The sequence below is a fragment of the Pseudomonas sp. PF05 genome, assembly GCF_056521845.1.
Genome location: NZ_JBWLPW010000025.1, coordinates 1 through 57,671, shown reverse-complemented (window position 1 = coordinate 57,671; position 57,671 = coordinate 1). Strand labels below are relative to the sequence as shown.

Below are 57,671 nucleotides of genomic sequence, written 5' to 3'. Positions count from 1 at the left end.
GCCGCGCAAGCGGTGCCAGCAGCACCGGCGCCGATGATGACAAACGTGCGCGGGTCATCGGCCGGCGGGACTTTATCGGTTGGCAGTGGTTGGTCGTCGACCCAGACATCACCGTCCCGGACCTCGACGTGATAGCGCGTCAGGCTGTCGAGGGCCGGCGGCTCACACAAGGCACCATCTTCAGCCCGGAACGCGGCCTTGTGCCACGGGCAAATCAGCCGTCCATGGCACACCGCGCCCTTGGCCAGTGGTGCGCCGGCATGCGGGCATTTGCCCTGGAAGGCGCGCACCTGATCGCCGGAGCGCAACAGCAGGATGGACGTGTCGTCGATTTTGACTTCGAGACCGCGGTCTTCGCGAACATCGGCGAAACGGGCGACTTGATGCAGAGACATGGTCATTCTCCGGCAGGCGTTTCCCCTTAGAGTCGTGGGGCCGGAACGAGGTTCAGCATAATTGTCACTGCAACCCGGGCGAAGCTGCGGCTATAGTTCGCAAGCCGTCCATGGCCAGACACGCACAAGGTGCCCCGGTATGACTCGATTGAACTCTCTCTCCCCTTGGCTGGCGGCCGTCGCCCTGGTGCTGTGCGCGCAAGGGGCTGTCCAGGCCGAGGAGCGTTTTACCCTCAGCATTCCGGGCGTGTCGGACAACCGCCTCTTCACGGCGGCGTCGGCCAGTGACGCCAACACCTGTGGTGGCAAGAACATTTCTCCGGCCCTGAGCTGGAATGCCGGCCCACCTGGCACCCTCAGCTACGCCATCGTCATGTCGGACCCTGACGGTCAAAGGGGCCAAGGTGTCGACCACTGGATCCACTACGGCATCAAGGCCACCACGCGGCAGATCCCGGTGGGCGCCGGCACCAAGTCCTCGCTGGAGGGCATGAGCGGCATCAACAGCAAGAACACCCACGGCTACATCGGCCCTTGCCCGCCCATCGGCGACAGCGCTCACCATTACCTGATCCAGCTCTTCGCCCTGGACCTGCCGCCGCAAGCCCTGCCCGCGGGCCTCACACGGGCTCAACTGATGGAAAAAATCAAAGGCCACGTCCTGCGCAACAGCAGCGTCGTGCGCCGCTACCATCGCTGACCCGAACAGCACAAAAACCCCGTGGCGAGGGAGCTTGCTCCCGTTGGGCTGCGACGCAGCCCCCCCACAGTCGCGCTGACACCCAGACACAACATTGGCATCACACGCCAAAAGCGAGCACTATCGAGCCCCTGTTCACTCATGCCGGAGGATGGCGATGACGCAGAAACCCGACGGCATCGCCCGCCTTCTGAACTGCCCCACCAAGGGCGACGAGATGCGCCGGGCCATCGCCCAGAGCCGCAAGGATTTCCTGCCTGTCGACGAGGCCGAAGACGCCGAGCCAGGCCAGCCACCGGTTCAACCGGTGATTAATGATCGCGACGACTGAGCCGTCGCCCTTTTACAAATTTATTGTTCAACTCTGCCTATGACTGCCACCCCTGTTTTACCCGGTGACCGATTCAGCCGATCCGATTACAAGACCCTGGGCCTGGCCGCCTTGGGAGGCGCGCTGGAGATCTACGATTTCATCATCTTCGTGTTCTTCGCCCTGACCCTCAGCCAGTTGTTCTTCCCGCCGGAAATGCCCGATTGGCTGCGCTTGCTGCAAAGCTTCGGGATTTTTGCCACCGGCTACCTGGCCCGGCCCCTGGGCGGCATTCTCATGGCGCACTTTGCCGATCGCCTGGGGCGCAAGCGCGTGTTCAGCCTGAGCATCCTGATGATGGCCTTGCCGTGCCTGCTCATCGGGGTGATGCCGACCTACGCGCAAATCGGTTATTTCGCACCGTTGCTGTTGCTGGCGCTGCGTATCCTGCAGGGTGCGGCGGTGGGCGGTGAGGTGCCCAGCGCCTGGGTGTTCGTGGCTGAACATGCGCCGCTGCATCATCGCGGCTATGCCCTGGGTTTCCTCCAGGCCGGCCTGACCTTCGGCTACTTGCTGGGCGCCTTGACCGCAACAGCACTGGCGCGGATCTACACACCGGCAGAGATGCTCGATTACGCCTGGCGCCTGCCGTTCCTGTTGGGAGGTGTCTTTGGCGTGATCGGTGTCTGGCTGCGCCGCTGGCTGAGCGAGACGCCGATCTTCATGGCCCTGCAAGCCAATCGCGAAGGTGCTGCGGAACTGCCGTTGCGCACGGTCCTGCGCGACCACCGCCAAGCCTTGCTCCCCGCCGCTATCCTGACCTGCGTGCTGACCTCAGCCGTGGTGGTGTTCGTGGTCATCACCCCGACCGTGATGCAGAAAAGCTTCGGCATGACCCCCAGCCACACCTTCGCCCTGAGCAGCCTGGGCATCGTGTTCCTGAACATCGGCTGCGTCCTGGCCGGCCTCATCGTCGACCGCATCGGCGCCTGGCGCACCGTCATGCTCTACAGCCTGCTGCTGCCCGTGGGCATCGCCGTGCTCTACGCCAGCCTGATCAGCGGTGGCGCCTGGCTGGGCCTGGCCTACGCCGTGGCCGGCCTGGGTTGCGGCGTGGTTGGCGCGGTGCCGTCGGTGATGGTCAGCCTGTTCCCACCGAAGATTCGCGTGTCCGGCATCTCGCTCACCTACAACATCGCCTATGCCCTGTGGGCCAGCATGACGCCGTTGATGTTGATTGCTCTGGTGCCTTGGAGCCCGTGGGTGTGCGTGGCCTATTGCGGGGTGATGGGGGCGGTGGGCGTGGCTGCGGCGGCGTATTTTCCAGGGCGGCATGGGAAGGCTGCGCAGCCATCATTGGCCTGTGAATCCTAGGCCGGCTGTTCAAAGACGCTCGCGCAAAAAATCCACAAAGGCTCGGGTGCGTGCCGAGCGGCGTCGATCCTGACTGAACACGGCGCTGATGGGCAGCGCCAGTGGTGGGTAATCGGCAAGCACGGTGCGGACGGTTCCCTGGCGAACATCGGCCGCGAACAACCACTGCGGCGACAGCGAAACGCCCAGCCCCGACAGCACCATTTCCCGGATTGCCTCGCTGCTGTTGCAGGTGACGTTGCCCTTGATCGTGACGTTGTGCTGTAAGCCATCCTGGTCGAACCGCCAGACGTCGTAATGCTCCAGCAGCGTGAAAGCCAAACAGTTATGGCGGGCCAGATCAGCCGGTGCGAGGGGCGTGCCATGCAGTTGCAGATAGGCGGGGGAGGCGTACACCCGGCGCGGGCTGTCGCCGAGAGAAATCGCTACCAGCCCTTCGCTTTTCACCACGCCGATGCGAATGGCCAGGTCGATGTTCTCCTTCAACATGTCCTCGTTCTGATCGCTTAGCCTCAAGTCGATCCGAAGCTGTGGATGACGCGCGAGGAACTCGCCCACCAACGGCGCAATGCACAACCGGCCGAAACTGACGGGCGCCGCTACGCGCAGAAGGCCGGCGATCTGTTCCTGCCCACTGGCGAAACTGAGCCGTGCCGCGTCCACGCTGGCGAGTATGTCCTTGCTTTCAGCGTAGAAGCGCTGCCCCTGGTCGGTCAGCGCGAGATGGCGGGTGCTGCGGGCAAACAGTGCCCCGCCCAGATGCTGCTCCAACGCGCGGATCTGCTTGCTCACCGCCGGTTGGCCCAGGTTCAGCTCCCTGGCGACGGCCGAGAACGAGCCGCGTTCCACCACCCGCACGAACACCTGCATTGCGTCGAACAGATCCATCAGGATTCAGCCTCTTTCTGGAATAAATCCTATCCATTGTTGCTCACTTATCGGAATGCGTCTTCGCTCGCACTATGAACCTGCCCACTCATTGGAGGTTTACCGTCATGAACAACACCATGTTCGCCGCCGTTGCCGAAACGGCTCAGGCTGCGCTGATTGTCCGTTCCATCTCCCGACCTGTTCCCGGCAAAGGCCAGGTATTGATCAAGGTTCATGCTGCCGGAATCAACCCGCTGGATACCAAGATCGCGGCGGGAGGCGGTGCCCATGCCCGCCAGCCGCTGCCCGCCGTATTGGGGATTGACCTGGCCGGGACGGTGGTTGAACGGGGAGAGGGCGTGAATGACTTTGCGCCTGGCGACGAGGTGTTCGGCATGGCCGGCGGGATCGGCGGGGCCCAAGGCGCGCTGGCCGAATACATCGCGGTCGACGCCCGCCTGATTGCGCCCAAGCCTCGCTCACTGAGCATGCGCGAAGCGGCCGCCTTGCCGCTGGCATTCATTACGGCCTGGGAAGGCTTGGTCGATCGCGCCAACGTTCGGGCCGGGCAACAGGTGCTGATTCATGGCGGGGCGGGCGGCGTCGGTCAAATGGCCGTGCAAATTGCCAATGCCCGAGGTGCCAAGGTCTACGCCACCGGTTCGGCCACCAGCCAGGACTTCATTCGCGAACTGGGTGCAACCCCGATCGACTACCGGACCCAGGACACCGACAGCTACGTGCGCCAATACACCGATGGCGAAGGCTTCGACATCGTCTACGACACCGTGGGTGGCCCGACCCTGGATGCGTCCTTCAACGCGGTAAAGACCTACACCGGCCATGTGCTCAGTTGCCTAGGCTGGGGCCAGCACAGCCTCGCACCGTTGTCGTTCCGAGGGGCGAGCTATAGCGGGGTGTTTACGTTGATGCCGCTCCTGACTGGCAAGGGACGCGAACACCATGGTCAGATCTTGCGGGAGGCCGCGGCGCTGGTTGAGTCAGGGCAACTGCGGATCAAGCTGGATCAGCGCCGGTTTGGCCTGGAGCAAGTCAATGAGGCCTTTGCCCAGGTCGCCGAGGGGCGCGGGGTGGGGAAAACGGTGGTGGACATTGGGATTGAGTGAGACGGGACCACACTCCGCCAGGGGCCAAACAACTTGAGCGCGTGTTCAAACGCCGTAGAATGCAGCCGCCATTACGCCGTTACCTCTCAAGGACGAATTCAAACATGCGAGTTTTTACCCTGTTGCTGGCCCTCTGCCTTATGGCAGGTTGCGCTTCCAAGCCCGATTACTACATCTCCCCTGCGCCGGTGGCGATCCCCGAGACCGCCACCTATTGGATCGACACGTTCAACGTTGAAGTCGTTGGCAAAAACGAACGCTTTCTGCCCGACGAAAAAGTCCGTGACCAGTTGCACACCGACCTGATCGTCCGCCTGCTCGACGGCAATCGCTATGCCTCCAGCAAGGAAACCGCTGACTATCTGCTGGACGTCGACGCCGTCTATGCCCGCCGTATTCAAGACACCCACGGTGGCTTCATGAACAAGATCGTCGCCGACGGTACGTATCTGGCCAGTGTCGATTTCAATTATCAGGTCAAGGTGAAGAAGGCCGGTGTCGAAGTGCTGCACTTTGCCCAGGCCCGCCAGGGGCTGATGCCGGGTGGGGCGATCGGGCAACTTGAGGTCCTGAAAGGCATGACGGGGGCGCTGACGAACAGAGGCAACTCCGATGTCGAAGACTATTACACCGGCCATTTGAGCGGATTCATCGCCGATGATCTGCGGGGCATTCCGTCCCGCTAACAATGCCTGCTGCAACGGGCTGGCGATTGGTCCGATGCGGTAACGGCCTGGCCACTTTTGGGTGGCCAGGGCTGTCTTTGCAGCGTCTTAAAAAAATTTCCTGGTCGTTAACCCGAACCCCGTGCGCCCTGCGTCTGACTCTGTGAACGGATCATTCATTCACGAGGTTCAGCCCATGTCCCGTCCACTTCCCTTTATGCGTCCTGCTGCCCAGGGCTTCGCCGTGACTTTGCTGGTGGCGTTGGCCGGTTGTGGGTTGTCTTCCCGGGAGGCCGCCAAGCCGTCCGAGCCGGTGCCTGTGGCGCCAAGCGTTGTACCGCAAGGCGAGATCGCCGAAGTGCGCCAGGCGACGGTCAAGCGCATGCTCATGAAGCCGGCATCGATGCCCGCCCCGAATGTGGCGAACGATGCCATCGCCGGGGGTTACCGCGTCGAGCCGCGTGAACAGTACGAAAAACTGCCGGACAACCCGATTCACAGCGTGGCCGAAACGCCGGTCTCCACCTTCAGCGTGGATGTCGATACCGGCAGCTATGCCAATGTGCGACGTTTGCTCAATCAAGGCAGCCTGCCCCCCGAAGGTGCCGTGCGGCTGGAGGAAATGGTCAATTATTTTGCGTATAGCTACGCCTTGCCCACTGACGGTTCACCCTTCGGCGTGACCACCGAAGTGGCCCCATCGCCGTGGAACCCCCACACCCGCTTGCTGCGCATTGGCATCAAGGCCAGCGATCGCGCCGTGGCGGATCTGGCGCCGGCCAACCTGGTCTTCCTGGTGGACGTTTCCGGTTCCATGGACCGTCGCGAAGGGCTGCCGCTGGTCAAGAGCACGCTGAAATTGCTGGTGGACCAATTACGCGATCAGGACCGGGTGTCCCTGGTGGTCTATGCCGGTGAATCCCGGGTGGTGCTCAAGCCCACTTCGGGGCGCGACAAGGTGAAAATCCGCAACGCCATCGATCAACTCGACGCCGGTGGTTCCACCGCAGGCGCCTCGGGCATCGAACTGGCCTACCAGATGGCTCGGGAAAGCTTTATCGACAAAGGCATCAACCGCATCCTGCTGGCCACTGATGGCGACTTCAACGTCGGTATCAGTGATTTTGACAGCCTCAAGCAGATGGCGGTGGACCAACGTAAAAGCGGCGTCTCCCTGACGACGCTGGGCTTTGGTGTGGATAACTACAATGAACACCTGATGGAACAATTGGCTGACGCCGGTGACGGTAACTATGCCTACATCGACAACCTGCTCGAAGCGCGCAAGGTCTTGGTCGACCAGCTCAGTTCCACCTTGGCGGTGGTGGCGCGGGATGTGAAGTTGCAGGTGGAGTTCAACCCTGCCCAGGTCAGTGAGTATCGCCTGTTGGGTTATGAGAACCGCGCGTTGAAGCGTGAGGATTTCAACAACGACAAGGTCGACGCGGGCGAGATCGGCGCCGGGCATACGGTGACGGCCTTGTATGAAATTGTCCCGAAAGGCGAGCCGGGCTGGTTGGAGCCGCTGCGCTATGCAAGCACACCTCAGCCGGACGGTAAGTCAGGCGAATTGGCAATGTTGCGCGTACGCTACAAGCCCGCGGAGGGCGGTAGCAGCCGATTGATCGAGCATCCGATTGCGGGCGCACAGGACGAACACAAGGCCAGCGATGACCTGCGCTTCTCGGCCGCCGTGGCGGCCTTCGCCCAGCAGCTCAAGGGAGATGGGCGTTACACTGGGACAATGAGCTTGAAGGACACCGCCCAACTGGCCCGCTCCGCTCGTGGCGATGACCCGTTTGGGCTGCGTGCCGAGTTCGTGCAGTTGGTGGAGCTTGCCCAGAGCCTCAAGCCTGCGGCCAAGCGCTGATCCCGAGCGCAACGAGGATCAAATGTGGGAGCTGGCTTGCCTGCGAAGGCGGCGTGACAGGCACAGCAGTTTCGCCTGATGCGCCGCCTTCGCGGGCAAGCCCGGCTCCCACAGAGTCCGCTGCAATCGGCAAGACCGCGTTCTACATCGAAAGGAGTTCGTCACCCACATGCCCGCTGCGCTTGATTCTCCCAGCGACGAATCGCTGCTGGCCCGCTACCGCAACGGCGACGGGGCTGCTTTCGAAGCCCTGTACGCCCGCCATCGGCAAGGGCTTTACCGGTTCCTGGTGTCCTTGAGCAACAAGGCCGAGCTGGCCGAGGAAGTGTTCCAGGACACTTGGCTCAGCCTGATTCGCAGCACCACCGAGCCACAAGGCCGAGCGAGTTTTCGTACCTGGCTGTTCCAGATTGCCCGCAACCGTTTGATCGACCACTGGCGCAAGCACGGCGTCCACAACCCGTTGCACGACAGCTACGACGAGCAGCTTCACGTCCAGCCCGACGACACCAGCAGCCCTGAGCAACAGTTGAGCCTGAGTCGCGACCAGGCGCGTCTCGACGCGGCATTGCAGGCCTTGCCCGAAGATCAGCGGGAAGTCTTCCTGCTGCGCCTGCACGGTGACCTGGAGCTGCCACAGATTGCCGCCTTGACCGGCGCCCCACTGGAAACGGTCAAGAGCCGCTTGCGTTACGCCCAGCAGAAACTGCATCGACTGCTGGCCGAGGAGGTATCCGCATGATCGACCCTAAACACACCCCGGCCCCCGACGATAAAGTGCTGATCGAGCATTTCCGCCAACACGCCAGCGCCGAGCCGCCGGCCTCCCTGGACGCCTTCATCCTGGCCGCCGCCCGCCGTGAAGCCCCGACGCCCACGCCAAGCCTGTGGCAACGCTGGCTGCAAGCCTGCCAACGGCCGCGCTGGCAAATGGCATTCGCCACGGTCGCCGGCGTGGCGCTGATGATCGGCCTGGTGCTGCGTTCGCCCGTGCCCCACGACGAGCTGGCCGCACCCGCCTCGATGGAGTTTTCCGCTGATCGGCAAGCGCCCGCCCCCGCCCCGATCACCCGCATGGCGCCCCAGGGCGAACTGGCCCGGGCGCCGGCAAGCCCGATGCAATCGTTGGCGCAAAAGCCTGCGGCGAAAATGAGCAAATCGGCGTCGGCTGCACTGCCATCGCTGGAGCAGGGTTTGCTGGAAATCCTGCGTTTGCGCGAGGTGGGTGAGAGCAAGGCTGCTGATGAGAAACTGCTGGCGCTGCATCAGCGCTTTCCCGAGGAGGACTTGCCGGCGCGGTTGGAGGCGTTGCGCAAGCGTTGAAATCGGGTGGGCACTGAAAGGCTGGCACAACGTCCGTGGCGAGGGAGCTTGCTCCCGCTGGGTTGCGCTGTAGGAGCTGCCGAAGGCTGCGATCTTTTGATCTTTCGCTTGAGATTCAAGCGCCTGCGCAAAGATCGCAGCCTCGCTTCGCTCGGCAGCTCCTACAGGCCGAGCGGGGGGTAAGCTCCCCGACACAATGGCTTATGCAAGCCATAAATGAACGGGGCTACGGTCCATGACCGAGACATCTGAAATGCTAGTGGGCCCAGAAGCTGAAGGATCATTCGCCCTTGAGCGCCCTTTCATAGTCGGCTGAAAAACTCGTCAAATCGGTGCCCAAAACCAGACACAAATCCCGCAACTGAACCGTATCCAGCCTTCGCACCCCCCGCTCCACATCGCTCATGAATGACTGCGGTCTGCCCAGCGCTGCCGAACACTGTGCCTGAGTCAGTCCGGATTCGATGCGTATGCGCTTGAGGACCTGAAGAAAAACCTCGTGCTCGCGTCGATAAATAGCTTTGGTCATGGCTGCATCCATTGAGATTCGCTTCGCCACGCTATATCTGATTTCGGATATCTGAATTTCAGGTATTTTGATTTGAATGGCGGTTAGGATGGAGCGTTCAGGCTCTTTCTTGGCGCCTGGAGTCCGTTTCATCCATTTATCGATTCGCCTGACAAGGAGTCATACGGATGTCGCATTACATACCGTTGCAAGCCAACAACCCCGAGTGCCCCGTTCTACTGATCGACAGCCAGATGCCCACCGCGATGCTGATTGACAGTGCGCTCAGCCGCATCAAGGCTGGGACCGACCTTTTGGAAAGCATCACTTCGGTCACGATCAAGGGCATCGACGATGGGGATTTGTATAGATTTACCAACGCGGCGTATCTGCTGCTGCGAGAAGGTTCGGACTTGCTGGAGGTGGTGAGTCGTAATGTCGATGGTGCTGGCAGATCGTAACCGTAGTAAGCAGGCGCTCGTGCATGGGGCTGCATGCAAGACGTGCCTGCTGCATGTCGTATTGATGGAGCCGGATTGAGTGAATGGTATCTTGCACGCAAGGTGCGTCCGCTACTTAACCCCCAAAGGTAAAGGCCCTCTCCCATGGTTATTATCAAGCAAGGTAGCGTCCAGGGACGTTTGTATTCTGTTGGTGGGGAGGGCGTGACGGTTCCTGTTCTGCTTGAGGGCTGCGGTGGCGAAAGTCTTTTTTGTGAAGCCGATGCGGCATTGGCAGAACAGTTAGGTAACCTGTTGTTCAAGTCCATCCGTGTCCATGGGGCGGGGGCGTGGGAAAGTCGGCCACAGGGTGGCTGGCGCCTGCGGAGAATGTTCATTCAATCCTACGAGAGCCTTGAGCAAATATCTTTGCGCAGTGCGGTTGCCCAGCTTAAAGAACTCGATGGTGCTGTCTGGAGCGGGATGGACGATCCTCATGGAGTAATTCAGCGCTTGAGAAATGAGGAGTATAGGACAACCTGATTGATGACCTTTTTCGTGACGTCACGTAAGCGGTGCTGCTGCCGGGTGGTTGACGGAAGACCCCTAGCCTTTATAGTTGATCGCAACACGGCCCCTGTCGGTTGATGCGCTGCGGCGCTGATACCGCTCAGGGGTTTTTTAATGCCTGAATTGCTTACTTGCAGGCTCCCAAGGTTAGACGCCCACAAAAAAGCCCCAGGTCTTGCGACCTGGGGCTTTTGATTCTGAAGATGGTGCACCAGGCGGGATTCGAACCCACGACCCCTGCCTTCGGAGGGCAGTACTCTATCCAGCTGAGCTACTGGTGCGACGCGGGCGCCATGATACTCATATGCATCGCGGGCGTCCATGCTGCTGATTTGCCGGTGTTTTCATAAGCCTGGGCGGGCATCGGCTACGCTGATCAGAAAAAGCGGGCAAATTCGGCTTTTTCGTTCTTTTTTTCGAACAGCCTATTGTCCTTCACCCCTATCGGCCCTAGGATTCGTTTGAGATTTCAAACGCTCTTGTCTGGGTGCTGAACCGCACGTCTGTGCTTATGTGCGTTATTTCTGTGCTTCAGCCCGGTGAATGATTTCCCTGACGGCAGCCCCCGAGGCGCCTTTCTACAAATCTAATTCGCTCCGCGCGTGCGCGGTGCTGTTAAGGAAAGCCGACATGCAGCTTAAAGACACCCAGTTGTTCCGCCAACAAGCCTTTATCGATGGCGCTTGGGTCGATGCGGACAATGGTCAGACGATCAACGTCACCAACCCGGCAACGGGCGAAGTACTGGGCACTGTGCCGAAAATGGGCGCCGCCGAAACCCGTCGGGCGATTGAAGCCGCCGACAAGGCACTGCCGGCCTGGCGTGCGCTGACGGCCAAGGAGCGCGCCAACAAGCTGCGCCGCTGGTACGAATTGCTGATCGAGAACCAGGACGACCTCGGTCGCCTGATGACCCTGGAACAAGGCAAGCCGCTGGCCGAAGCCAAGGGCGAAATCGTCTACGCCGCCTCGTTCATCGAGTGGTTTGCCGAAGAAGCCAAGCGCATCTACGGTGATGTGATTCCCGGCCACCAGCCCGACAAGCGCCTGATCGTGATCAAGCAGCCGATCGGCGTGACCGCGGCCATTACCCCGTGGAACTTCCCGGCCGCGATGATCACCCGCAAGGCCGGCCCAGCCCTGGCTGCCGGTTGCACCATGGTCATCAAGCCAGCTTCGCAAACCCCGTTCTCGGCCCTGGCCCTGGTGGAACTGGCGCACCGTGCTGGCATTCCGCAAGGCGTGTTGAGCGTTGTCACCGGCAGTGCCGGCGACATCGGCGGCGAGCTGACCAGCAACCCGATCGTGCGCAAGCTGTCCTTCACCGGTTCGACCGAGATCGGTCGCCAACTGATGGCCGAATGTGCCAAGGACATCAAGAAAGTCTCCCTGGAACTGGGCGGCAACGCGCCGTTCATCGTGTTCGACGACGCGGACTTGGATAAGGCCGTTGAAGGCGCGATCATTTCCAAATACCGCAACAACGGCCAGACCTGCGTCTGCGCCAACCGCCTGTACATCCAGGATTCGGTGTACGACGCGTTTGCCGAAAAACTGAAAGTGGCGGTCGCCAAGCTCAAGATCGGCAACGGTCTGGACGATGGCACCACCACCGGGCCCTTGATCGACGGCAAAGCGGTCGCCAAGGTGCAGGAACATATCGCTGATGCCGTCAGCAAAGGCGCGACCGTGCTGTCGGGCGGCAAAGCGATGGAAGGCAACTTCTTCGAGCCGACCATCCTGACCAACGTGCCGAAAAACGCCGCCGTGGCGAAGGAAGAAACCTTCGGTCCGCTGGCTCCGCTGTTCCGTTTCAAAGACGAGGCCGAAGTGATCGCGATGTCCAACGACACCGAGTTCGGCCTGGCCTCGTACTTCTATGCCCGCGACCTGGGCCGTGTGTTCCGTGTGGCCGAAGCCCTGGAATACGGCATGGTTGGCGTCAACACCGGGTTGATTTCCAACGAAGTCGCGCCATTCGGCGGCATCAAGGCGTCGGGCCTGGGCCGTGAAGGCTCCAAGTACGGCATCGAGGATTACCTGGAAATCAAATACCTCTGCCTGGGTATCTGATCTGCTTCAAGCGCAAAGGGCACGAGAGCGCTGTCCCTTTGCGCGTTTCACCCGTTCTGTTTCTTGTGGCCGGAACGCTGCGGCAGTCGATCATCGCATGCTGTCGCAGTTGCCTCCCCGCCATGTATTCCTTGATCCACGCCGCCCCGAGCTGCGAATGAGGACATTTTAATGAGCAAGACCAACGCAGACCTGATGGCCCGCCGTATCGCCGCTGTTCCACGCGGTGTTGGCCAGATTCACCCGATCTTTGCCGAATCGGCGAAGAACGCCACGGTAACCGACGTTGAAGGTCGTGAGTTCATCGACTTCGCCGGCGGCATCGCCGTGCTGAACACCGGCCACGTACACCCGAAAATCATCGCCGCCGTGACCGAACAGCTGAACAAGCTGACCCACACCTGCTTCCAGGTCCTGGCCTACGAGCCGTACGTGGAACTGTGCGAAAAAATCAACGCCAAGGTCCCGGGTGACTTCGCCAAGAAAACCCTGCTGGTGACCACCGGTTCGGAAGCGGTGGAAAACGCCGTGAAAATCGCCCGCGCCGCCACGGGCCGTGCCGGTGTGATCGCCTTCACCGGCGCTTACCACGGTCGCACCATGATGACCCTGGGCCTGACCGGTAAAGTCGTACCGTACTCGGCCGGCATGGGCTTGATGCCCGGCGGCATCTTCCGCGCGCTGTACCCGAACGAGCTGCACGGCGTGAGCATCGACGATTCCATCGCCAGCATCGAGCGCATCTTCAAGAACGACGCCGAACCGCGTGACATCGCGGCAATCATCATCGAGCCGGTACAGGGCGAAGGTGGTTTTTATGTAGCGCCCAAGGAGTTCATGAAGCGCCTGCGCGCTTTGTGCGACCAGCACGGCATCCTGCTGATCGCTGACGAAGTGCAGACCGGCGCCGGCCGTACCGGCACTTTCTTCGCCATGGAACAGATGGGCGTTGCCGCCGACCTGACCACCTTCGCCAAATCCATCGCTGGCGGTTTCCCGTTGGCCGGTGTGTGCGGCAAGGCCGAGTACATGGATGCCATCGCGCCGGGTGGCCTGGGTGGCACCTACGCCGGTAGCCCGATCGCCTGTGCGGCGGCGTTGGCGGTGATGGAAGTGTTCGAAGAAGAACACCTGCTGGAGCGCTGCAAGGCCGTGGGCGAGCGTCTGGTGACTGGCCTCAAGGCGATCCAGAAGAAGTACCCGGTCATTGGTGATGTGCGTGCCCTGGGCGCGATGATCGCCGTGGAGCTGTTCGAAAACGGCGACTCCCACAAGCCGAACGCGGCAGCGGTAGCCCAAGTCGTGGCCAAGGCGCGTGACAAGGGCTTGATCCTGCTGTCCTGCGGCACCTATGGCAACGTTTTGCGGGTGCTGGTGCCGCTGACCGCGCCGGACGAGCAACTGGACAAAGGCTTGGCAATCATCGAAGAGTGCTTCTCCGAACTCTGAGTGACGGTTGCGCGCTGATCCACAAAAACCCGCCTTCTGGCGGGTTTTTTCATATCTGCGAACCTGCCTGGTGGATTTTGAGCTGTCTGGAACGACCACCAAGGTCTAAGGTGCAAGTATGGCAAGGGAGCGTGCTGCATGACTGCTGTGGATTTACCCGCTGTACCCCGTGTGTTGATCGCCGAGGCCGATCCGGCGTCCCGTGAGCTGCTTGAACAGGTGTTGTCGGGCGTGCGCTGCGATGCCCGGGTGGACACCTGTGGCGACGGCAAAGAGGCTTTGGATTTGCTGGCCAAACATCCCTACGACCTGGTGATTGCCGATTGGGAGCTGCCGCAGGTTGATGGCCTGGCTATCCTGCGTGGCCTTCGCCAGCAGCATCGCACCCCACCGCTACCGTTCATCCTGATGAGCCGGCGCAACGACAGCGCCAGCGTGCGCGAGGTCCTGCCGCTGGCGCCGACCGCGTATCTGACCAAGCCTTTGAACCGGGAACACCTGACCCAGCGTTTGCAGGGGTTGTTGGTGGGCGGCGAAGAAACCTCCAACGATGCGCCGATCCCGGGAGCGGGGCTGACCTTGGCCATCTTCCTGGAGCGTCGGCGTGACCTGTCCGAGGGCGCGCCCTTGATGACCGATGTGCAAGTGGCGGTCAGGCGCAGCCTCAACCCCGGCGGCCTGGATTTGAAACTGCTCGAAGAAGAGCTCCGCACCGACCCGCAAATCACCGCGGTGCTGATCGCGGCGGCCAACGGCGCTGCCCAGCATCAGGGCGGCGGCCCGGTGCAGACCGTGGCCCAGGCACTGCACCAGCTCGGCACCGGGCAAAGCATGAACTTGATCCTCGGCCTGGCCCTCAAGCGCTGCGCCCGGCTCAGCGTCCCGTGCCTGGCGGACTATGCCGAGCGTTACTGGGAACTGTCGCTGCAAACCGCCGAGTACGCCCGAATCCTGGCTCGGTTGCTGGATCTGGAACCGGAACGCTGTTATTGCGCCGGGCTGTTACACCGCCTGGGTGATCTGGCGCTGTTGCGTTGCCTGGAGGAGTGGACGCAGGCGGGTGGCGAGCTGGATGAGTTGGAGGAAGTAGGGAGTTGCCTCGATCAATACGGCGCTGGTTTCGGCTCGGCGCTGCGCACCCGTTGGCGCCTGCCGCTGGAGCTGCGTGAGTTGATCGCGGCAGCCTATAGCCTGGGTGGTGGGGTGTATTCCCGCGAGGCACTGGTGATGAACATGGCGGCGCAGATGGCCCACCTGACCGAGCATGAAGGACTTGAAGAGCTGGCCCGGGGGCGCACGGCGCGGTTGCTGAAGATCGGCTTGCCCGAGTTGATGCGGTTGCGCCGTAAGTAAGACCACCGCCCAACCCTGTGGGAGCGAGCTTTGTGGGAGCAAAGCTTGCTCGCGATGCAGGCAACTCGGGTTCAAGTGGACACCGAGGCGCTGCTATCGCGGGCAAGCCTTGCTCCCACAGGGGTTCAGTGGCGAGACAACTCACTCAAGCCGCGATGATGCGGTTCTTACCCTTGCGCTTGGCTTCGTACATGGCCGCGTCGGCGCGGGCGAACAGGCTGTCGAGGCTTTGGTCGTCGGCCGTGATGCTGGTCAGGCCCTGGCTCACGGTAATGCCGAAGCTCTGCTCGCCGCAGCGAAACATCAAGCGCTGGATTTCCCGTTGCAGCCGCTCGGCCACTTGCAATGCCATGTCGGGGGCGCAGCCGGGGAACACCGCAGCGAACTCTTCACCACCAATCCGCCCGAACAGGTCGCCGCGCCGGAGCACGGACCGCCCGCTTTCGGCGATTCTCTGCAGCACGGTATCGCCTTCCTGATGGCCGTAGGTGTCGTTGATCACCTTGAAGTCATCGATGTCCAGCAACAGGAACGCCATGGGCATCCCTTGTAGCCGTGCCTGCTCGAACTCACGGTGGGCGCATTCGAAAAAATGCCGGCGATTGCTGCTTTGGGTCAGCACGTCGGTGGTCGCCAGACGCTGCAGTTCGCTTTCCAGCAGCTTCTTTTCGGTGATGTCTTCGGCAATGCCCACCACAATCACCGGTTGCCCTGGCTCGGCCTTGCGGTTGATGAAGCATTTGTCGCTCAGCCAGCGGACCTGGCCGTCGCCGGCGATGATGCGGTATTCACGGTCTTCGACGGCGCCCTTGACCAATACCTCGGCCAGGCTGCGCTCGGCATACTCCAGGTCGTCGGGGTAGATTGCGTCGCGCCATTCGTTGAAGTCAGCCAGGACCAGACCGGCGGGGCGGCCGAAGATCCGCTCGTAGGCGGGGCTGACATACAGCACCTGCCGGGTTTCCCAGTTGAATGCCCACAGCACGGCATTGACGCTGACCAGCAACGAGCTGAACAGCTGCTCACGCTCGCTCAGGCGCGCCACTTCGCCCTGGGCATGCATCAGCGCCATGAGCGTCTGGGCTGCCTCGGGCCAATGAGGTAGGGAGTAATCCTGTAGGTTCTTGTCGACCATCGGCACAAATCTCAAAGAGCATGCACTGCTGTTGGTTCGCACGCGCTTTCTCCAAAACCCGCCTGGATGGCGAAGTGCTCTTTGAGATAGGGGATTTGGGGCGAAGTTCCTTTTCAGGCGACGAAGGGCGGGGGATTTGGCGAGTCAAAGTATGGGGTTGACCCTGTGGCCAGAGATTGCTCCCGCCGGGCCTGTAGGAGCTGTCGAGCGGAGCGAGGCTGCGATCTTTCCCCTGACGCTTGAATCTCAAGCGAAAGATCAAAAGATCAACAGATCGCAGCCTTCGGCAGCTCCTACAGAGCCCCGCGCAAGCCTTTGCCATGGAGTTGCATTGTCAGGCCGTGGCAGGCCGTAGCGAGTAGGTCTTGAGCTGGTCGGCGAAGTCCCGCAGGGACTGGATGCCGCTGGCCTCGGCCTCGTGGACCCATTCCTTGATGGCGGCGAGCATGTCGTGGCCGTTGCTGCTGGTCTTGACCCAGATCTGCTGCAAGGCCAGGCGTTTCTCGTAGATCACCTTCAGCGCCTGGCTGTGTTCGAGCATGTTCTGGATGCGCACGTGGTGACGGTCGTCCAGCAGGCTGGTTTCCCGCGAGAGCAGGCGTTTGGCCCGGTGGAACTGGTGACGCACCGAGTGATCGACCTTCTCCAGTTCCTGCTTGACCAGCGGCGCGATGACCAGCCGGCGGTACTGCGCCATGATCTGGAAACGGTTGTTGAGAATCGCCATGGCCGTGTCCATGTCCAGGTGGCCCTTGCCTTCGACCCGGTGGGCGATCGGCGCAACCCGCTGGACCTTGGCCAGGCGCAGGACACTGAACACCCGGATCCAGGCCCAGCCCAGGTCGAACTCCCATTTGCGTACCGACAGCTTGGCCGAGTTGGGGTAGGTGTGGTGGTTGTTGTGCAGTTCTTCGCCGCCGATCAGGATGCCCCAGGGCACCAGGTTGGTCGCTGCGTCGCGGCATTCGAAGTTGCGGTAGCCCACGGCATGGCCCAGGCCATTGACCACGCCGGCGGCCCACACGGGAATCCACATCATCTGGATGGCCCAGATGGTGATGCCGATGGTGCCGAACAGCAGCAGGTCGATGATGCCCATGATCGCCACGCCCACTAGCGGGAAGCGGCTGTAGAGGTTGCGCTCGATCCAGTCGTCGGGGCAGTTCTTGCCGTAGATGCGCAAGGTTTCCGGATTTTCCGCCTCGGCGCGATACAGCTCGGCGCCTTTGCGCAGCACGGTGGACAAGCCTTTTATGACCGGGCTGTGGGGGTCGTCGACGGTTTCGCATTTGGCGTGGTGCTTGCGGTGGATGGCGGTCCACTCGCGGGTGTTCTGCGCTGTGGTCAGCCACAGCCAGAAACGGAAGAAATGTTTGAGGCCAGCGTTGAGCTCCAAGGAGCGATGCGCCGAATAACGGTGCAGGTAGACCGTGACGGCAATGATCGTGACGTGGGTCATCAGCAGGGTGACTGCCACCAGTGACCAGGCCGACAAACCAAGAAAACCTTCGTACCACATAGGCTGTAGGGCCCTCGATAAAAATAGAAACTGCTGTTGCATTATCCCCAGACCTACAGATAAAACCAGTCGGCCTTTCAGATAAGAGTGGCTGGATGTTTCTTCCTCTATAATCCCTACCTCTTTGTAGGGACATGGATGGCTGAATGACCGCCTATCAACGCAGTGCCATGCGCGTAGCGCTGCTTTACCTCGTGCTGTCAGTCATATGGCTGCAACTGATTGGTTATTTATCGAGCAGTTTCTTCGATCAATTTTCCGACAGGCAGCATTGGTTATTGATCAACGGTTATGCCTGGATCCTGCTCAGCGCCGGGTTGGTCTTCCTGGCGCGAGCGCGGATCTCGCGTTTTTTCGGCAAGGCCGAGCCTGGCGCCGATCGAGAGCGCCTGCGCCAGGCTGCCGCCGTCTTCGATTGCACCCGTGAAGGGGTGTTGGTAACGGACCGCAACGGCCTGATCGTGCACGTGAACCGGGCCTTCATCGCGATCACCGGTTATGTACGGGACGAAGTGCTGGGCCAGCGCCCCAACCTGTTCAAGTCCGGTCGCCATGGGCCGGAGTTCTATCGCGACATGTTTGCCTCCCTGGCCAGCCAGGGCGAATGGAGCGGCGAGATCTGGAACCGGCGTAAAAGTGGAGAGATCTACCCGCAATGGCAGACGATACGCGTCATTCGCGACGATAACGACCAAGTCAGCCATTATGTCGCAGTGTTTTCCGACATCAGCGCCATCAAGGACTCCGAGCACGAACTGGCCTACCTGGCCCATCACGACCCGTTGACAGGCTTGCCCAACCGCCTGCTGTTTTCCGATCGCACCGAGCAGGCCCTGGCGTCGGCGCAGTTGCACAAGCGTGGCTGCGCCCTGTTGCTGCTGGACCTGGATCACTTCAAGAACATCAATGACAGCCTGGGTCACAACGTCGGCGATGAGTTGCTCAAAGGCGTGGCCGAGCGGTTCCGTGGGCTTTTTACGCCGGGGGTGACCCTGGCCCGGTTGGGGGGCGACGAATTTGCGGTGCTGGTGGAAAATTGCTCGCAGCCAGGCCAGGCCGCGGCGTTGGCCCGGCGCATCCTCGACGCGTTGAAAGAGCCCCTGCGGTTCGATGACCACGCATTGTTCATCAATGCCAGCATCGGCATCAGCCTGTTTCCCGGCGATGCTCTGAGCGCCGGGCAGTTGCTGCGCAATGCCGATTCGGCGTTGTTCAAGGCCAAGAGCGCCGGACGCGACGGCTACGCCTTGTACACCGAAGAACTCACGGCCCACGCCCAGCAGCGGGTCGAGATTGCCTCCGAACTGCGTCGGGCGCTGCAGCAGCAGGAGTTGCGCGTTCACTATCAGCCGGTCCACGACCTGGCGACCAGTCGTCTGATCGGGGTCGAGGCGCTGGTGCGATGGGAGCACCCCACGCGAGGGCTGGTGTCGCCGGCTGAGTTCATTCCCATCGCTGAGCGTACCGGCCTGATTGCCCAGGTCGACGCCTGGGTCATGGACCAGGCCTGCCGGCAGATGTGCCAGTGGCAGCAGGCCGGCGTGGCGCTGTCGTTTGTTGCCGTCAACGTTTCGAGTCGGTTGTTTGCCCGTCGCGAGTTGTATGAGCAGGTCGCCCAGGTGTTGCACGACACGGGCCTGGATCCGGCCTGCCTGGAACTGGAAGTGACGGAAAGCGCGGTGATGGAAGACCCGGAAGTGGCGCTGGAGCAGATGCATCGCCTGCGAGAGTTGGGCGTGCGCCTGGCCATCGATGATTTTGGCACGGGTTATTCGTCGCTGCTGCGGCTCAAGCGTTTGCCGGTGCAGAAGCTCAAGATCGACCAGGGTTTTGTCGCGGGGTTGCCGTGGGATGAGGATGATGCGGCGATCGTCCGGGTGATCATTGCCCTGGCCCATAGCATGGGTATGCAGGTGCACGCCGAGGGCATCGAGCAGCGTGAGCAGGCGGCATTTTTGCTTGGCCAGGCTTGTGAGCTGGGGCAGGGTTACTGGTTTGGCCGGCCCGTGGCGGCGGCGCTGTTGGATTGGGATCGGGCGCCGGTTATTGCTTGATCGTCAGGGGTATTGGTCGAGTACATATCCGTTGCTGCGGTAACGGCTGCTGACGGTTCCGCCCTTACGGCGGCTCACTTTTGAAGAGCGCAAAAGTAAGCAAAACGCTCTTGCCCCACCACTCGGTGCCTCGCTAGGGCTCGGCATGCCCTCACTCCGGCATTGCTCCGTGGGCCCGCCGCGAAGGGCCATCCATGGCCCAGCGCGGCTATCCCGGCATCCATGCCGGGATGCCCACTCCACAATGCCTGCGTTCGGCCATCGTGGTTAACGGGGCGCCCGAGATCAACGTCCACCGCGAGGCGGCCTAGTAGCCGGCCTGGCTCGCCCGGTCGTACACCCGTCAGATCTGTTTGAGCAGGACCTGTGGGAGCAAAGCTTGCTCGCGAGGCGGCCTAGTAGCCGACCTGGCTCTTCCGGTCGTACACCCATCAGCTCTGTTCGAGCAGGATCTGTGGGAGCAAAGCTTGCTCGCGAGGCGGCCTAGTAGCCGGCCTGGCTCTCCCGGTCGTACACCCGTCAGATCTGTTTGAGCAGGACCTGTGGGAGCAAAGCTTGCTCGCGAGGCGGCCTGACAGCCGACCTGGCTCTCCCGGTCGTACACCCGTCAGATCTGTTGGAGCAGGACCTGTGGGAGCAAAGCTTGCTCGCGATGGCGTCAGCCCAGCCTGCATCAATGCAAGCGTTACACCTTGGCCCCAGGCGCCGCCATCTCCTTGGTTTCCAAATGATCCAACGCCCGCTCGACCAACAACTGCACCCCATCGGCCATACGGCTGATCGCCAGGGCGACGCAGCGGCGTGAGTCATCGACGTCGTCAGCCAGGTCGGCGGCGATGGTGCTGATGGACAGTAGGTCTTCGGAGGCGTTGGCGAGCAGGGTTTCGGTGTCGATGTGGGGGGACACGATGAAGAGTTGGTTTTTATCGGGTTCGGGCGGTGAGGCGGGCTTGGGTTTGAGGTAGTAGTCGAGGGCGCGGGTGGCGGCGTCATCGAGCTTTTTTTCTTCCTGCGCTTGGACGCGGGATTTGTGGCCGCTTTGCGGCGGATTCGGTGAATGCTTGACCATACTTTATGTACCAGAGTTGGGGTCGACATCCTTTCGCTTGCATTCGAAGAGGTGGCAACTGTGCGTAGGTGTGCAAGACCGGTCCGGTACCGCCGGCAGACCCGAAGGTCTCCCACGCACAATTGCCATAACGGACGCGAGCATAAAAAAATGCTCGGTCAATAGCCATGATCAATTGCGTACCAATCCGGACTTGCACGTCCGTGTCACCGTTTTTTGCGATGACGAACCAAGGTTAGCGGTGCAAAACCAGGGTGCCTAGTTCATGAACAGCCCGGCGTTTTGAAGGAAATATCCGAGGGTTTGGCAGGGAAAAGCCCCCAATCACCACTTTCGTAGGACGTCGGCTACTTGTTGCTATTTTGGTTATATAAAAATTCTCAAATAGTCTTTTTAAGAATATCCGCGCTTATCTAGTATTGCTCCCACGCCGCAAGCAGTGCCGCCCACTGCCAGGTATTCATTCAAGGAGCAGCAGCATGAGCGCATCTCTACGTAGCGTTGACGGCCAGGACGAAGCAACCATCTTGCGCGAGATCCAGAGCGCGTTGCGCGATCTGCGTTTTGGGGCGGTGGAAATCACCGTGCACAACGCACAGGTGGTCCAGATCGAACGCAAGGAAAAATTCCGGCTGCAACAACCCAGTCATAAGCCGTCTTGAGAAAGCCAAAAAGATCGCAGCCTTCGGCAGCTCCTACTGGGGGCTAGGCGTAGGAGCTGCCGAAGGCTGCGATCTTTTCAGGACCACAACGATTTCGAAGCCATAAAAACCAGAATTCCAGGAGCTTTCACCATGTCGTTCATTCGTCGTTATGCCCTGGCCGCGCTGGCCAGTGGTGTTTTTGCAGGTTCCGCCGTCGCCAAGGATTACGAGCTGCTCAATGTGTCCTACGACCCGACCCGCGAGCTGTATCAGGATTACAACGCCGAATTCGCCAGTTTCTGGAAGAAAACGCACCCGGACGACAGCGTGAAGATCCAGCAGTCCCACGGTGGTTCGGGCAAGCAAGGTCGGGCGGTGATCGATGGTCTGCGGGCCGATGTGGTGACCCTGGCCCTGGCCGGCGACATCGATGAAATCGCCAAGCTGGGCAAGTCCCTGCCGACCGACTGGCAAACACGCCTGCCGGAAGCCAGCACGCCCTACACGTCCACCATCGTGTTCCTGGTGCGCAAGGGCAATCCCAAGGGCATCAAGGATTGGGGCGACCTGATCAAGAATGACGTGTCGGTCATCACCCCGAACCCGAAGACTTCCGGCGGTGCGCGCTGGAACTTCCTCGCCGCCTGGGCCTACGGCCTGAAGGCCAACGGGGGCGACGAAGCCAAGGCCAAGCAATACGTGCAGGCGTTGTTCAAGCGCGTGCCGATCCTCGACACCGGCGCCCGTGGCTCGACCATTACCTTCGTCAACAACGGTCAGGGCGACGTGTTGCTGGCCTGGGAAAACGAAGCCTTCCTGGCGCTGAAAGAGGACGGCGGCGCGGACAAGTTCGACATCGTCGTGCCGTCGCTGTCGATCCTCGCCGAACCGCCCGTGGCGGTGGTGGACAAGAATGCCGAGAAAAAGGGCAACCTGGAGATCGCCGAAGCCTACCTCAAGCACCTGTACAGCCCGGCCGGCCAGGAAATCGCCGCGAAGAACTTCTATCGTCCACGGGACAAGGACGTGGCCGCCAAGTACGCCCGGCAGTTTCCAAAGCTGGACCTGGTGACCATCGACAAGGACTTCGGCGGCTGGAAAAGCGCCCAGCCGAAATTCTTCAACGATGGCGGTGTGTTCGACCAGATATATCAGGCGCAGTGAGCTGAAACAAAGCTAAAGCCGGACACCGAATGTGTGGTGAGAGGATTTTGTGGGAGCAAGGTTTGCTTCCATGTTTAGTGTTTTTAACCAAGGACCTTTATGTCGCGTCGCATATCCCCCGTCATACCCGGCTTCGGGCTGACGCTGGGCTACACCCTGGTGTACCTCAGTCTGATTGTGCTCATACCCCTGGCGGCCATGTTCGTGCATGCCGCTCAACTCACCTGGGAACAATTCTGGGCGATCATTTCGGCGCCGCGGGTGCTGGCGGCCTTGAAACTCAGTTTCGGCACCGCGCTGTTCGCCGCCATCATCAACGGTGTGATCGGTACGCTGTTGGCCTGGGTGCTGGTGCGCTATACGTTCCCCGGCCGCAAGATCATCGACGCGATGATCGACCTGCCATTCGCCCTGCCCACCGCCGTGGCCGGTATTGCGCTGACGGCGTTGTATGCGCCGACCGGCCTGGTCGGCCAGTTCGCCACTGACCTGGGCTTCAAGATCGCTTATACGCCGCTGGGCATTACCCTGGCGCTGACCTTCGTGACGCTGCCGTTCGTGGTGCGCACGGTGCAGCCGGTGCTGGCCGATATTCCCCGTGAAGTCGAAGAAGCCGCCGCTTGCCTGGGCGCCAAGCCGTGGCAGGTGTTCCGCCACATCCTCGTGCCGGCGTTGTTGCCGGCCTGGTTGACCGGTTTCGCCCTGGCTTTTGCCCGTGGCGTGGGCGAGTACGGTTCGGTGATTTTCATCGCCGGCAACATGCCGATGAAAACCGAGATCCTGCCGCTGCTGATCATGGTCAAGCTCGACCAATACGACTACACCGGCGCCACCTCCATCGGCGTGCTGATGCTGGTGGTTTCCTTCGTCCTGTTGCTGCTGATCAACCTGCTGCAGCGGCGCATCGAAACCCCTTAAGGAGGCGCGAACATGTCCCAATCGTCTATTTGCGCGGCCTCCACCAACGCTGCCCGTCGCGGCAGTGCAACGTCGCGGCGCGTGTTGATCGGCCTCGGCTGGCTGATTTTTGCGCTGTTTCTGCTGTTGCCGTTGTTCATCGTGGTGTCCCAGGGCCTGAAGCTCGGGCTGGGGGCGTTCTTCACGGCGATCTTCGAGCCCGATGCACTGTCGGCGTTGAAGCTCACGGTGGTTGCCGTGCTGATCTCGGTGCCGCTGAACCTGGTGTTCGGCGTCAGTGCCGCGTGGTGCGTGAGCAAATATTCATTCCGTGGCAAGAGCATGCTGGTGACGCTCATCGACCTGCCGTTCTCGGTGTCGCCGGTGATCGCCGGCCTGGTCTACGTGCTGATGTTCGGTGCCCAGGGCTTGTTCGGGCCGTGGCTGTCGGATCATGACATCCAGATCGTGTTCGCGCTGCCGGGCATCGTGCTGGCGACCATCTTCGTCACCGTACCGTTCGTGGCCCGGGAACTGATCCCGCTGATGCAAGAACAAGGCACCCAGGAAGAGGAGGCCGCGCGCCTGCTGGGCGCCAATGGCTGGCAGATGTTCTGGCATATCACCGTGCCGAACATCAAGTGGGGCCTGATCTACGGCGTGGTGCTGTGTACCGCCCGGGCCATGGGTGAGTTCGGTGCGGTGTCGGTGGTGTCCGGGCACATTCGCGGGGTGACCAACACCCTGCCGCTGCACGTCGAGATCCTCTACAACGAATACAACCACGTGGCCGCGTTCGCTGTGGCGAGCCTGTTGCTGATCCTGGCGCTCTTGATCCTGCTGCTCAAGCAGTGGAGCGAAAACCGAATCAACCGCCTGCGCGCCAGCGCCGCGGAGGAATAAGTCATGTCGATCGAAGTTCGTAACGTCAGCAAGAATTTCCACGCCTTCAAGGCCCTGGACGACATCAGCCTGGACATCCAGAGCGGCGAGCTGGTGGCGCTGCTGGGCCCGTCGGGCTGCGGCAAGACCACGCTGCTTCGGATCATCGCCGGCCTCGAAACCCCGGACCAAGGCAACATCGTGTTCCACGGCGAGGACGTGTCCGGCCACGACGTACGCGATCGCAACGTCGGTTTCGTGTTCCAGCACTACGCCTTGTTCCGCCACATGACGGTGTTCGACAACGTCGCCTTCGGCTTGCGCATGAAGCCCAAGCACCAGCGTCCGAACGAAAGCCAGATCGCGACCAAGGTCCATGAGCTGTTGAACATGGTGCAACTGGATTGGCTCGCCGACCGCTACCCGGAGCAACTGTCTGGCGGCCAGCGCCAGCGTATCGCACTGGCCCGCGCCCTGGCGGTGGAGCCCAAGGTGTTGCTGCTGGATGAACCGTTCGGCGCCCTCGACGCCAAGGTCCGCAAGGAACTGCGCCGCTGGCTGGCGCGGCTGCACGAAGACATCAACCTGACCTCGGTGTTCGTGACCCACGACCAGGAAGAGGCCATGGAAGTCGCCGACCGGATCGTGGTGATGAACAAAGGCGTGATCGAGCAGATCGGCTCACCTGGCGAGGTCTACGAAAACCCGGCCAGCGACTTTGTGTATCACTTCCTCGGCGATTCGAACCGCCTGCACTTGGGTGAGGACCGGCATGTTCTGTTCCGCCCTCACGAAGTTTCGCTGTCGCGTTCGGAGCTGGACGACCACCATGCCGCCGAAGTGCGCGACATCCGTCCGCTCGGCGCCACCACCCGGGTGACCCTGAAGGTGGAAGGCCAGAGCGAACTGATCGAAGCGCAAGTGGTGAAGGATCACGACAGCCTGGTGGGCCTGGCGAAGGGCGAGACGTTGTTCTTCAAGCCGAAGGTCTGGCAGAAAGTTGCCAACCTCTAAAGCAAAAAGCATCGCGAGCAAGCTCGCTCCCACAGTAGAGCTTCAGTGAACACATATTTTGTGAACATATGGAGATCCATTGTGGGAGCTTGCTCGCGATGGCGTCCCCACTGACACCGATCCGAATCTGAATAACCCCACCCAACCTTGCTTCGATTGGTTCTACTGCAACACCTTTTCCCATCTCAAACCCTACCTAGACTCTGACTTGCCAGGAGGCAGTAAGAGTCCAATGACGGACCGGTGTGATCTCCTGGCGCCTGATGCCAAGGAGATGAGTATGAGAATGGAAGTCAGTCGGCATGGCCCGCTTGGCTGTGCATTGTTAAGCGTCTTGCTGGCCCCGACCGCCAGCGCCTCCCCCTCGTTGTCCCCCCAGATACCCTTCGATGTCACGGTAACCAAGCCCGTTTCACTGGTCAGCCTGCAAGCCAATTTCGATGACTTGTCGTGGCAGACCTTCATTGCCCTGAACTGGCCAGCGCTGGATAACGGCGAGCCCAATACCGGCACCTCCATCGGCAAGCAGGATGGCGCCACCGTGTGGGAAAGCTGGAAAGAGAGCTACCAGATTTTCCGGGCCAAGGGCCAGGCCCCGCTGCCCTGGAACGCCCCGGCGACCCTGCCTGAGGCGTGCAAGTCGCTCAAGCCCGGTCGCCTGTTGCAGCAGATGGGCAAGGTGCCCGATGTGCTGGATGAATTTATCCAGCCCTTCGAGAGCGGCCCGCTGGTGGACCAGAACGGCACTTACACGCGCAACGAAATCGTGGTCAACCAATCGATGTTCAACGGTATCGTCGACAACGGCCTGTACAGCATCGAAGGGCAGCAGAAGTTTTTCGCCGCCAAGCCGACCAACGCCGTGGCGTTCAGCTGTGGTTCCACCAAGACCCAACAGGTCGGTGCGGTGATGGTGAAGGCGTCGTGGAAAGTGTTGGGCCCCAACGACAACCGGCAGGATTTTCACACTGTCGATGCGCTGGTCTACACCCCGGGCAACAACGATCCGAGCCATGGGCCGATCGTCGAGGAGTCATGCGTGTCCGAGCCGGTCGGGTTGGTGGGGTTGCACATGGTCCATAAGACTGCCAGCGCCGCGCAATGGGTCTGGTCAACCTTTGAGCATGTGAAAAACGTGCCGGAAAAAACCACGCCTGTTGCCCAGCGGACGGGGCCTTATCTGTTCTATAACGCTGCCAGCAACAGCGACATCAACCAGCCGCCGCCACGGCCATGGAACCCGGCCGTGAAGGCGACGCCCTCGCAAATCGTGCGGGACGTGCCGCTGACCGAGGCCACCAAAAAACTGAACGCTACGTATCAAAGCCTGCTGCGTACGGTGAACCCGCAGAGCGTCTGGGCGAACTATCAACTGATCAGCACCCAGTGGCCGTCAGACCCACCCAAGAACTGCCAGGTATCGGCCGCCAACCCGCTGGGCAGCCCCGCGCCGTTGTTCCTGGCCAACGCCACGCTGGAGACCTACATCCAAGGCACGGTGCCCCAGGCGTCTTCCAGTTGCATGGCCTGCCATGGCAATGCGGCCACCCATGTCACCGAGTCCCCGCGTACCAGCTTCGCGGATTTCACCTATTTGCTCGAACGCGCACAGTCCACTGGCGGACAAGGAGTCAACCATGAGCAGTGATCTGGACAATTTTGTAGGCCTGTCATCGGCCTTGACCGGCATTCCTACCGATCGGCTGGCACCGGCGATCGACCAGGTGGGTTTGCCGCCGACTTTTCTCGCATTCATCACCCCGCGTATCACCCCTGAGGTGCTCAACGCGCTGCTGACTCAGTACGCCACGCTGGTGGCCGACCACATGCCGCCCGACCAGATCGCCAAGGCGGTGCTGATGGACGGATCGCGACCGGCCGTCACGCAAGCGGCCCAAGCCGCGCGTTCGATCATGAAGCTGTGGTTGCTGGGGGTCTGGTATCAGCCCTATGCCACCGGCAGCTACAAATCGACCGATTCGACGGTGGTGTCCGACCAGGCGTACATCCAGAGCTGGGCCTGGAAAATCGCCCAGGCCCATCCCATGGGCTACAGCGAGATGTTTTTCGGCTATTGGAACACCACGCCACCGAGCCTTGAGGACTACACTGGCGTGCCCGCCAACGGGCAAGGAGCTTCGTCATGAGTACCGAACAAGCCGAGGTGATCATCGTTGGCGCGGGGCTGGCGGGCAGCATCATCGCTTATCAGTTGGCCATGGCGGGCGTGGATGTGCTGGTGCTCGAATCGGGCCCGGAGATCCCGGCCAACCGCGCGCAATATCTGGAACGCTTCTACACGGCCACCTTGAAAACCCCGGAGTCCCCTTATCCTCCGGTGTCGTCCCTGGACTCGCCGCGTGACCCGAGCAAGGAAAATGCCCCTCGGGCGACCATCGCCGACCTGATCCTTGGCTGGAAAGAGCCGAAAACCAGCTACCTGGTGCAGAAGGGCCCGCTGCCCTTCAACAGCACCTATGAACGGGTGGGCGGCGGCACGACCTGGCATTGGGTCGGGACGTGCCTGCGCATGGTGCCGAACGATTTTCGCCTCAAGAGCAAGTACGGCGTCGGGGTGGATTGGCCGATCGGTTACGACGATCTGCAAAGCGCTTATTGCCGGGCCGAGGCGGAAATCGGCGTGTCGGCCAATGTCGCCGACCAGGCCTACCTGGGCATGACCTTTCCCGAGGGTTATTCATTCCCGATGCACAGCATTCCGTTGTCGTTGGTCGATGGCAGTTTTGTCAGCGCCGTGACCGGGCAGGCGTTCGACGGTTTGCCGCTGGTGGTCAGCCCGACCCCGGCTGGACGCAACTCCCAGCCCTACGCCGGGCGCCGGGTGTGTGCCGGCAATACCAACTGCACGCCGATCTGCCCGATCCAGGCCAAGTACGACGCGACGGTGACCCTGAACAAGGCCCTGAACACCGGCAAGGTCCGGGTCATGTACCGGACCGTGGCCAGCAAAGTGACCGTGGGCCCGGACAAGAACATCAATGGTATCGAATTCATTCAATACCAGCTTGGCGAGGGGCCGCAGACGGGCACTGGCGTGGCCATCGGGCAGCGTTACGTGATCGCGGCCCATGCCATCGAAACCCCTAAATTGTTGCTCAATTCCAAGACCCCGGCCTGGCCCGATGGCGTGGCCAACAGCAGTGGGCAAGTGGGACGCAGTTTGTCCGACCACCCGATTTACCTGGCATGGGGGCTGATGCCGGAAGGCAAGACGGTATTTCCGTACAGGGGCCCGGTGTCCACGGCGGGCATCGAGAGCCTGCGTGACGGCGATTTTCGCAGCCAGCGAGCGGCGTGGCGCATCGAAATCGGCAACGAGGGCTGGAACTGGCCGGTGGGCGACCCTTACGTCACCGTGGCCGATTTTATCGAGGGGAAGAACAAAAGCTGCACCAACCCGTTGCCATCGAAAGAGAACCCGCCGCCGCCCACTGAGGCGCTTTACGGCACGGCGCTGATTCAACGGCTCAACGATTTGTTCATCCGCCAGTTTCGGATCGGCTTTTTGGTGGAGCAGGTAGAGAAGGATCCCGACCGGTCCAATAGCTACATCGTGCCCTCGACGGACAAACTCACGGACGGGCTCGGCATTCTCCGGCCGGAAATCCACTACGACCTGTCCGATTACACCAAGGAAGGTTTCAGGCAGGCGAAGATACTGGCGAGCCATATCATCAAGGACCTGCTTGGTGCCGTGGAGCTGACGGTGCCGATTGGCCAAGGGACTTTCAGGTACAAAGAAGAGGATTACAGCTTCCAGGGCGCCGGGCACCTGATGGGCACCTATCGCATGGGCGATGATCCGGCCAAGTCGGTGGTGGACAAGGACCAGCGCAGTTGGGACCACAAGAACCTGTTCCTGGTGGGCGACGGCGTCTTTCCCAGCACCGGCACTTCGAACCCGAGCCTGACGATTGCAGCGCTGTCGTTCCAGGCCGGGGACACTGTGGCCAACGACCTGAAGGCGGTGACGATGCAGGTCCAATCCACCATCGCCTGGCAGGGCACCGGCGTGCAGGTCAACGGGTTGGTCCCGCGCCTGGTTCGCTACGTCAGCGGGCTCTGGTGTGCCAGCCCGCAGGGCGGCAATGTCGATGGAAATGGCGGTTCGAGGCACATCGACTACAGCAGCTATGCCTTGCCCGGTGCCGCCGAAGGCGCCTTGATCGGTCGCGTGGGCAATGGTGGCAAGCCGTTCCTGGTGGGTGATCTGGGACAGGTTCCGGGCAACGAGCAAGGGGAACTGCAACTGTGCATCAACGATGACCTGACCGGGCAGCACGGGTCTGGCTTGAAAGATAACACCGGCGCGCTGACGATACGGGTCGAGTTTGGTGCGCTGTAACGCTTGAGTGGTAATGGTCCAACACCCTGTGGGAGCGAACCTGTGGGAGCAAGGCTTGCCCGCGATGCAAACACCTCGGTGTAGCTTATAGACCGAGGCGATGCTATCGCGGGCAAGCCTTGCTCCCACAAGTTCATTCCCACAAGTTCATTCCCACAAGTTCATTCCCACAAGTTCATTCCCACAAGTTCATTCCCACAAGTTCATTCCCACAGGTTCGCTCCAACAGGGGGAGGCTGGTGGTGCGTTGTGTTCAGGCGACCGAGCGCTGGTGGCGCAAGGCTACGGGCCCGACGCGCTCTTCGATGGCCCGCTTCAGTTCGCCGCGAAGCCCCAGCAGAAAGCCTGCCTCCACCACCACAAACAGCGGCCCGACAATCAGCCCGGTGAGGTCGTCGACGAACGCCGGCTTGCGGCCTTCGTAATAGTGGCCGACAAACTGGATCACCCAACCCACCACGAACATCCCCAGGCCACTGCCCAGCCATACCCAGGTGCTTTGCGCGGCGAGCACCTGGCCCAGCCATAGCGCCAGGCCCAGCAACACCGTCATCAGCACCCCCAGGCGCAACTCCAGGCGCAAGTAGAACCAGGCACTGGCCACGGCCACCAGCAGCGCCGGCGACACCAGGACCGCACCCACGGGCCAGCCGGGCCGTGACAGCAGCACGGCGACGGCGACGAAGATCAGCGGAATGCCGATGAAATGGCTGGCGATGTTGCGCGGGTCGCGATGATAGGCGGCGTATTGACTGAGATGATCGACGAGGCTTTTCATTGTTGTTCCTCCTGAGGTGATGCTTGCATGATGCCCAGGTACCACAAGGCGTTCTGTCAGTTAGCCGACACTTGTCCCGGAGTTCCCATGAATTCGCATCCCTGGCACTCACACCTGATGGCCGGCCACTGGTACAGCCATCTGCCTGCTGAGTTTCAGAATAGTCTGCTGGGCATGGCGCGGGTGCGCCGCCTGACGCCGGGTCATCGGCTGTTCCAGCGCGGCGATCCACCGTGCGGGCTGTATGCCCTGCTGGAAGGCGCGGTGCGTGTTGGAGCAGTGAACGAACAGGGCAAGGAGGCGCTGCTGAGCGTGGTGGAGGCGCCCCACTGGTTCGGTGAAATCTGCCTGTTCGATGGCCAGCCGCGCACGCATGATGCGGTGGTCGTCGGTCAATGTACGCTGCTGCACGTGCCCCAGGCGCCGTTGCTGGCATTGCTGCAAGAGCAGCCGATCTACTGGCGGCATCTCGCATTATTGATGAGCCACAAACTGCGCCTGACCTTCATCAACCTTGAGCACCTGAGCCTGATGCCCGCCCCGGCCCGCGTGGCCTACCGCCTGCTGATGATCGCCGAGGGCTACGGCGAAATCGAACCGGCCCGACGGGTCCTGCAACTGCCCCAGGAACAACTGGCGCTGATGCTCGCGCTGTCACGCCAGACCACCAACCAGATCCTCAAGGACCTGCAGGCCCAGGGCATTCTTCACCTGGGGTATGGCGAGATAGAAATCGTCGACATCGAGCGGTTGCGGGCGTTGACTACGCCCTGAAACAGGTGGGCGCGAGCTTGCTCCCGCTGGCCTGCGCTGTAGGAACTGCCGAAGGCTCGGGCCGCGTTCGGACGATCTTTTGATCTTTTGATCTTTCGCTTGAGATTCAAGCGTCAGGGGAAAGATCGCAGCCTCGCTCCGCTCGACAGCTCCTACGGGTCGAGCGGGAGCAAGCGCCCTCGTCACGGGTCTTGGATTGTCTGGGCGATAGGGCCCGCCCAGGCGCTGCAAAGCCCCTAGCGCAACCCATCCCGAAACTGCCCCGGCGTCATCCCGGTCCAGCGCTTGAAGGCGCGGCTGAAGCTGCTGGCATCGGCAAAGCCCAGCAGATAACTGACTTCGCTCAGCGAGCAATTCGGATCACGCAGATGCAGCAGCGCCAGATTCTCCCGGCACTCGTTGAGCAGTGCGTCGAAGCGGCAGCCTTCGTCGGCCAGGTGCCGTTGCAGGCTGCGCAGGCTCAGGTGCATGGCTTGGGCGATGCGTTCGGCGCTGGGTTCGCCTTCGGGCAGTTGGGCCTCGATGGCCGCGCGTACCTTGCGCTCCCAGGTCAGCGGCTTGAGCTGGGCGAGGGTGCGTTCGAGCACGGTTTCGTTGTGTTCGGCCAGTTCCGGGTTGGCGTCGTCCAGGTGGCTGTCGAAGTCGGCGAAGTTGAACTCCAGGCGATCCTGGTCGGCGCCAAAATGCACTGGCGAGCGGAACACCTTGTGCCAGGGGCTGGGGTCCGCGGGTTCCGGGCGCCGCAGGTACACCGCCAGCGGTGCGTAATCACGGCCGAGGCGATTGCGGCAGGTGCGCACGTAAATCGCTGCGAACGCATCGATGGCTTCAAAGGCTGGCGCCGGTCGGCCCGGCGGCACCTCGAGGCTGAAGCGATAACGGTCCCCGGCGCGGATCAGCTGGAGGGTCAAGGCATCGCTGACCACCGGGTGATAGCGCACGATCCGCTCGAATACTTCCCGCAGGCTGCCGCTGGCCACCAGGGCATAACCCAGCGCATGAAACGTGGTGGGGCTGACGAAGCGCGACACCCGCAGGCCGATGGCCGGGTCGCCGCTGGCCTGCACGGCCAATGCCCACAGGCGCGTGGTGGCCGAGAGCGGGTAACGGGCATTCGGGTCGTCCATCCATTGCGGGTCGAGGCCGGCCTCTACGCACAGGGCATGGCTGTCCAGGCCCAGCGCATCGAGCTGTTTGCGCAGGGCGCGGGTCCAGCTGGCGAGGGAAGTCGGTTCAGTCATGACGATTGGCGCTTGCGGTCAACAGGTTGGCGTTTACGGCTACCACCCCAGGGGACAACGCCCGGCAGGATGAGCACATCTCTAACAGAGGATGTAAGCCATGCACGGCACTTGCGCAAGCCCCGAGCGATTGAATGCACAACAACGATCGGCCCATATTCGCCAGGTGGTCCTGGCCCGGGGCGAAGAGTTGCGGCGGCGCTATCCGATCCTGCGCCACCAGGATGCGTTGGGCGCGGGCATCCTGGCGTTCGCCCTGGCCGGGATGATCGGTTCGGCGCTGCTCTACATCAATGGTTACCTGGCCGGGTGGGCGTGCCTGTTGCTCAACGCGTTTTTCGCTTCGCTGACCCACGAGTTGGAACACGACCTGATCCACAGCATGTATTTTCGCAAGCAGCGCCTGCCCCACAATTTGATGATGGGCCTGGTGTGGCTGGCGCGGCCGAGCACGATCAATCCGTGGATCCGCCGCCACCTGCACCTCAACCATCACAAGGTGTCCGGCAGCGAGGCCGACATGGAGGAACGGGCCATCACCAACGGCGAACCCTGGGGATTGGCGCGGTTGCTGATGGTCGGCGATAACGTGATGTCGGCCTTCATCCGCCTGCTGCGGGCCAAGAGCGGGGCGCACAAGCGCAGCATCCTCAAGCGCACGCTGAAGGTGTATTTCCCACTGGCGTTGCTGCACTGGGGCGCCTGGTATGTGTTCCTGGGATTTCACGGGGCCAACGGTATTGCCAGCCTGCTGGGTACGTCGATTGACTGGTCGGCCACCACGCTGGCGACGATGCAGGTGATCGACATCGCCGCGGTGGTGATCATCGGCCCGAACGTGCTGCGCACCTTTTGCCTGCACTTCATCAGCTCGAACATGCACTACTACGGCGACATCGACCCGGGCAATGTCATCCAGCAGACCCAGGTGCTCAACCCCTGGTGGCTATGGCCGTTGCAAGCGTTCTGCTTCAACTTCGGCAGCAGCCACGGTATTCACCATTTCGTGGTGAAGGAGCCGTTCTACATTCGCCAATTGACGGTGCCGGTGGCGCATAAGGTGATGCGCGAGATGGGTGTGCGGTTCAATGATGTCGGTACGTTTGGCCGGGCGAATCGGTTTGTGCGCGAAGAGGGTGAGGTGCGGGAGAAAGCTCCCGCCGGTCCTGCAGGAGCTGTGTAAGAGCCGTGTAGGACCTATGTAGGAGCTGTCGAGTGCTACGAGGCTGCGATCTTTCCCCAGACACTTGAATCCCAAGCGAAAGATCAAAAGATCGTCCGAACGCGGCCCGAGCCTTCGCCAGCTCCTACAGAGCCCAGCGGGAGCAAGCTCTCATGGAACAAATTGCAACACCATGTTTTTAAAGTGCTTTTCAAAAAACTGCAATGTGACTCAGTTGGACCGCTATTCCCGTGTGGCGAGGGGATTTATCCCCGCTGGGCTGCGCAGCAGCCCCAAAAGCAACGACCTCGATCTTACTGGCACACCGAGTTGTCTGGTTGGGGGCCGCTGCGCAGCCCAGCGGGGATAAATCCCCTCGCCACAAGACCTGTTCCCTGCGCGACAGCGCAGCGTCGGCGACTCCCTCGCCACAATGGTATGCGTCAAGACCGGGAACAGGTTAGAACTGGTAACTCACCGTCGCCGCCACATTGCGTTCTTCACCCATGTAGCAATAGCTCAGGCTGGCGCACGAAGCGACGTAGGTTTCGTTGGTCAGGTTGTTCGCGTTCAGGCGCACGTCCACGCCCTTCAAGCCGACCTTGCCCAGGTCATACCCCACCGAGGCGTCGAACAACGTGTAGGACGGCACCTTCATGGTGTTCTCCGCATCGGCCCAGCTGTAGCCGACATAGCGCACACCGCCACCCAGGCGCAGGCCGTCGAGGGCGCCGCTGTCGAACTTGTAGTCAGCCCAGACCGACGCCATGTGGCGTGGTGCCTGGGTCGGTGAGTTGCCCTTGTTTTCGATGATGTCGGTGGCGGTGCTCAAGGTGCTGATCATCGATTTCGAATATTCGATGTCGGTGAAGGTGTAGCTGCCCAGCACTTTGAATTGTTCGGTCAACTGCAGGTGCGCTTCCAGTTCCAGGCCCTGGGAGCGCACGGCCCCGACGGCGCGGTAGAAGTTTTCCTGGGGCAGTTTGGTTGCCAGGTTTTCCTGGTCGATGCGAAACAGCGAGGCGGTGTACAGGTCATCGGTGCCCGGTGGCTGGTACTTCAGGCCCAGTTCCCATTGCTTGCCATCGGTGGGCGGCAGCGGGTTGCCGGCGCTGTCGGCGTAGGAGTTGGGGTTGAACGACTCGGAGTAGCTGATGTACGGCGCCAGGCCATTGTCGAACAGGTACAGCGCCCCGGCGCGGCCGGTGAGCTTGGTGCGTTTGTCGTTGATCTCGGTGCCTTGTGGGCGGCCGAATTCGGCGATGCGGTTTTCGTCCGAGGTCTCGACCCAGTCCTGGCGCAGGCCGAGGGAGAATCGCCATTTGTCCATCTCGATCAGGTCTTGCAGGTACACACCGGTCTGCTCCAGGCGCCGCAGGTAGCTGGTGGGGCTGAAGTAGGTGATGGCCGAGTTGCCGTAGGTCGGGTCGAAGGCATTGATCGGCGCCAGGCTGCCGCTGGTCCAGTCGACCACGGTTTTGCGCCGCTGGTAGTCAGCCCCCATCAGTACGGTGTGCTTGGTCGCGCCGGTGAAGAATTCGGCTTGCAGCATGTTGTCGACGATGAAGGAATGGAGCTTTTCTTCGGCGCCGGTGTAATAGCGGTTCAGCTCGTTGCTGGTGGGCGTAGTCCAGCCATAGGCGTAGACCTGATCGTTGGTGACTTTGGAATCCAGGTAACGGAAGTTCTGCCGGGCGGTGAAGACATCGTTGAAACGGTGCTCGAATTGGTAGCCGAACGACTGTTGGTCGCGCTCGTAACCGTCGACGCCCGGTTCGCCTTCGAAGAAGTTTTCGGAGATCCGCCGGCCGTTGCGCTGATGCAAGGTGCCGTCGGCCGGCATGCCACCGTGGTAGCCGCCGTCGGGGTCATGTTGCAGGTAGGCTTGCAGCGTCAGCGAGGTGTCCTCGCTGAAATCGATGTTCACCGTGGGCGCGAGGGCGAAGCGTTTTTCCTTGTTGTGGTCGAACTGGGTGTCGGAGCTGTCCGCCAGGCCGATCAACCGATAGGTGATGCGTTTGTCGTCATCCACGGGGCCGGTAAAGTCCAAACCCATGCCGCGTTGGCCCTGGGTGCCGACCGTGGCATGGATCTGGTGATAGGCCTCGTACTGCGGCTTCTTGCTGGTGAGCGCCACCAGGCCGCCGGGCGAACTGCGGCCGTAGAGCACCGAGGACGGGCCCTTGAGAATGTCGACCCGCTCCAGGAAATACGGATCGACCTGCATGGAACTGTAGGTGCCGCTGTCGCCCATGGACTTGAGACCGTCGAGGTAGATGTTATCCACCGAGCCGTCGTTGAAGCCGCGCATCGCCACGTAGTCGTAGCGGTGGGTCGCGCCGTAGGGGTTGGTCAGCACGCCAGGGGTGTAGCGCATGGCCTGGGACACGGTTTGCGCGCCCTGATCGTCCATTTGCTCGCGGGTGACCACGGACACGCTCTGGGACGTTTCGCGCAGGGCGGTACTGGTCTTGGTGGCGATCTGGCTGTGGGTGGCGTTGTAGCCTTCCATGCTGCCCAGGGCGTTACCCAGGGCGAAGCCCTTGATGTTGGTGGTCGGCAGTTCCAGCGTGCTGCCAACGGTCTGGGTTTGCAGCACGTAGCTGCTGCCATCCTGGCTGACGGCAACCAGTCCCGAGCCACTGAGCAACTGGCTCAGGGCCTGGTCGGGCGAGTATTGACCCTTGAGCCCCGGGGACTGGACACCGCCGGTTTGCGCTGGCGTGCTTGCCAGGGTGATCCCTGCCTGGCGGGCGAACTGATTCAGTACATCGCTCAGTGGACCGGGGGTGATGTTGTAGCTCTGAGGGCCGGCGGTCACGCTGCTTTGTGCGGCGACCGCGAGCATCGGCACGACACTGACCCCCAGCGCCGTGGAGAACAGCGCGGCATGGATCGCCTGGCGCAACAGGCCCGGTTGCGCAGAGAGGCCGAAGGGGTTCTTGGGAAGTACGCGCTCAGTCATTGTGGGTTCCGTTGCAGTCGCCGAAGGCAGATAAGGGTTGCTTACTGTCCTAGCCGGACGCCGGCGTGAAACCCGCCAAAAAAATCAAGCCAGGCGTTCCACCGTGATCCACCAACGGGTTCGATAACGGAGCTGCACCGGGAGCGTGCGTGGCAGGACGGCGAGTAATTTGTCGGTGTCCTCCAAGCGGAAAACCCCCGACAAGCGCAGGTCGGCAATCGACGCCGCGCAGTTCAAATAGCCTGGGCGGTAGCGTCCTACCTCGTTGATAAAGTCTTCCAGGCGCATGTTGCGCGTGACGATCAGCCCGTCGACCCAGGCGCCTGCGTCCATGTCCAGCGGCGGTGCCAGGGTCGCTGTCGATGCGCTGATCAGGTAGCTTTGCCCGGCTTCGACCTGGAGGGGCGTGCCATCGCTGTTTGGGTGCGAACGGATAACCACCCGGCCGCTGGTGACGCTCAAGCGTGTGCAGTCGCTGTCCTGGCGCACGACGAAGCGCCCCTCCAGCCCTTCGAACAGACCATGCCGGCCTCGTACCCGCAGCGGGCGCTCCGGGTCGCGGCCACAGGTGACCCTGATCTCGCCGCGAGCCAGGGTAATCAGGCGCTGCCGGGCGCTGAAATCCAGGTCGGCGGCGCTGTGGGTATTGAGCTCGAGTCGCGTGCCGTCCGGCAGTTGGAAACCTCGTCGTTCACCCGTGCCGGTGGCGAAATCGGCACGCCACGGCTGCCAGCCCAGGTCCTTGCCCAGCCATGCCGCGCAGCCCACCAGTGCGACGCCCGACAACAACTTCAGTGCCTGGCGCCGGTTGAGGCGCTGGGCACTGTTTTCCAGGGTATCCAGGGCAACATGGGCACCGGGCAATGCCCGCAGGTTGGAGGTCAATTCGCTGTGCAGCGCTTGCACCCGTTGCCAGGCCAGTTCGTGTTCCGGGTGGGCGGCGCGCCAGGTGTCGCACTGTTGGCGCAGGGTCGGGTGAGAGGTGTGATTGCGCAGGCGCAGCAGCCAATTGATCGCCTGCCTGACCACCTGTTGCGACGGGCCGTTGCGTCGGCTCTGCAAGTGATCCGCCGGCTCAGCGTTCATAGCGCAGCACATAGCAGTGGTACAGCGCATCGGCGACGTAGCGTTCCACCGAGCGCAACGAGATGCCCATCTGTTCGGCAATCTGCTTGTAAGTCAGGCCTTCGCACTGGGCCAACAGAAAGGCCCTGCGCACTTTTGGCTTGAGGCCTTCGAGCATCCTGGCAATCGCTTCGAGCAGTTCCAGGATCAGGGCCTGGGCTTCAGCGCCAGGGGTTTCGGCTTCCGGCAGGTGAGCTATGGTTTCCAGGTAAGCGCGTTCGATTTCTGCTCGACGCCAATGGTCGATCACCAGGCCTTGGGCGATGGTGCGCAAAAAGGCGCGTGGGGCTCGAAGTTCCAGGCGTTCGCTACGCTGCAACAGGCGCACGAAGGTGTCCTGGGCCAGGTCCGCGGCATCGGCGGCGTTGCCCAGCCGGGTGCGCAGCCACGTATTGAGCCAGCCGTGATGACGGCTGTAGAGCGCCTGTACTGCAAACTCGGGAGATGACATGGACGCGACGGCCTGGATGTTACAAATGATAATAGGTCGCATTGTCATCAGCCGTCGGCGAATTTGCAACCACCGTTCGCTCGCCGTGTCCTCTCGTCGCCTATTTCTTCGAATCCCTAATTATTTGTACCGGTATGCCGACAGACTGGTATGCGTGCACCAAAGTGGAGCGCAATGACAACCGCTCGTGCTGTTACATGAAACGTTGCAAACCTGGAATGCATCCCCACTCCTTGCATAAGAAGCCTCATCGATGAATCTAAAGTTCAGTCACAAAATCCTCCTGGCCGCCTCCGGTGTGGTAGTCCTGGCTTTTGCCCTGTTCACGCTTTACAACGACTATTTGCAGCGCAACACCATTGGCAGCAGCCTTGAATCGTCCATTGAGCAGTCTGGCGACCTGACGGCCAGCAGCATCCAGAACTGGATGAGTGGCCGGATACTGGTGTTGGAAAACCTGGCGCAAAACATCGCGCACCAGGGCGCTGCGGCCGATCTGCCGGGGCTGGTCGATCAGCCGGCACTGACCTCGAACTTCCAGTTCACTTATGTAGGCCAGGCCAACGGTGTCTTCACCCAGCGCCCGGACGCCAAAATGCCTGACGGCTACGACCCGCGTCAGCGCCCTTGGTACAAACAGGCGGTGACCGCCGATAAAACCATGCTGACCCCGCCTTATATGGCAGCGGTGGGTGGCCTGGTGGTGACCGTAGCCCTGCCGGTGAAGCACAACGGCGAACTGCTCGGCGTGGTGGGCGGCGACCTGAGCCTGGAAACCCTGGTGAAAATCATCAACTCCGTGGATTTCGGTGGCATCGGCCATGCCTTCCTGGTCAGCGGCGACGGTCAGGTGATCGTCAGCCCGGATAAAGACCAGGTGATGAAAAACCTCAAGGACATCTACCCCGGCACCCCGGTGCGCATCGGCAAGGGTATCCAGGAGGTTGAGCTGAACGGGCAGGACCGCATTCTTTCGTTCACCCCAATCACCGGCCTGCCGAACGCCGAGTGGTACATCGGCTTGTCGATCGACAAGGCCAAGGCCTACGCGCCGTTGAGCCAGTTCCGTACGTCTGCGCTGATTGCGATGTTTGTCGCGGTGTCGGCCATTGCGGTGCTGCTGAGCCTGCTGATCCAGGTGCTGATGCGTCCATTGACCACCATGGGCCGCGCCATGCAGGACATCGCCCAGGGCGAAGGCGACCTGACCCGGCGCCTGGTGGTGCAGGGCAAGGATGAATTCGCGGTGTTGGGTGGCTCGTTCAACCAGTTCGTGGAGCGGATTCACGCGTCGATCTCGGAAGTGTCTTCCGCCACCCGCCAGGTGCATGACCTGTCGCAACGGGTGATGACCTCGTCCAACGCTTCGCTCGTCGGCTCGGATGAGCAGAGCGCCCGCACCAACAGCGTGGCCGCGGCCATCAACCAGTTGGGCGCCGCGACCCAGGAAATCGCCCGCAATGCCGCCGATGCCTCGCAACATGCCAGCGGCGCCAGCGAGCAGGCCGACGACGGTCGCCAGGTGGTGGAAAAAACCATCCAGGCCATGACCGAGCTGTCGCAGAAGATCAGCCTTTCGTGCACCCAGATCGAAACCCTGAACGCTAGCACCGACAACATCGGCCACATCCTGGACGTGATCAAGGGCATCTCCCAGCAAACCAACCTGCTGGCCCTGAACGCGGCCATCGAAGCGGCCCGTGCCGGTGAAGCCGGCCGTGGTTTTGCGGTGGTGGCCGATGAAGTACGCAACCTGGCGCACCGTACTCAGGAGTCGGCGGAAGAAATCCACAAGATGATCACATCGCTGCAGGTTGGCTCCCGTGAAGCGGTGTCCACGATGAACGCCAGCCAGACGTCCAGCGAAGAGAGCGTGGAAGTGGCCAACCAGGCCGGCCTGCGACTGGTCAGCGTGACGCAGCGTATCGGCGAGATCGACGGCATGAACCAGTCGGTGGCCGCGGCGACCGAAGAGCAGACTGCTGTGGTTGAAACCCTCAACATGGATGTCAGCCACATCAACCTGCTGAACCAGCAAAGCGTGGCCAACCTCAATGAAACCCTGAAGGATTGCGATGCCTTGTCGCAGCAGGCCAACCGTCTGAAGCAATTGGTGGACAGCTTCAAGATCTGACCCAGTCGCAAGCCGACCCGCTCCCCTGTGGCGAGGGAGCTTGGTCCCGCTGGCCTGTGCCCTGTAGGCGCTGCCGAAGGCTGCGATCTTTTGATCTTTCGCTTGAGATTCAAGTGTCTGGGGGAAAGATCGCAGCCTCGTTGCACTCGACAGCTCCTACACAGCTCCACACAGCTCCACACAGCTCCACGGCGCCGGCACGCAGGCTTGGTCTCGCTGGCCTGTGCCCTGTAGGAGCTGCCGAAGGCTGCGATCTTTTGATCTTTCGCTTGAGATTCAAGTGTTGGGGGAAAGATCGCAGCCTCGTTGCACTCGACAGCTCCTACACAGCTCCTACACAGCTCCACGGCGCCGGCACGCAGGCTTGGTCCCGCTGGCCTGTGCCCTGTAGGAGCTGCCGAAGGCTGCGATCTTTTGATCTTTCGCTTGAGATTCAAGTGTTGGGGGAAAGATCGCAGCCTCGTTGCACTCGACAGCTCCTACACAGCTCCTACACAGCTCCTACACAGCTACACGGCGCCGGCACGCAGGCTTGGTCCCGCTGGCCTGTGCCCTGTAGGAGCTGCCGAAGGCTGCGATCTTTTGATCTTTCGCTTGAGATTCAAGTGTCTGGGGAAAAGATCGCAGCCTCGTTGCACTCGACAGCTCCTACACAGCTCTCTCAAGGCCACCCTGGGGCAGGTTATGCCTCGGGGAACATCCCCTGCACATTCCCCATCGCCTCATCGGCAAAGCCCTGGAGGAAATCCCGGAAGCCCGACGGCGTATGGGCGTCGGTGTGGTCGGCGATGATGGTCCAGGTGGCGCGGCAGCGGTTGTCCGCCAGGGGTTCGACGCGCATGGCCGCCCACAGGTTGTCGATGCCCAGGGTGTTGTAGATCAGCGTCCAGGTCATGTGCATGGCCTGGTCGTCACGGCTATTGAGCTGTTCCACCACAAGGTTTTGCCCATCGCGGAAGAATTTCTTGCGCAGGGACCTCACGCCTTCGCCGGTCATTTCGATGCGTTCCAATGCCGGAATGAAATGGTTGAATCCGCCAAAATCTCCCACCACGTCCCAGACGCGCGCCGCGTCGGCCGCGACCTCCACCGAGGTTTCGACCTGGCAGGCTTGGGGGTTTTTGATCAGGGTGTCGGGTTGAAATGCACTCATGGTCTTGCTCCTTGCTTTGGGTTGAGGGTGTTTCAGATGAAGTCGATGGCTTTGAGGTAATCGGCGCCGCGACGCAGCAGGGCCGGGGACTTTTCCGGGTAGCTGGCGCCCATCTGCCGCACGCCGGCGCGGGCGTTGTCATGGCTGATCCGCGAGATGTCGCCGATGTCTTCCTCGAAGCCGTTGAGGTAAAAGCCCAACACGCCAAACAACGCGTTGTCGGCATCGACCCGAGCCAATTGCCGTTGCCACTCGGCGACGCTGACCAGCGAAAACTCCCGGCCGCTGTCGCGAAACGACGCGACATATGCATCCCAGCTCAACGGCTGTGGGTTGTGCAGGTTGAACACCGCTTGCGTCGGCTGGTAACGGCTGGCATGGAAGGCGATGAAGCGCGCCAGGAAATCCACCGGCATCAGGTCGAAGTTGAGGGACAGCTCCGGTACCTGGCCGAGCTGGATCGAGCCCTTGAGCATCAGCATCAGCCGATTTTTATGGGGCTGGCAGACCCCGGTCAGGCTGTTGAAACTGATGTTGCCGGGACGGAACAGATTGACCCACACCCCGCGATCCCGGGCCCGTTGCAGGATCCGTTCGCCGACCCACTTGGACAGGTTGTAGCCGTTTTTGATATAGATCGGCGGCGTCTTGGCGGCAGGCTGTTCCAGCACCTGGCCGTCGGCATCCAGGGCGCTGGAGGCGGAAAGCGTGGAGACGAAGTTGAAGATCTTCTTGCTGCGCCCTTCACACAGGCGCAGGCATTCGAAGATCGGCTCCACGTTGTCCCGCGCCAACGACTCGTAGTCGAGCACATGATTGACGTGGGCGGCGTTGTGCACCAGCGCGCCGAAGGTGCGATCGATGCGGGTGTAGACGTCATCCGGCAAACCCAATTGCGGTTGGGTGATGTCGGCGGCGTACACACTGACGCGGTCCAGGTCCAAGTGGGTCAGGTGATTGTCCTGAAGGGCCTGGGAGAAGCGCTCGGCCGCGCTTTGTCCAGCGCTTGCGCGCACCAGGCATGCGACTTCGGTGGCGCCCCAGGCCAGCAGTGCTTCGACGATGTGCACGCCGAGAAAGCTGTTGGCGCCGGTCACTACCACCTTGTGCACATCGCCGCACTGGCTGATGGGCAGCGGATCGAGGTTGAGTTCGGCCTCGGCATCGATGAAGGCTTGGGGGCTGAGGATCGATGCGCTGCTGTGTTCCGGGTCGTCCAGCAACTTGGCCAAGGTCATCAGCGTCGGCGCTTCGATGAAGCGATTGATCGACAGGCTGCGACCGAACGTCTGGCGAATGCTCAGCAGCAGTCGCGATAACAGGATCGAGTGCCCGCCCAGGTTGAAGAAGCTTTCATCGGTGGCGATGTCTTCGACCGGCAGTTCCAGCAGTTCGGCCCACAGTTGCTGCAATTGTGTCTCGAGGGCGTTCTGCGGCTGCCGGCGTTGGCCGTCGACCTGCACCTGCACCGCCATGGCGAGCAAGGCCCGACGATCGACCTTGCCGTTGCTGGTGTACGGCAGGCTCGGCAGTTCGACATAGGCGGCCGGGTGCATGTAGCTGGGCAAGCTGTTCTGCACATGCTCGCGCAACGCCTGGAGGGCGCCGTCGGAGTGCTCGGGATGAACCAGGAACGCCAGGATTCGCCGCCGTTCATCGACCCCTACTGCCACTTGGCGAAACAACTGGCTATCGCGCAGGCAGTGCTCGATTTCCTCGGGTTCGACCCGAAAGCCGCGGATCTTCACCTGGTTATCGCGCCGGCCACACAACTCGATGCCGTTGTCGGTCCACTGGCCGATATCACCCGTGCGATAGACCCGCAGCGTTTGCCCGGTGGGCAGCGCCAGGTCGAGGTAGCGTGTCGCGGTCAGGGTCGGGTCGTTCAAGTAACCCAGGCCGACGCCCGGGCCGGCGATGTACAGCTCGCCGGGGACGCCTTGGGGAACCGGTTGCAGTTGTTCGTCCAGGATCAGCACCCGGCCGTTGGCGATGGGCACGCCGAGGTTGCGGTTGTTGTCGCCGCCGCCGAACTGTCGTGTGGTCGCCAGCACCGTGGTTTCGGTCGGGCCGTAGATGTTGTGGAAGCGGCATTGTGGCGCGAGCTGTTCGATCACGAACGGTTCGCAGACATCGCCACCGGTGATCAGGTGCGCCAGGCCCAGCGGTGCATCTAGGGGCATGACGCTCAGCAGCGCAGGCGGCAGAAAGGCGTGGCTGATGTGCTGCTGGTGAATCAACGCGACCAATTGTTGCGGATCGCGGCGCTGGTCTTCGCTGGGCACCACCAGCAGGGCGCCGTGGATGAACGTCGGCAGGATATCCAGCAGCGATGCGTCAAAGTTGATGGTGGAAAACTGCAACGCCCGGCTGTCGCGCTGCAACCCGACGTAGTCGCCGTACCAGGCACAAAAGTGACTGAGGTTGCGGTGGCTGAGCAACACGCCCTTGGGCTGGCCGGTGGTGCCGGAGGTGTAGATGGCCACGGCCGGTTCGTCGCTGTCCACCGTGCGGCGGATCAATGAGGCTGGGATGCCGGGCTTGGGCGCTGGCAGTTGATGGACATTGAGCGTTGGCAACGACAGGTCGCCCAGGTCGCTGTCGCCATCGTGCAGCAGCAGGTCGGCCTGGGCATTTTCCAGGATAAAGCGTCGACGTTGCGCCGGGTGCTGTGGGTCCAACGGCAGGTACACCGCCCCACAGCCCAGCACGGCGAGGATCGCCGCATACAGGTGCGCGGACTTGGGCAGGCACACACCGATCACCTTGCGGGAGGACGGCCTGTGGGAGGAAGGCTTGCCCCCGATGAACGATGACGCGGTTGGGTTGAGAACCTCGGTGTCCTCATCGCGGGCAAGCCTTGCTCCCACAGGGTTTACTCTCCTTGTTCCTGCAGGCTCGCAGCTGCGTAGCATTTGCAGCATCGGCTCTTGCAACCTCAGCGCCAGGCGACGCAAGGATTTGTAATCGATCAGTTGTCCATCGACCCACAGGGCCGGTTGCGTCGCGTCGTCGAGCATGCGCTGTTCGATGCTGTGCATCACCGGCACATCGGCGGCGGCCAGCAGCCAGGGTACTTGTGGCCGATTGAGGCCGTGCTCGAACGCCAGCGGCTCCAGCGCATCGAGCCCGAGCAGAGGTGGGGCGACAGCGTCAGCGTGCACTGTCGGCCAGTGATCGAAGCAGGTCTCATCCCGGGATAACTGGCTGACCAGCCGTGCGCCGGTCTCGACCACTGTCGCCAGGGTACGCAACCGCAGGGACTGGCCGTTGCCATCGCCTTGCGGCGCAATCACCTCCTGGCATAACAGCCGCTGCGCACCGTCGCGGAATATCACCACCGGTTGCGGCAACACCTCACCGGGTAGCGTGCGCAGCGCCACGCGGATCTGGAGGCATGAACGGGCCTCAATGGCTCGCGTTGTCGTCCCGTCATCGATCAACAGGTCGACTGGCGATTGGAGGTCCACTAAACCATGGCCGTGCAGCTCCAGTTCCCGGGCCAGTTCGGCCATGGCCTGGCTGGTGCCAGGCACTGCAATTTCGAGGCGTTTCATCGAAAAGTCCTCATGGAGTCAGGTAATCGGCGAGGGCGTCGCGCACGCAGGGGGACGCGAGCATCGAGCTGCCGCGGAAAAAACGCGTGATGTTGCCCACCAACGGGTGAAAACGATTGATCGGATAGGCCAGCGCACTGGCGTCTTCACGCAGCGACTGGCGTACCGATTCGTCGACGGGCAGGTGCGCAATCAGCTCGAAGTCGAACGCTTGCTGCAGGTCGCTCGCCAGGTACTGGGCGATGAAACCGGGCATCAAGCGTGCAATCGCCGCGCGGTCCTCTTCAGGCGCGGTGCGCCAGTAAATCTGCACCAGTCGCGTCCAGAAACCGGAGTGCCGGCCCTCGTCGAGCAAGTGATCGGCCATCAGCCCCTTGATCGAGGCCTTGACCGAGTCGTCCCGGGCGAAGGCCGCCACTTCGTTGGTGACGGTGTTCTCGGCGATGGCGATGCAGATCAGCTCCACGGCGCTGAGCAAATGTTCCGGCGCCTGGGCCAGGGTCGCCGGTATCGCGCGGCTGAGTTCGATCTGCCCAGGCAATGGGATCGGTGCGATGCCGGTCATGTCGATGGTCTGCTGCATGAAGTCCATCGCCACCAGCGCGTGGTAATCCTCGTCCACCACCACGGTCATCGCGTCGTAGCGGCAGGCGAACGGGAACTCGATGCCGAAGCGGTTCTTGGCGATACGGCGGGCGGTGTGGTCCACCAGTTCGGTCTCGAAAATCACCACGTCGTTGATGAACTTGTAGAGGCTCTGCACCAGCACAAAGTCGCGCAATTGCGGACAGTGGCTGAGGAAGGTCTGGCTGTGCACCAGCGGCTGGCGGCTCATCGGGAAGATCAGCTTGTCGTCGTCTTCGACCCGGCGCCGTGGCCGAGTACGGATCGTGGCGCGGCTTTCCCAGGCGTCGGCGAAGGATTGGTATTCGACGGCGTTCATGGCGTCACCTGTGCAACCGGTTGGGCCATGCTCTGGCGCAAGCCGTCCCACAAGGCTGCGCGGCTGTGGACAGCGGCGAGCGCGGCGACCAGTACGTCGTTTTCGCGCTGCGGGTCGCCATCGATCAGCCGGGCCAACAACTTTTCTGCCGCCGGGCCATGGTCTTCGGAGTCGACTTCAATGTGCCGCTGCAGGTAATAACGAAAGGTCGGCGCCTGATCCAGGCCAATGCCCCAGGCGTCCAACATGCGCTGGAACATCTGCGGGATGACACTCTCGCGACCGTGCACGAACGCGGCGGCTACGCTGTGGGCCGGGGCGTGCAGGGCGCTGTGCAAGGTCTGGCGGACGAACCGTGCCGCCGCCGGTTCGACATCGACGCTGTCCAGTGCAGTCTCGGGGCTGACGCCTTCCTGTTGCAGGGTAATGAATTGCTCGATCACGCGGGTATCGGCACCGATTTCCCGCATGGCGTCCAGGTACAGTTCGAAATGGCTGCAATAGCCTGCGCCGGGGCGGTCATCCGATTCTTCCCCCAGCACGATTTCATTGATCAAGCGTGCCGCGTGCGGGTCGGCCGGTGGCAGCCAGGGCAGTTGGACACAGGTGAGCTCGCGTTGCAGCCGCTTGGTCAGCGACATGAAGTCCCAGACGGCAAAGACATGGCTTTCCATAAAACGGCGTAACAGATCGATTGATGTAATCTCGGAAAAAACCGGGTGTTCGCTAAGTTCGCGTTTTTGTAGGGAAAGTTTCAGGGATAGTTGTTCTTTGGATGGCTGCATTTGAACGTCCTCATCAATGATTTTTTGTCCGGAAGGCTGCTCGTTATTTAATGTGGGTGAGCGGGCGCCTGAACCGGAATCCATGAATTGCCCAAGGGGCTTAAGCATTCTCTTTTAATCGTTAATTCGGCTTTTGAAGCCTGTATTTGCTGGGCTTGTCGCAAGTCGAAAGAGCCGTGAGTAACGCGGCGAATAAAAAACTAATACATCGGGCAAGTAGGTGGCAAGCAACTTTTCTAATTATTTAAACTTGGGTTTTTATTGGGCGCGAAGAGTACTTTTAAAACTTACTTGGTAAGTTTTATTGAGGCGAAGGAGCTCCTTCCGATTTAGCAGTATCAGAATCGAATAGTTCGAGTGAATGCCTCACTCGGAGCACTTCAGGGATCGGGGAATAAGGAAGTTTTATGTTATGGGCAGGACGTCGGTCGGACATCCGATCATCCCGCCGGTTGGACGAAGCTCCTTGCGTATTGGCTTCGATTCACCCGGCCTCAGCCAGGCGTTGACTTCTTCAGGTCTGTTTTGAATCGACAAGCGCAAGAGTGAGCCCAAATCGATGGCAGTGCCATTGAACTGATGGGACGACGAGTCGCGGCCACGGCCAGGCCGCGCCGCGCAGGCGACAAGTGGGTCGGAAGGATATGTAAGAAATTTTTACGCCGGCTGGACCGTTGAGGTGGGATCAAAGATTCGACGACTGTTCCAGATACCGGCGCATGGTGACGGAGGCTTTTTCCAGGTGCCGCTCCAGCAATTCGACGGCCTTATCGATGTCCTTGGCACGCGCGGCGGCGAGCAGCGCGCGATGATCGTCCTGGCTCAACTTGCCCAGCCCCATGGATGACAGATGAAAGCGCAGGAAGCGCTCTTCTTCATTGAGCTCACGCTCGATCAGGTCCAGCAGCTTGCTGTTGGGTGCCTTGTGATAAAGCGACATGTGGAACAGCCGGTTGAGCTTGCCGATCTGGGCGTGATCGGTTTCTGTTTCCAGCTGTTCGATGTACTGGGCGGCCAGTTCCAGGTCGTTGTCATCGAGCAGCGGGATGGACAGGCGCAAGGCGAACGATTCCAGGACCGAGCGCAGGGCGTAGGTTTCTACCGCATTGTTGGTGATCAACGGTGCCACCACGGCGCCCTTGTGCTGAACCACATTGAGCAGCGACTGCGCTTCGAGCTGGCGCAATGCCTCGCGCACTGGCATGCGGCTCACGCCGAACAGGTCGGCCAGTTCCTGCTGGCGCAGGGCGGTACCGCAAGGCAGGCGCCCGTCGAGGATGGCCTCGCGCAGAGACTCTTCGATGATCGAGCGTGCCCGGTCGGCCGGGATGGGCCCGGTGACCTGAATAGTGCTAAGCGGTTTGGGCTTCTGTGTCACGACAACACCTGACTGGTAGTAACGAAAATTGGATCCAAGCCAACGTTAGTTACAGAATGCCAAGCCGTCAAAACCTTACGGCCCCAATTCCTGAACTAAAGTTTAGTCTGCTTGTGGTGATTGCAACCTGCCATTGTTTTTTACCGGGCCAGGCTTCACCATCCAACGAGTTTCCAACGGCCCTTTTCGGATGTATTCCCTTGGCTGCACCTTTCCCTGTTCCCAGGTCCTTGCGCTGGCTGTGTTCGGCATTGTTGCTGGCCGGCCTGATGCTGGGTGGCTTGCAGGCCGACTGGGACTTTGCGCAGATCAGCCGACGGGCGCAAGCGTTATATGGCCCCTTGGGCCAAGGTCAGCAACGAATCGACGCATGGCAGCAACTATTGGCGACCCAGAAACAGATCCCGGAACTGGAACAGCTCAAAGTGGTGAACCTGTTCTTCAACAAACAGGTGCGCTACGTGGAAGACATCGACCTGTGGCGCGAGGTCGACTACTGGGAAACCCCGATCCAGGCGCTGTGGAAGGGGGCTGGCGATTGTGAAGACTACGCCATCGCCAAGTACTTCAGCCTGCGCCATCTCGGGGTCTCCAGTGACAAGCTGCGCATCACCTACGTCAAGGCCTTGCGGCAGAACCGTGCGCACATGGTGCTCACCTATTACGCCACGCCCGAGGCGATGCCGCTGGTGCTCGACAGCTTGATCGACGGCATCCTGCCGGCCAGCCAGCGAACCGACTTGCTCCCGGTCTACTCTTTCAACGCCGAAGGGCTGTGGCTGCCGGGTGCCAAGGGCAACAAGAAAGTGGGTGACACCAAGCGCCTGTCCCGGTGGCAGGATGTGTTGAAGAAAATGCAGGCCGAAGGTTTCCCGGTCGAGACGACTAACTAGGAGCGCGCGCTCAGATGTCCTTGTTCAAACAGCTGTTGATCGCTATCTGTCTGTTCCTGGTGGTTGCCTTCAGCGGCAGCTTCATGGTCAGCCTGGAGAGCTCGCGGGCCCAGTACGTCAACCAGTTGCGCTCCCATGCCCAGGACGCGGCCACGGCGCTGGCGCTGTCGCTGACGCCGAACATCGACGACCCGGCGATGGTCGAGCTGATGGTCAGCTCGATCTTCGACAGCGGCTACTACGCCAGCATCCGCGTGGTCGACGTGGCCACCGACAAGACCCTCGTCGAGCGCACCGGCACGCCGGATGCCGGCAGCGTGCCGCAATGGTTCGTCAAGCTGATCGGTCTGGAGCCGGCCGGAGGCGATGCCATCGTCAGCCGCGGCTGGGAACAGGCGGCGCGGGTCGAAGTGGTCAGCCATCCGATGTTCGCCCTCGCCAAGCTGTGGCAGAGCGCGTTGGGCAGCCTGGGGTGGCTGTTGCTGTGTGGCGCCGTGAGCGCGGTGCTCGGGGCCTTGCTGTTGCGTCGCCAGCTCAAGCCGCTGGACTACATGGTGCATCAGTCCCATGCCATCGCCCGTCGCGAGTTCCTGAGCCTGCCGGAGTTGCCGCGCACGCCTGAGCTGCGCCGCGTGGTGCAGGCGATGAACCAGATGGTCGAGAAGCTCAAGGCGCTGTTCCAGGAGCAGGCCGAGCGTAGCGAGAAACTGCGGGTTGAATCCTACCAGGACAACCTCACGGGCCTGGCCAACCGGCGCTATTTCGAAATGCAGCTCAATGCCCGGGTGAGCAACCCGGAGCAGGCCAGCTCCGGTTATCTGCTGTTGCTGCGGGTCAAGGACCTGGCCGGTTTGAACCAGCGGTTGGGCGGGCAGCGCACCGACCAGTTGCTTAAAGCGGTTGGTGAGCAATTGCAGCGTGAGTGCGCCCGCTACCCGGAAACCCACAACCTGGTGACGCGTATTCGCGGCGGCGAGTTCGCGGTGCTGGCACCTGGGCTGGTGCGCGAGGAAGCGCTGCAACTGGCGCAGAACCTTGAGGCCGCGTTGGCGAGCCTGCATGCGACCGGCGCGACGGATGTGGCGTCGGTGGCCTCCATCGGGCTGGCGCCGTTCGTCCATGGCGACTCGCCGCAAGCGGTGCTCCAGCTCGGCGACCAGGCCTTGGCCCAGGCCGAAAGCCAGGGCGAGCCGGGTTGGGCCTGCCTGGACCACAGTGCCTCGGCGAGCGTCGGTGACGATCATCATGCCTGGCACACGTTGCTCGACCAGGCGTTGAATCATCAGCGCTTCGAGCTGTACTTCCAGCCGGTGGTGGCCGCCCAGGACACCCAGGTGGTGCTGCATTACAAAGTACTGTCGCGGTTGCTCGACGAGCAGGGCCAGATCATCCCCGCCGGGCGGTTTCTGCCCTGGTTGGAGCGCTTCGGTTGGACCGCGCGCCTGGACCGCTTGATGCTTGAACAGGTGCTCAAGCAAATGGCCGGGCATGAGCAGTCCCTGGCGTTGAACCTGTCTTCGGCGACCTTGGCTGATCCGCAGGCGCTGAACAAGATTTTTGAGATCCTGCGGGCGCATTCCAATCTTGGGGCGCGCCTGACCCTGGAGATTGGTGAAGAGCAACTGCCGGAGCAAGCGGTGCTGGAGCAGTTGACCCGGCAACTGCGTGAGCTTGGTTTTTCCTTGAGCCTGCAGCGTTTTGGTGGGCGGTTCAGCATGATCGGTAACTTGTCGCGGTTGGGGTTGGCTTACTTGAAGATCGATGGCAGTTATATCCGTGCGATTGATCAGGAAAGTGACAAGCGACTGTTCATCGAGGCGATTCAGCGGGCGGCTCACAGTATTGACCTGCCGTTGATTGCTGAGCGGGTTGAGACGGAGGGGGAGTTGGCGGTGATTCGGGAGATGGGGTTGTTTGGGGTTCAGGGGCAATTGGTGGGTGAGCCTAAGCGTTGGGGGTGAGGCTGGCTGGTGAGGTGGCCTGTGCCCTTCTGACCGCGTACATATCCATTGCTGCGGTAACGGCCACTTAGGGTTCCGCCCTGACGGCGGCTCACTTTTGAGAAGCGCAAAAGTAAGCAAAACGCTCCTGCCCCACCACTTGGCACCTCGCCTAGGCTCGGTGTGCCCTCACTCCGGCATTGCTCCGTGGGCCCGCCGCGAAGGGCCATCCATGGCCCAGCGCGGCTATCCCGGCATCCATGCCGGGATGCCCACTGCGCAATGCCTGCGTTCGGCCAGCGTGGTTAACGGGGCGCCGAGATCAACGTCCACCACGAGGCGGCCTAACAGCCGACCTGGCTCTTCCGGTCGTACACCCGTCAGATCTGTTTGAGCAGGACCTGTGGGAGCAGAACTTGCTCGCGAGGCGGTCTAATAGCCGACCTGGCTCTCCGGTCGTACACCACCAGACTTGTTTGAGCAGGACCTGTGGGAGCAAAGCTTGCTCGCGAGGCGGCCTGACAGCCGACCTGGCTCTCCCTGTCGTACTCCAACCAGACTTGTTTGAGCAGGACCTGTGGGAGCAAAGCTTGCTCGCGAGGCGGCCTGATAGCCGGCCTGGCTCTCCCGGTCGTACACCAACCAGACTTGTTTGAGCAGGACCTGTGGGAGCAAAGCTTGCTCGCGAGGCGGCCTGATAGCCGGCCTGGCTCTCCCGGTCGTACACCCATCAGCTCTGTTCGAGCAGGATCTGTGGGAGCAAAGCTTGCTCGCGAGGCGGCCTAGTAGCCGACCTGGCTCTTCCGGTCGTACACCCATCAGCTCTGTTCGAGCAGGATCTGTGGGAGCAAAGCTTGCTCGCGAGGCGGCCTAGTAGCCGACCTGGTTCTTCCGGTCGTACACCACCAGACTTGTTTGAGCAGGACCTGTGGGAGCAAAGCTTGCTCGCGAGGCGGCCTGATAGCCGGCCTGGCTCTCCCGGTCATACACCAACCAGACTTGTTTGAGCAGGACCTGTGGGAGCAAAGCTTTGCTCCCACAGGGACCGGCGGTGGACACTGATCTTATAAACGACCAAAAACCTGTGTGGGAGCCTGAACGCGATAGCGCTGGTTCAGTCACATGGATGCTGGGTTTGCCGGCCTCTTCGCGAGCAAGCTTTGCTCCCACAGGGGAAATGCGGTCCCTCCAAGAACCAGGTCGGCTACTAGGCCGCCTCGCGGTGGACGTTGATCTCGGGCGCCCCGTTAACCACGCTGGCCGAACGCAGGCATTGCGCAGTGGGCACCTCGGCATGGATGCCGAGGTAGCCGCGCTGGGCCATGGACGGCCCTTCGCGGCGGCCCACGGAGCAATGCCGGAGTGAGGGCACACCGAGCCTAAGCGAGGTGACAAGTGGTGGGGCATGAGCGCTTTGGTTACTTTCGCGCTTTTCGAAAGTGACCCGCTGTAAGAGCGGAACCATAAGCCGCCGTTACCGCAGAAACGGATATACACCCCCTTCCAAAAGTAACGTCCTAGGAGATTTCCTTCGAGTTGTAGCGAACTTGGTGAACTTGTCCGGCGTCTGCCTCATGGCTAGTCTGGGTTTGTCATTGAAAAAAACGGTGACACTGGCGTGCAAGCCGGTTAGAAAGACGCCCAACAATATCACCAGCCACTTATCGTGCATTCGTGCTCATGTTTTATGGTAGCTGTGTGCGGGAGATCTTCGGATCTGCCGAGTTTTTGGGCGTTGTCTTACTCGGTCTTGCACACTCGCACATAGCTGCCACCCTTCATCGCGTGCAAGCGAGCCAGGGCGGCTCTGAATTGAATAGGAAGCCCAAACCATGTTCAAAGCTACGCCTAACCCCCCACAGCCCTCATCCAAATCCCGAGTCGAAACCCAGCAAGCAAAAAAACTCGACGAAGCCACCGAACGCGTCCTTGACTATTACCTCAATCCCAAACCCACCGATGAAGCCTCGGGAAAAAACCAAACCGCCCAGCTCTTCATGGTCTCCCCGGACATCGACACCGAAACCCTCCTGGCCAACGCCTCCGAAGACCTGCTGTCCATCAGCGCCATCGCCGCCGACCTGGCTGACGACGTCGACGGCTCACGCCGCAGCGTAATCCTGGCGATCAGTCGAATGGCCGATGGAGTGCATCTGTTGGTGGAGCGGGCGATGGATCGGCTGGAGGTTCAAGCGGCGGGCTGACAAGTCTATGGTGGATTGAAAATCGCCTTCGCGAGCAAGCCCGCTCCCACACTGGATTTGTGTTGAGCCGAAATACTGAAATCAACACCGATCAACTGTGGGAGCGAGCCTGCTCGCGAAGGCGTCAGCCCAGACAACCCCAAACCCTGTAGCGAGGGAGTGGATAACTTGCAGGCCTAGATCAACCCCTTCTCATCATCATCGATCAACCGGCTCAACCCGCCCAAGGCTTCCCGGGCCTGGTTGCGGTCCATCAGCTTGGCCTGGGCTGCTGGTGGCAGGTCGGTGACGCGGATGACGCCTTTGCTGGTCAGCACCTGGATCAAGTCATCGAGTACCCGGATCATCTCCAGGTCGCTTTGCTTGAGCTGCTTGAGGCTGTTTTCCACCGCCTGGTTGGCGAACCAGTCCTGGATCTCGTGGTTGTCGGCCGGCAAGGTTTCGCTGGCCTCGGCGTAAGCGGTGGCTTCTACGCGCACCAGCAGGCCTTGTGCATTGCGTTGCACATAAAACATCGGGCATCCCTCATGTATGAAGCGGCGTCATGCTGGGCAGCATAGGCCAACTGTGGGGGAGTATGGAGGGTGGAGACGAAATCGTCATCCCGGGGAACAGCCACGCACGACCGCCCTGTGAAGGGCGGCCGTGAGGGCTCGGTCAACTGTTGTTGTGATCGACCTTGATGGTCGGGTCACTGCCGGCGATCAACGAGTTCAGGTTGACGTTCGACCAGTTGTTGCCTTCGAGCTTGATCGTGACGTCCGGTGTGGCCGCTGCGCCATTGTCCGCGTTGAACTGGCCGGTCGTGCTGACCTGCAGCGAGGATACGCCATCGACCGTACTGATTTTCAGGAAGTGGTCGATGGTGCTGCCGGTTTCGCCCTGCAGCAGATCCCGCAGGTCGATCCGGTCGCCATCGCCGGCCTTGAAGTCCTTGATCACGTCAGTGCCGGTATCGCCGGATTTCCAGACAAAGGTATCGCCCCCAAGCCCGCCGATCAGGGTGTCATTGCCCTGGCCGCCGATCAGTGTGTCGTTACCCGTGCCACCCAGCAGGATGTCGTTGCCCTTGCCACCGTCGAGCGTGTCGTTGCCGCCCTGGCCGAAAATGATGTCGTTGCCGGCACCGCCCAGCAGGGTGTCGTTGCCATCGTGGGCACCGGATACATCGAACGTGGTGTAGTGCTCGGTGATGTACTGGTGCACATTGCTGGTGGTGACCTTGCCGACCTCCACGCCGTTCTGCTGGGCGACGAAGGCCTGGAGGGCCTGGTAGCCCTCGCCAGCGACACCGTTGAAGCTCACCAGGTCACCGAACAGGATGTCGTTGCCGTTGCCGCCATTGACCGTGTCGGAACCCGGCAAGGTCGCTTCGGTGTGGCCGATGATCGAGTTGGCCAGGTTGCTTGGGTCGATGTTGGTCTGCGGGGTTTTGTCCGAGTCGTAGTCCTTCAGGTCGTCCAGTGTCACGCCTTTGTTCAAGCCGATGGCTTCCACGCCAGACACCGAGCTCAACAGCGCGAAAGCGCTCAGGGAGTTGCTGGTGGTGTTTGAGTTGGTGCTGCTGCCAGTGCCGTCGCGGTACGACAATTCGTAAGTACCATCACCTTGGGCGCGCAAAGTGCCCAACTCCTCACTGCTCCAGTAACCGCCCCAGGACTTGTGCCAGGACTGCAGCGTGACGTTGCCGTCAGTGTCGACCTGGATGCGATGCTTGCTGTCCAGGTCGGCGCTGAATGTCTGGCCCAGCTTGTAGTTGGTTGTCGTGATCAGGCTGTCGAGCTTCACGTCGCCATACAAGGTCGGGTTGGTCTGCTCGCCGGACTGATAGAAGGTCGGCTGGCCGTCGGTGATGAAGTACGTCAGGTTCGTCGCGCCGGTGTTGCTCGAGGCTTCGCTGCTCTTGAACCAGTTGGCCGTGGTCTTGAACACGTCCTCATAGTTGGTGCCGCCGCCGGACACCATCGTGTCCAACACGTTCTGGAGCAACGTCAGCGCGTTTGGATCGTTGAGGTTGACCGAAACGGTCTTGTTCACCTGGCTGTCGAAGTCCGCCAGGAAGATGTTCACCGTCCCGGAGTTGCCACCCATGCTCTGCTTGAGGGTGTTGAACACCGAGGTCAGCGAGTTCTTGGCCGCTGTGATGGACGCGTCGCTCATGCTGCCGGAGCTGTCGACCATGAAGGCGATGTTGTAGTTGACCCCCGGCACCACGGTCAGCCCACCAATGTCGGCGACCACGATGTCATTGCCGTCGGTGCCGGTGACGTTGTCACTGCCCGACGTGGCGGTGATGGCGTTGTAGGTGGCCGGGTACACGGTGACCGGGATCTGCGCCGTGCTCGTTGCCGAGCCGCCAAGGGCTTCGGTGGAGGTCGACGTCACGGTCAGGTTGAACTGGCCGTTGTAGTAGGTCGGTGGGGTCAGGGTCAGGCTGCCCAGGTTCCAGCCGGTGACCGAGGCTTCGCCGTTGCTGCCCACGGTCGCGGTATGACCTGCGCCGTCGCTCAGCACGCTACCTTCCGGAATGCCACCGATCTTCACGCTCAGGCTTTCGGAGCCGTCGGTGTCGGTCAGGGCGGTGGTGATCTTCGACAGGTTCACGCTGGTGCCTTCGGCGCCTTCGTTGAGCTTGTAGCCGTCGTAGTAGCCTTCGCCGTTGGTGCCGTGCAGGTCGGAGACGGTCACGCCCGCGTTCGCCAAGTCGGCCACGCCGGTGTACAGCGGCACGCCGGCACTGCTCAGGTCGACCGGTGTGCTGCCGTTGACCGACAGGTTCACGTCATAGCTGCCCGGGCCGGTCTGGTTGTGGTGGTAGATGTCCAGGGTGTAGTAGCCGCTGGTGGTCGGCGTGAACGAACCGTTCAACTGGCCGCCCGCACCCCACGTGGTTGCCGCGGCGGTTTTGCCGCCGATGGTCACCAGCAGGCTGTCATCGCCCGTGCCGCTGAAGGTGTAGGTCTTGCCGGCTTCGAGGAAGATCAGGCCCGAGGTCTTCGACGCGGTGCCCGGGTTGACGTTGCTGTCGGACTGCACGTTGGTCACGTTGGCGCTGCTGTTCGGCGTGCCGGCGGCATCGATCACCGACTTGAGCGTGCCGGATGGCGCGCCGCTGCCATCGGTGCCCAGGCCCGACAGGCCGGTCCAGACTTCCTTGATCAGACCCGTGGAAGTCACGTTGTTGCCGGCCACGTTGAGACTCGGTGCGTCGGCGACCGGCGTGATGTCGATCTTCACGGTGCTGGTATTGCCCAGCGCCTGGCCATCGGTTGGCTGGAAGCTGATTTGTGCGTAGTCGGCCTTCTGATCGCCCACGCCAGCCGGGTTGCCGTTGGCGCCGGACTCGTTGGCATCGGGAGTGAAGCGCAGCTTGCCAGCGTCGATGTCAGCCTTGGTGAAGGTCTGGTTGTTGGCCACGTCCTTCCAGGTTGCACCGTCCAGGTACTGCAACTTGCCGTCGCTCGGCAGCCCGGTGATTTTCACACCCTGGCTGGCGGCGGCGCTGTCCACATCGCTGATGCCGAACGTCGACCAGCCGAGTACCAGCGAAGTGTCTTCGGTGCCGGTCACCGCGCCGCCAGTGGCTACTGGCGCGTCGTTGACTCCGACCACGTTCACGGTGGTGGTGGCGGTGTTGGAGTAGCTCGCGCCGTCGGTCACTGTCACGGTGATGATGCGCGGTACGGTGCTCGGATCTTCGCTGTTGTTGATGAAGCTGATGTTCTTGATCTGCTGCATGTAGTCGGCCAGCGTCGCGTTGCCCGACAGCGTCAGGACGACCTTGCCGTCGGTGCTGTTGGCGTTGATGCTGATGCCGTTGACGCTGTTGCCCAGGTTCAGCGCATCGCCGGGCTGACGGTTGGTCAGCACGATGGTGGCGCCGGTCAGCATGGTGCTATCCGGGTCTGTGATGGTCAGGTCGGTGTCGGCGATGGACACGCCCGGGCCGGTGGTGCCTTCGGTGAAGGTTACCTGGTAATCGGCGCCGGTCTTGCCGCTGGAGTTGTTGGCGTCCAGGTCGAGCACCGGTGGCGCGTCGTTGTCGATGATCGAGGTGCTGACGCTGCCGTTGGTGCCGCTGACCGCCAGGTACTCGAAGTTGCCACCGGTGGCCGAGTCGATCTTGACCACGAAGTTTTCCGTGCCTTCGGTGATCTTGTCGTCCAGCGTTGCCACGTTGAAGGTGGCGCTGGTGGCGTTGGCCGGGATCTTCACGGTGTAGACACCGGTGAAGTCCGTGCCGTCGGCGGCGGTGCCGCTGTAGACGATCTTGAGCGTCACCTCGGTTTGTGCCGGGTTCGTCAGGCTGACGGTGTACGTGGCCGCCTGGCCTTCGGTGACCGACGTGCTGCCGGTGATGCTGACAGTGGTGTTGTCGATGGTGTCGGTAACGTCGGTCGCTGCTGGCGTGGTGCTC

47 protein-coding genes, 1 tRNA gene and 1 pseudogene (1 of these 49 running past the window's edge) are annotated in these 57,671 nt (G+C 61.6%); 29 read left to right on the top strand and 20 right to left on the bottom strand.

Going from position 1 to position 57,671, the window contains the following annotated elements:
• A protein-coding gene (locus AC09SL_RS27470) for an FAD-dependent oxidoreductase (RefSeq protein WP_058544686.1) crosses the window boundary here: on the bottom strand, window positions 1–395 show its beginning. It extends 1,138 nt beyond the left edge of the window; only the first 395 of its 1,533 coding nucleotides appear in the window; the start codon lies at window positions 393–395; the stop codon falls past the left edge of the window.
• Window positions 396–534: 139 nt separating this feature from the next.
• On the opposite strand from AC09SL_RS27470, the gene AC09SL_RS27465 reads away from it, so the two are divergent.
• From AC09SL_RS27465 to AC09SL_RS27455, 3 genes are all read left to right on the top strand, one after another.
• Window positions 535–1,095, top strand: coding sequence for a YbhB/YbcL family Raf kinase inhibitor-like protein (locus AC09SL_RS27465; protein WP_058544687.1), 561 nt, complete (start codon window positions 535–537; stop codon window positions 1,093–1,095).
• Between the two features lie 157 nt (window positions 1,096–1,252).
• On the top strand, window positions 1,253–1,426 hold the full coding sequence (locus AC09SL_RS27460; protein ID WP_165826057.1) for a hypothetical protein: 174 nt from the start codon (window positions 1,253–1,255) through the stop codon (window positions 1,424–1,426).
• A gap of 39 nt (window positions 1,427–1,465) precedes the next feature.
• Window positions 1,466–2,779 carry an MFS transporter gene (locus AC09SL_RS27455; RefSeq protein ID WP_058544688.1) on the top strand — a complete coding sequence of 438 codons (1,314 nt, stop codon included), beginning with the start codon at window positions 1,466–1,468 and terminating at the stop codon, window positions 2,777–2,779.
• Between the two features lie 9 nt (window positions 2,780–2,788).
• On the opposite strand, the gene AC09SL_RS27450 is transcribed toward AC09SL_RS27455, so the two are convergent.
• Entirely contained in the window at window positions 2,789–3,667 is an 879-nt protein-coding gene (locus AC09SL_RS27450) for a LysR family transcriptional regulator (protein ID WP_058544689.1), read from the bottom strand.
• Window positions 3,668–3,774: 107 nt separating this feature from the next.
• Between AC09SL_RS27450 and AC09SL_RS27445 the strand changes: the two genes are divergently transcribed.
• From AC09SL_RS27445 to AC09SL_RS27425, 5 genes are all read left to right on the top strand, one after another.
• Entirely contained in the window at window positions 3,775–4,776 is a 1,002-nt protein-coding gene (locus tag AC09SL_RS27445) for a zinc-dependent alcohol dehydrogenase family protein (protein ID WP_058544690.1), read from the top strand.
• 104 nt (window positions 4,777–4,880) lie between these two features.
• Window positions 4,881–5,462, top strand: a complete 582-nt coding sequence (locus AC09SL_RS27440; RefSeq protein WP_058544691.1) for a hypothetical protein — start codon at window positions 4,881–4,883, stop codon at window positions 5,460–5,462.
• Between the two features lie 175 nt (window positions 5,463–5,637).
• The gene (locus AC09SL_RS27435) at window positions 5,638–7,311 is read left to right on the top strand and encodes a vWA domain-containing protein (RefSeq protein ID WP_058544692.1); all 1,674 of its coding nucleotides are present in this window, start codon (window positions 5,638–5,640) and stop codon (window positions 7,309–7,311) included.
• A gap of 169 nt (window positions 7,312–7,480) precedes the next feature.
• Entirely contained in the window at window positions 7,481–8,053 is a 573-nt protein-coding gene (locus AC09SL_RS27430; protein ID WP_058544693.1) for an RNA polymerase sigma factor, read from the top strand.
• Complete coding sequence (locus AC09SL_RS27425; protein ID WP_058544694.1) at window positions 8,050–8,634, top strand: hypothetical protein; 585 nt, start codon at window positions 8,050–8,052, stop codon at window positions 8,632–8,634. Before AC09SL_RS27430 ends, AC09SL_RS27425 begins: the two co-directional genes overlap by 4 nt.
• Window positions 8,635–8,914: 280 nt before the next feature.
• Here the strand turns inward: AC09SL_RS27425 and AC09SL_RS27420 are convergent, their stop codons facing one another.
• Window positions 8,915–9,163 carry a helix-turn-helix domain-containing protein gene (locus AC09SL_RS27420; RefSeq protein WP_058544702.1) on the bottom strand — a complete coding sequence of 83 codons (249 nt, stop codon included), beginning with the start codon at window positions 9,161–9,163 and terminating at the stop codon, window positions 8,915–8,917.
• A 167-nt stretch (window positions 9,164–9,330) separates the two neighbouring features.
• Between AC09SL_RS27420 and AC09SL_RS27415 the strand changes: the two genes are divergently transcribed.
• Window positions 9,331–9,603, top strand: coding sequence for a hypothetical protein (locus tag AC09SL_RS27415; RefSeq protein WP_058544695.1), 273 nt, complete (start codon window positions 9,331–9,333; stop codon window positions 9,601–9,603).
• 144 nt (window positions 9,604–9,747) lie between these two features.
• Window positions 9,748–10,125, top strand: coding sequence for a hypothetical protein (locus tag AC09SL_RS27410; RefSeq protein WP_058544696.1), 378 nt, complete (start codon window positions 9,748–9,750; stop codon window positions 10,123–10,125).
• Window positions 10,126–10,356: 231 nt separating this feature from the next.
• On the opposite strand, the gene AC09SL_RS27405 is transcribed toward AC09SL_RS27410, so the two are convergent.
• A tRNA-Arg gene (locus AC09SL_RS27405) sits at window positions 10,357–10,433 on the bottom strand.
• 349 nt (window positions 10,434–10,782) lie between these two features.
• Between AC09SL_RS27405 and gabD the strand changes: the two genes are divergently transcribed.
• The 3 genes from gabD (at window position 10,783) to AC09SL_RS27390 (ending at window position 15,027) form a co-directional block, all read left to right on the top strand.
• Window positions 10,783–12,225, top strand: coding sequence for an NADP-dependent succinate-semialdehyde dehydrogenase (gabD, locus tag AC09SL_RS27400; protein ID WP_058544697.1), 1,443 nt, complete (start codon window positions 10,783–10,785; stop codon window positions 12,223–12,225).
• A 171-nt stretch (window positions 12,226–12,396) separates the two neighbouring features.
• Window positions 12,397–13,674 (top strand): 4-aminobutyrate--2-oxoglutarate transaminase, encoded by a 1,278-nt coding sequence (gabT, locus tag AC09SL_RS27395; protein ID WP_058544698.1) that lies wholly within the window; start codon window positions 12,397–12,399, stop codon window positions 13,672–13,674.
• A gap of 138 nt (window positions 13,675–13,812) precedes the next feature.
• On the top strand, window positions 13,813–15,027 hold the full coding sequence (locus AC09SL_RS27390; RefSeq protein WP_058544699.1) for an HDOD domain-containing protein: 1,215 nt from the start codon (window positions 13,813–13,815) through the stop codon (window positions 15,025–15,027).
• 145 nt (window positions 15,028–15,172) lie between these two features.
• Here AC09SL_RS27390 and AC09SL_RS27385 read toward each other — a convergent pair whose 3' ends face one another.
• Together AC09SL_RS27385 and desA are read right to left on the bottom strand one after the other, a co-directional pair.
• Window positions 15,173–16,162, bottom strand: a complete 990-nt coding sequence (locus AC09SL_RS27385) for a GGDEF domain-containing protein (RefSeq protein WP_058544700.1) — start codon at window positions 16,160–16,162, stop codon at window positions 15,173–15,175.
• 334 nt (window positions 16,163–16,496) lie between these two features.
• Window positions 16,497–17,681, bottom strand: coding sequence for a delta-9 fatty acid desaturase DesA (desA, locus tag AC09SL_RS27380; protein WP_058544701.1), 1,185 nt, complete (start codon window positions 17,679–17,681; stop codon window positions 16,497–16,499).
• Window positions 17,682–17,827: 146 nt separating this feature from the next.
• Here desA and dibA point away from each other — a divergent pair, with 146 nt between their 5' ends.
• Window positions 17,828–19,735, top strand: coding sequence for a phosphodiesterase DibA (gene dibA, locus AC09SL_RS27375; RefSeq protein ID WP_064107108.1), 1,908 nt, complete (start codon window positions 17,828–17,830; stop codon window positions 19,733–19,735).
• 685 nt (window positions 19,736–20,420) lie between these two features.
• On the opposite strand, the gene AC09SL_RS27370 is transcribed toward dibA, so the two are convergent.
• The gene (locus AC09SL_RS27370) at window positions 20,421–20,804 is read right to left on the bottom strand and encodes a DUF6124 family protein (RefSeq protein ID WP_058546451.1); all 384 of its coding nucleotides are present in this window, start codon (window positions 20,802–20,804) and stop codon (window positions 20,421–20,423) included.
• Window positions 20,805–21,283: 479 nt separating this feature from the next.
• On the opposite strand from AC09SL_RS27370, the gene oscA reads away from it, so the two are divergent.
• The 8 genes from oscA (at window position 21,284) to AC09SL_RS27330 (ending at window position 29,771) form a co-directional block, all read left to right on the top strand.
• Complete coding sequence (gene oscA / locus AC09SL_RS27365; protein ID WP_003186967.1) at window positions 21,284–21,466, top strand: sulfur starvation response protein OscA; 183 nt, start codon at window positions 21,284–21,286, stop codon at window positions 21,464–21,466.
• A gap of 132 nt (window positions 21,467–21,598) precedes the next feature.
• Window positions 21,599–22,612, top strand: a complete 1,014-nt coding sequence (locus AC09SL_RS27360; protein ID WP_058546452.1) for a sulfate ABC transporter substrate-binding protein — start codon at window positions 21,599–21,601, stop codon at window positions 22,610–22,612.
• Window positions 22,613–22,711: 99 nt separating this feature from the next.
• Complete coding sequence (cysT, locus tag AC09SL_RS27355) at window positions 22,712–23,530, top strand: sulfate ABC transporter permease subunit CysT (RefSeq protein WP_116643450.1); 819 nt, start codon at window positions 22,712–22,714, stop codon at window positions 23,528–23,530.
• 12 nt (window positions 23,531–23,542) lie between these two features.
• Window positions 23,543–24,412, top strand: coding sequence for a sulfate ABC transporter permease subunit CysW (gene cysW, locus AC09SL_RS27350; RefSeq protein WP_058545658.1), 870 nt, complete (start codon window positions 23,543–23,545; stop codon window positions 24,410–24,412).
• Window positions 24,413–24,415: 3 nt separating this feature from the next.
• A complete protein-coding gene (locus tag AC09SL_RS27345) occupies window positions 24,416–25,405 on the top strand; it encodes a sulfate/molybdate ABC transporter ATP-binding protein (protein WP_058545659.1) in 990 nt (329 codons plus the stop codon).
• Between the two features lie 280 nt (window positions 25,406–25,685).
• Window positions 25,686–27,053, top strand: coding sequence for a hypothetical protein (locus AC09SL_RS27340; protein WP_058545660.1), 1,368 nt, complete (start codon window positions 25,686–25,688; stop codon window positions 27,051–27,053).
• A complete protein-coding gene (locus tag AC09SL_RS27335; RefSeq protein ID WP_058545661.1) occupies window positions 27,043–27,552 on the top strand; it encodes a hypothetical protein in 510 nt (169 codons plus the stop codon). Before AC09SL_RS27340 ends, AC09SL_RS27335 begins: the two co-directional genes overlap by 11 nt.
• Window positions 27,549–29,771 (top strand): GMC oxidoreductase, encoded by a 2,223-nt coding sequence (locus tag AC09SL_RS27330; RefSeq protein ID WP_058545662.1) that lies wholly within the window; start codon window positions 27,549–27,551, stop codon window positions 29,769–29,771. The genes AC09SL_RS27335 and AC09SL_RS27330 overlap by 4 nt, the downstream gene beginning before the upstream one ends.
• A gap of 253 nt (window positions 29,772–30,024) precedes the next feature.
• Here the strand turns inward: AC09SL_RS27330 and AC09SL_RS27325 are convergent, their stop codons facing one another.
• On the bottom strand, window positions 30,025–30,549 hold the full coding sequence (locus tag AC09SL_RS27325) for an Mpo1 family 2-hydroxy fatty acid dioxygenase (protein ID WP_058545663.1): 525 nt from the start codon (window positions 30,547–30,549) through the stop codon (window positions 30,025–30,027).
• Window positions 30,550–30,636: 87 nt separating this feature from the next.
• Between AC09SL_RS27325 and AC09SL_RS27320 the strand changes: the two genes are divergently transcribed.
• The gene (locus tag AC09SL_RS27320) at window positions 30,637–31,323 is read left to right on the top strand and encodes a Crp/Fnr family transcriptional regulator (RefSeq protein ID WP_058545664.1); all 687 of its coding nucleotides are present in this window, start codon (window positions 30,637–30,639) and stop codon (window positions 31,321–31,323) included.
• A 236-nt stretch (window positions 31,324–31,559) separates the two neighbouring features.
• Here the strand turns inward: AC09SL_RS27320 and AC09SL_RS27315 are convergent, their stop codons facing one another.
• Complete coding sequence (locus tag AC09SL_RS27315) at window positions 31,560–32,564, bottom strand: AraC family transcriptional regulator (protein ID WP_058545665.1); 1,005 nt, start codon at window positions 32,562–32,564, stop codon at window positions 31,560–31,562.
• Between the two features lie 100 nt (window positions 32,565–32,664).
• On the opposite strand from AC09SL_RS27315, the gene AC09SL_RS27310 reads away from it, so the two are divergent.
• Window positions 32,665–33,747, top strand: coding sequence for a fatty acid desaturase (locus tag AC09SL_RS27310; RefSeq protein WP_058545666.1), 1,083 nt, complete (start codon window positions 32,665–32,667; stop codon window positions 33,745–33,747).
• A 439-nt stretch (window positions 33,748–34,186) separates the two neighbouring features.
• Here the strand turns inward: AC09SL_RS27310 and AC09SL_RS27305 are convergent, their stop codons facing one another.
• The 3 genes from AC09SL_RS27305 to AC09SL_RS27295 form a co-directional block, all read right to left on the bottom strand.
• Entirely contained in the window at window positions 34,187–36,691 is a 2,505-nt protein-coding gene (locus AC09SL_RS27305; protein ID WP_058545667.1) for a TonB-dependent siderophore receptor, read from the bottom strand.
• An 84-nt stretch (window positions 36,692–36,775) separates the two neighbouring features.
• Complete coding sequence (locus tag AC09SL_RS27300) at window positions 36,776–37,777, bottom strand: FecR domain-containing protein (RefSeq protein ID WP_058545668.1); 1,002 nt, start codon at window positions 37,775–37,777, stop codon at window positions 36,776–36,778.
• Complete coding sequence (locus AC09SL_RS27295) at window positions 37,767–38,267, bottom strand: sigma-70 family RNA polymerase sigma factor (RefSeq protein ID WP_058545669.1); 501 nt, start codon at window positions 38,265–38,267, stop codon at window positions 37,767–37,769. The genes AC09SL_RS27300 and AC09SL_RS27295 overlap by 11 nt, the downstream gene beginning before the upstream one ends.
• Window positions 38,268–38,520: 253 nt before the next feature.
• On the opposite strand from AC09SL_RS27295, the pseudogene AC09SL_RS27290 reads away from it, so the two are divergent.
• Window positions 38,521–39,546: pseudogene (locus tag AC09SL_RS27290) on the top strand (HAMP domain-containing protein); the annotation flags it as partial.
• A gap of 69 nt (window positions 39,547–39,615) precedes the next feature.
• Window positions 39,616–40,401, top strand: a complete 786-nt coding sequence (locus AC09SL_RS27285) for a methyl-accepting chemotaxis protein (protein ID WP_411829956.1) — start codon at window positions 39,616–39,618, stop codon at window positions 40,399–40,401.
• A gap of 682 nt (window positions 40,402–41,083) precedes the next feature.
• Here AC09SL_RS27285 and AC09SL_RS27280 read toward each other — a convergent pair.
• The 5 genes from AC09SL_RS27280 to AC09SL_RS27260 all read right to left on the bottom strand — a co-directional run bounded on the left by AC09SL_RS27280 (window position 41,084) and on the right by AC09SL_RS27260 (window position 48,217).
• A complete protein-coding gene (locus AC09SL_RS27280; protein ID WP_058542645.1) occupies window positions 41,084–41,554 on the bottom strand; it encodes an SRPBCC family protein in 471 nt (156 codons plus the stop codon).
• 32 nt (window positions 41,555–41,586) lie between these two features.
• The gene (locus AC09SL_RS27275; protein ID WP_058542644.1) at window positions 41,587–45,111 is read right to left on the bottom strand and encodes a non-ribosomal peptide synthetase; all 3,525 of its coding nucleotides are present in this window, start codon (window positions 45,109–45,111) and stop codon (window positions 41,587–41,589) included.
• Between the two features lie 10 nt (window positions 45,112–45,121).
• On the bottom strand, window positions 45,122–46,054 hold the full coding sequence (locus AC09SL_RS27270; protein ID WP_058542643.1) for a diiron oxygenase: 933 nt from the start codon (window positions 46,052–46,054) through the stop codon (window positions 45,122–45,124).
• Entirely contained in the window at window positions 46,051–46,839 is a 789-nt protein-coding gene (locus AC09SL_RS27265) for a DUF3050 domain-containing protein (RefSeq protein WP_058542642.1), read from the bottom strand. Before AC09SL_RS27265 ends, AC09SL_RS27270 begins: the two co-directional genes overlap by 4 nt.
• 685 nt (window positions 46,840–47,524) lie before the next feature.
• Window positions 47,525–48,217 (bottom strand): GntR family transcriptional regulator, encoded by a 693-nt coding sequence (locus tag AC09SL_RS27260; protein ID WP_058542641.1) that lies wholly within the window; start codon window positions 48,215–48,217, stop codon window positions 47,525–47,527.
• A gap of 269 nt (window positions 48,218–48,486) precedes the next feature.
• Here AC09SL_RS27260 and lapG point away from each other — a divergent pair, with 269 nt between their 5' ends.
• The gene (gene lapG / locus AC09SL_RS27255) at window positions 48,487–49,110 is read left to right on the top strand and encodes a cysteine protease LapG (RefSeq protein ID WP_413468840.1); all 624 of its coding nucleotides are present in this window, start codon (window positions 48,487–48,489) and stop codon (window positions 49,108–49,110) included.
• A 14-nt stretch (window positions 49,111–49,124) separates the two neighbouring features.
• On the top strand, window positions 49,125–51,071 hold the full coding sequence (gene lapD / locus AC09SL_RS27250) for a cyclic di-GMP receptor LapD (protein ID WP_058542639.1): 1,947 nt from the start codon (window positions 49,125–49,127) through the stop codon (window positions 51,069–51,071).
• A gap of 1,186 nt (window positions 51,072–52,257) precedes the next feature.
• Here the strand turns inward: lapD and AC09SL_RS27245 are convergent.
• Entirely contained in the window at window positions 52,258–52,422 is a 165-nt protein-coding gene (locus AC09SL_RS27245; protein ID WP_153387482.1) for a hypothetical protein, read from the bottom strand.
• A gap of 460 nt (window positions 52,423–52,882) precedes the next feature.
• Here AC09SL_RS27245 and AC09SL_RS27240 point away from each other — a divergent pair, with 460 nt between their 5' ends.
• A complete protein-coding gene (locus AC09SL_RS27240; RefSeq protein ID WP_058542589.1) occupies window positions 52,883–53,254 on the top strand; it encodes a DUF6124 family protein in 372 nt (123 codons plus the stop codon).
• A 176-nt stretch (window positions 53,255–53,430) separates the two neighbouring features.
• Here the strand turns inward: AC09SL_RS27240 and AC09SL_RS27235 are convergent, their stop codons facing one another.
• Window positions 53,431–53,769, bottom strand: coding sequence for a hypothetical protein (locus AC09SL_RS27235; RefSeq protein ID WP_058542590.1), 339 nt, complete (start codon window positions 53,767–53,769; stop codon window positions 53,431–53,433).
• A gap of 142 nt (window positions 53,770–53,911) precedes the next feature.
• Window positions 53,912–57,671, bottom strand: a 3,760-nt coding sequence (locus AC09SL_RS27230) for a type I secretion C-terminal target domain-containing protein (protein ID WP_479571966.1), incomplete at its 5' end; no start/stop codon positions are given.

Coding starts and splice junctions, on each gene's coding strand:
- AC09SL_RS27450 (WP_058544689.1), bottom strand. CDS start 3,667: ATGGATCTGTTCGACGCAATGCAGGTGTTCGTGCGGGTGGTGGAACGC.
- AC09SL_RS27425 (WP_058544694.1), top strand. CDS start 8,050: ATGATCGACCCTAAACACACCCCGGCCCCCGACGATAAAGTGCTGATC.
- AC09SL_RS27460 (WP_165826057.1), top strand. CDS start 1,253: ATGACGCAGAAACCCGACGGCATCGCCCGCCTTCTGAACTGCCCCACC.
- AC09SL_RS27310 (WP_058545666.1), top strand. CDS start 32,665: ATGCACGGCACTTGCGCAAGCCCCGAGCGATTGAATGCACAACAACGA.
- AC09SL_RS27270 (WP_058542643.1), bottom strand. CDS start 46,054: ATGAACGCCGTCGAATACCAATCCTTCGCCGACGCCTGGGAAAGCCGC.
- cysT (WP_116643450.1), top strand. CDS start 22,712: ATGTCGCGTCGCATATCCCCCGTCATACCCGGCTTCGGGCTGACGCTG.
- cysW (WP_058545658.1), top strand. CDS start 23,543: ATGTCCCAATCGTCTATTTGCGCGGCCTCCACCAACGCTGCCCGTCGC.
- gabD (WP_058544697.1), top strand. CDS start 10,783: ATGCAGCTTAAAGACACCCAGTTGTTCCGCCAACAAGCCTTTATCGAT.
- AC09SL_RS27445 (WP_058544690.1), top strand. CDS start 3,775: ATGAACAACACCATGTTCGCCGCCGTTGCCGAAACGGCTCAGGCTGCG.
- AC09SL_RS27325 (WP_058545663.1), bottom strand. CDS start 30,549: ATGAAAAGCCTCGTCGATCATCTCAGTCAATACGCCGCCTATCATCGC.
- lapD (WP_058542639.1), top strand. CDS start 49,125: ATGTCCTTGTTCAAACAGCTGTTGATCGCTATCTGTCTGTTCCTGGTG.
- AC09SL_RS27420 (WP_058544702.1), bottom strand. CDS start 9,163: ATGACCAAAGCTATTTATCGACGCGAGCACGAGGTTTTTCTTCAGGTC.
- AC09SL_RS27430 (WP_058544693.1), top strand. CDS start 7,481: ATGCCCGCTGCGCTTGATTCTCCCAGCGACGAATCGCTGCTGGCCCGC.
- AC09SL_RS27315 (WP_058545665.1), bottom strand. CDS start 32,564: ATGACTGAACCGACTTCCCTCGCCAGCTGGACCCGCGCCCTGCGCAAA.
- AC09SL_RS27360 (WP_058546452.1), top strand. CDS start 21,599: ATGTCGTTCATTCGTCGTTATGCCCTGGCCGCGCTGGCCAGTGGTGTT.
- AC09SL_RS27330 (WP_058545662.1), top strand. CDS start 27,549: ATGAGTACCGAACAAGCCGAGGTGATCATCGTTGGCGCGGGGCTGGCG.
- AC09SL_RS27345 (WP_058545659.1), top strand. CDS start 24,416: ATGTCGATCGAAGTTCGTAACGTCAGCAAGAATTTCCACGCCTTCAAG.
- AC09SL_RS27275 (WP_058542644.1), bottom strand. CDS start 45,111: ATGAAACGCCTCGAAATTGCAGTGCCTGGCACCAGCCAGGCCATGGCC.
- AC09SL_RS27440 (WP_058544691.1), top strand. CDS start 4,881: ATGCGAGTTTTTACCCTGTTGCTGGCCCTCTGCCTTATGGCAGGTTGC.
- AC09SL_RS27305 (WP_058545667.1), bottom strand. CDS start 36,691: ATGACTGAGCGCGTACTTCCCAAGAACCCCTTCGGCCTCTCTGCGCAA.
- AC09SL_RS27455 (WP_058544688.1), top strand. CDS start 1,466: ATGACTGCCACCCCTGTTTTACCCGGTGACCGATTCAGCCGATCCGAT.
- AC09SL_RS27385 (WP_058544700.1), bottom strand. CDS start 16,162: ATGGTCGACAAGAACCTACAGGATTACTCCCTACCTCATTGGCCCGAG.
- AC09SL_RS27285 (WP_411829956.1), top strand. CDS start 39,616: ATGACCTCGTCCAACGCTTCGCTCGTCGGCTCGGATGAGCAGAGCGCC.
- AC09SL_RS27415 (WP_058544695.1), top strand. CDS start 9,331: ATGTCGCATTACATACCGTTGCAAGCCAACAACCCCGAGTGCCCCGTT.
- desA (WP_058544701.1), bottom strand. CDS start 17,681: ATGTGGTACGAAGGTTTTCTTGGTTTGTCGGCCTGGTCACTGGTGGCA.
- AC09SL_RS27335 (WP_058545661.1), top strand. CDS start 27,043: ATGAGCAGTGATCTGGACAATTTTGTAGGCCTGTCATCGGCCTTGACC.
- AC09SL_RS27390 (WP_058544699.1), top strand. CDS start 13,813: ATGACTGCTGTGGATTTACCCGCTGTACCCCGTGTGTTGATCGCCGAG.
- AC09SL_RS27300 (WP_058545668.1), bottom strand. CDS start 37,777: ATGAACGCTGAGCCGGCGGATCACTTGCAGAGCCGACGCAACGGCCCG.
- AC09SL_RS27295 (WP_058545669.1), bottom strand. CDS start 38,267: ATGTCATCTCCCGAGTTTGCAGTACAGGCGCTCTACAGCCGTCATCAC.
- AC09SL_RS27320 (WP_058545664.1), top strand. CDS start 30,637: ATGAATTCGCATCCCTGGCACTCACACCTGATGGCCGGCCACTGGTAC.
- AC09SL_RS27240 (WP_058542589.1), top strand. CDS start 52,883: ATGTTCAAAGCTACGCCTAACCCCCCACAGCCCTCATCCAAATCCCGA.
- oscA (WP_003186967.1), top strand. CDS start 21,284: ATGAGCGCATCTCTACGTAGCGTTGACGGCCAGGACGAAGCAACCATC.
- AC09SL_RS27340 (WP_058545660.1), top strand. CDS start 25,686: ATGAGAATGGAAGTCAGTCGGCATGGCCCGCTTGGCTGTGCATTGTTA.
- AC09SL_RS27370 (WP_058546451.1), bottom strand. CDS start 20,804: ATGGTCAAGCATTCACCGAATCCGCCGCAAAGCGGCCACAAATCCCGC.
- AC09SL_RS27265 (WP_058542642.1), bottom strand. CDS start 46,839: ATGCAGCCATCCAAAGAACAACTATCCCTGAAACTTTCCCTACAAAAA.
- lapG (WP_413468840.1), top strand. CDS start 48,487: ATGCTGGGTGGCTTGCAGGCCGACTGGGACTTTGCGCAGATCAGCCGA.
- AC09SL_RS27435 (WP_058544692.1), top strand. CDS start 5,638: ATGTCCCGTCCACTTCCCTTTATGCGTCCTGCTGCCCAGGGCTTCGCC.
- gabT (WP_058544698.1), top strand. CDS start 12,397: ATGAGCAAGACCAACGCAGACCTGATGGCCCGCCGTATCGCCGCTGTT.
- AC09SL_RS27465 (WP_058544687.1), top strand. CDS start 535: ATGACTCGATTGAACTCTCTCTCCCCTTGGCTGGCGGCCGTCGCCCTG.
- dibA (WP_064107108.1), top strand. CDS start 17,828: ATGACCGCCTATCAACGCAGTGCCATGCGCGTAGCGCTGCTTTACCTC.
- AC09SL_RS27235 (WP_058542590.1), bottom strand. CDS start 53,769: ATGTTTTATGTGCAACGCAATGCACAAGGCCTGCTGGTGCGCGTAGAA.
- AC09SL_RS27410 (WP_058544696.1), top strand. CDS start 9,748: ATGGTTATTATCAAGCAAGGTAGCGTCCAGGGACGTTTGTATTCTGTT.
- AC09SL_RS27280 (WP_058542645.1), bottom strand. CDS start 41,554: ATGAGTGCATTTCAACCCGACACCCTGATCAAAAACCCCCAAGCCTGC.